Annotated in this window: 43 protein-coding genes and 1 pseudogene (2 of these 44 cut by a window edge); 27 read left to right on the forward strand and 17 right to left on the reverse strand. The window is 71.2% G+C overall.

The window, feature by feature from the left end:
* Both BDW27_RS17440 and BDW27_RS17445 read left to right on the forward strand, forming a co-directional pair.
* A protein-coding gene (locus tag BDW27_RS17440) for a cell wall metabolism sensor histidine kinase WalK (RefSeq protein WP_110050298.1) crosses the window boundary here: on the forward strand, positions 1–96 show its final stretch. 1,176 nt of this gene lie to the left of the window's left edge; 96 of the gene's 1,272 nt are visible here — the last part of the coding sequence; its start codon lies beyond the left edge, outside the window; it ends in the stop codon at positions 94–96.
* Between the two features lie 459 nt (positions 97–555).
* Positions 556–852 (forward strand): DUF4193 domain-containing protein, encoded by a 297-nt coding sequence (locus BDW27_RS17445; protein ID WP_013153901.1) that lies wholly within the window; start codon positions 556–558, stop codon positions 850–852.
* Between the two features lie 189 nt (positions 853–1,041).
* Here BDW27_RS17445 and BDW27_RS17450 read toward each other — a convergent pair whose 3' ends face one another.
* Positions 1,042–1,317: a DUF4235 domain-containing protein gene (locus BDW27_RS17450; protein WP_017544998.1), complete on the reverse strand. Its 276-nt coding sequence runs from the start codon at positions 1,315–1,317 to the stop codon at positions 1,042–1,044.
* Positions 1,318–1,500: 183 nt separating this feature from the next.
* On the opposite strand from BDW27_RS17450, the gene valS reads away from it, so the two are divergent.
* The 5 genes from valS (at position 1,501) to BDW27_RS17475 (ending at position 7,412) form a co-directional block, all read left to right on the forward strand.
* Complete coding sequence (gene valS / locus BDW27_RS17455; RefSeq protein WP_110050300.1) at positions 1,501–4,074, forward strand: valine--tRNA ligase; 2,574 nt, start codon at positions 1,501–1,503, stop codon at positions 4,072–4,074.
* 115 nt (positions 4,075–4,189) lie between these two features.
* Entirely contained in the window at positions 4,190–4,666 is a 477-nt protein-coding gene (gene dut, locus BDW27_RS17460) for a dUTP diphosphatase (RefSeq protein WP_110050302.1), read from the forward strand.
* Positions 4,667–4,726: 60 nt separating this feature from the next.
* Entirely contained in the window at positions 4,727–5,575 is an 849-nt protein-coding gene (locus BDW27_RS17465; protein WP_110050304.1) for a DUF3710 domain-containing protein, read from the forward strand.
* 65 nt (positions 5,576–5,640) lie between these two features.
* Positions 5,641–6,381 (forward strand): PIG-L deacetylase family protein, encoded by a 741-nt coding sequence (locus tag BDW27_RS17470; RefSeq protein ID WP_110050306.1) that lies wholly within the window; start codon positions 5,641–5,643, stop codon positions 6,379–6,381.
* A 233-nt stretch (positions 6,382–6,614) separates the two neighbouring features.
* Positions 6,615–7,412 (forward strand): alpha/beta hydrolase, encoded by a 798-nt coding sequence (locus BDW27_RS17475; RefSeq protein WP_199560687.1) that lies wholly within the window; start codon positions 6,615–6,617, stop codon positions 7,410–7,412.
* 9 nt (positions 7,413–7,421) lie between these two features.
* Here the strand turns inward: BDW27_RS17475 and BDW27_RS17480 are convergent, their stop codons facing one another.
* Complete coding sequence (locus BDW27_RS17480) at positions 7,422–8,552, reverse strand: serpin family protein (RefSeq protein ID WP_110050308.1); 1,131 nt, start codon at positions 8,550–8,552, stop codon at positions 7,422–7,424.
* A 238-nt stretch (positions 8,553–8,790) separates the two neighbouring features.
* Here BDW27_RS17480 and BDW27_RS17485 point away from each other — a divergent pair, with 238 nt between their 5' ends.
* Positions 8,791–9,555, forward strand: coding sequence for a DUF3159 domain-containing protein (locus BDW27_RS17485; protein WP_110050310.1), 765 nt, complete (start codon positions 8,791–8,793; stop codon positions 9,553–9,555).
* A 45-nt stretch (positions 9,556–9,600) separates the two neighbouring features.
* On the opposite strand, the gene BDW27_RS17490 is transcribed toward BDW27_RS17485, so the two are convergent.
* Both BDW27_RS17490 and BDW27_RS17495 read right to left on the reverse strand, forming a co-directional pair.
* Positions 9,601–10,305: a TrkA family potassium uptake protein gene (locus tag BDW27_RS17490; protein ID WP_110050311.1), complete on the reverse strand. Its 705-nt coding sequence runs from the start codon at positions 10,303–10,305 to the stop codon at positions 9,601–9,603.
* Positions 10,298–10,984: a TrkA family potassium uptake protein gene (locus BDW27_RS17495; protein ID WP_017544989.1), complete on the reverse strand. Its 687-nt coding sequence runs from the start codon at positions 10,982–10,984 to the stop codon at positions 10,298–10,300. Before BDW27_RS17495 ends, BDW27_RS17490 begins: the two co-directional genes overlap by 8 nt.
* Positions 10,985–11,212: 228 nt before the next feature.
* On the opposite strand from BDW27_RS17495, the gene BDW27_RS17500 reads away from it, so the two are divergent.
* On the forward strand, positions 11,213–12,508 hold the full coding sequence (locus BDW27_RS17500; protein WP_017544988.1) for a class I SAM-dependent RNA methyltransferase: 1,296 nt from the start codon (positions 11,213–11,215) through the stop codon (positions 12,506–12,508).
* A 385-nt stretch (positions 12,509–12,893) separates the two neighbouring features.
* Here BDW27_RS17500 and BDW27_RS17505 read toward each other — a convergent pair whose 3' ends face one another.
* A complete protein-coding gene (locus BDW27_RS17505) occupies positions 12,894–15,254 on the reverse strand; it encodes a M64 family metallopeptidase (protein ID WP_110050313.1) in 2,361 nt (786 codons plus the stop codon).
* A 148-nt stretch (positions 15,255–15,402) separates the two neighbouring features.
* Between BDW27_RS17505 and BDW27_RS17510 the strand changes: the two genes are divergently transcribed.
* Entirely contained in the window at positions 15,403–15,774 is a 372-nt protein-coding gene (locus BDW27_RS17510) for a DUF427 domain-containing protein (RefSeq protein WP_110050315.1), read from the forward strand.
* Positions 15,775–15,866: 92 nt separating this feature from the next.
* On the opposite strand, the gene BDW27_RS17515 is transcribed toward BDW27_RS17510, so the two are convergent.
* The 5 genes from BDW27_RS17515 to BDW27_RS17535 form a co-directional block, all read right to left on the reverse strand.
* Positions 15,867–16,799 carry a DMT family transporter gene (locus BDW27_RS17515; RefSeq protein WP_110050317.1) on the reverse strand — a complete coding sequence of 311 codons (933 nt, stop codon included), beginning with the start codon at positions 16,797–16,799 and terminating at the stop codon, positions 15,867–15,869.
* Positions 16,800–17,076: 277 nt separating this feature from the next.
* Complete coding sequence (locus BDW27_RS17520; RefSeq protein WP_110050318.1) at positions 17,077–18,606, reverse strand: hypothetical protein; 1,530 nt, start codon at positions 18,604–18,606, stop codon at positions 17,077–17,079.
* Positions 18,603–19,508: an ATP-binding cassette domain-containing protein gene (locus BDW27_RS17525; RefSeq protein WP_110050320.1), complete on the reverse strand. Its 906-nt coding sequence runs from the start codon at positions 19,506–19,508 to the stop codon at positions 18,603–18,605. The genes BDW27_RS17520 and BDW27_RS17525 overlap by 4 nt, the downstream gene beginning before the upstream one ends.
* The gene (locus BDW27_RS17530) at positions 19,505–20,305 is read right to left on the reverse strand and encodes a zf-HC2 domain-containing protein (protein ID WP_110050322.1); all 801 of its coding nucleotides are present in this window, start codon (positions 20,303–20,305) and stop codon (positions 19,505–19,507) included. Before BDW27_RS17530 ends, BDW27_RS17525 begins: the two co-directional genes overlap by 4 nt.
* The gene (locus BDW27_RS17535; RefSeq protein ID WP_110050324.1) at positions 20,302–20,892 is read right to left on the reverse strand and encodes an RNA polymerase sigma factor; all 591 of its coding nucleotides are present in this window, start codon (positions 20,890–20,892) and stop codon (positions 20,302–20,304) included. The genes BDW27_RS17530 and BDW27_RS17535 overlap by 4 nt, the downstream gene beginning before the upstream one ends.
* Positions 20,893–21,026: 134 nt before the next feature.
* Between BDW27_RS17535 and BDW27_RS17540 the strand changes: the two genes are divergently transcribed.
* The 6 genes from BDW27_RS17540 (at position 21,027) to BDW27_RS17565 (ending at position 33,081) form a co-directional block, all read left to right on the forward strand.
* Positions 21,027–21,962: an LLM class F420-dependent oxidoreductase gene (locus BDW27_RS17540; RefSeq protein ID WP_110050325.1), complete on the forward strand. Its 936-nt coding sequence runs from the start codon at positions 21,027–21,029 to the stop codon at positions 21,960–21,962.
* 378 nt (positions 21,963–22,340) lie between these two features.
* Entirely contained in the window at positions 22,341–25,064 is a 2,724-nt protein-coding gene (gene acnA / locus BDW27_RS17545) for an aconitate hydratase AcnA (RefSeq protein WP_017544979.1), read from the forward strand.
* Positions 25,065–25,214: 150 nt separating this feature from the next.
* On the forward strand, positions 25,215–27,233 hold the full coding sequence (locus BDW27_RS17550) for a hypothetical protein (protein ID WP_233515795.1): 2,019 nt from the start codon (positions 25,215–25,217) through the stop codon (positions 27,231–27,233).
* Positions 27,226–28,521: a hypothetical protein gene (locus tag BDW27_RS17555; protein ID WP_110050329.1), complete on the forward strand. Its 1,296-nt coding sequence runs from the start codon at positions 27,226–27,228 to the stop codon at positions 28,519–28,521. Before BDW27_RS17550 ends, BDW27_RS17555 begins: the two co-directional genes overlap by 8 nt.
* A gap of 125 nt (positions 28,522–28,646) precedes the next feature.
* The gene (locus BDW27_RS17560) at positions 28,647–30,932 is read left to right on the forward strand and encodes a serine/threonine-protein kinase (protein WP_233515796.1); all 2,286 of its coding nucleotides are present in this window, start codon (positions 28,647–28,649) and stop codon (positions 30,930–30,932) included.
* A 58-nt stretch (positions 30,933–30,990) separates the two neighbouring features.
* Positions 30,991–33,081 (forward strand): serine/threonine-protein kinase, encoded by a 2,091-nt coding sequence (locus BDW27_RS17565; protein ID WP_110050331.1) that lies wholly within the window; start codon positions 30,991–30,993, stop codon positions 33,079–33,081.
* Between the two features lie 78 nt (positions 33,082–33,159).
* On the opposite strand, the gene BDW27_RS17570 is transcribed toward BDW27_RS17565, so the two are convergent.
* Positions 33,160–33,759 (reverse strand): uridine kinase, encoded by a 600-nt coding sequence (locus tag BDW27_RS17570; protein WP_017544975.1) that lies wholly within the window; start codon positions 33,757–33,759, stop codon positions 33,160–33,162.
* A gap of 135 nt (positions 33,760–33,894) precedes the next feature.
* Here BDW27_RS17570 and BDW27_RS17575 point away from each other — a divergent pair, with 135 nt between their 5' ends.
* The 8 genes and pseudogenes from BDW27_RS17575 (at position 33,895) to BDW27_RS17610 (ending at position 43,739) form a co-directional block, all read left to right on the forward strand.
* Positions 33,895–35,070 carry an ROK family transcriptional regulator gene (locus BDW27_RS17575; protein WP_110050496.1) on the forward strand — a complete coding sequence of 392 codons (1,176 nt, stop codon included), beginning with the start codon at positions 33,895–33,897 and terminating at the stop codon, positions 35,068–35,070.
* Positions 35,071–35,317: 247 nt separating this feature from the next.
* Positions 35,318–36,466: a sugar ABC transporter substrate-binding protein gene (locus tag BDW27_RS17580; protein WP_017544972.1), complete on the forward strand. Its 1,149-nt coding sequence runs from the start codon at positions 35,318–35,320 to the stop codon at positions 36,464–36,466.
* 119 nt (positions 36,467–36,585) lie between these two features.
* Entirely contained in the window at positions 36,586–37,386 is an 801-nt protein-coding gene (locus BDW27_RS17585) for an ATP-binding cassette domain-containing protein (protein WP_017544971.1), read from the forward strand.
* Entirely contained in the window at positions 37,383–38,660 is a 1,278-nt protein-coding gene (locus BDW27_RS17590; protein WP_110050332.1) for a sugar ABC transporter permease, read from the forward strand. The genes BDW27_RS17585 and BDW27_RS17590 overlap by 4 nt, the downstream gene beginning before the upstream one ends.
* A 373-nt stretch (positions 38,661–39,033) precedes the next feature.
* Positions 39,034–39,269 (forward strand): annotated as a pseudogene (locus tag BDW27_RS28160) (FAD-binding oxidoreductase); the annotation flags it as partial.
* 39 nt (positions 39,270–39,308) lie between these two features.
* Positions 39,309–40,079, forward strand: coding sequence for a sulfite exporter TauE/SafE family protein (locus BDW27_RS17600; RefSeq protein ID WP_110050334.1), 771 nt, complete (start codon positions 39,309–39,311; stop codon positions 40,077–40,079).
* 285 nt (positions 40,080–40,364) lie between these two features.
* Positions 40,365–42,293 (forward strand): 1-deoxy-D-xylulose-5-phosphate synthase, encoded by a 1,929-nt coding sequence (gene dxs, locus BDW27_RS17605; RefSeq protein WP_026129329.1) that lies wholly within the window; start codon positions 40,365–40,367, stop codon positions 42,291–42,293.
* A 54-nt stretch (positions 42,294–42,347) separates the two neighbouring features.
* Complete coding sequence (locus BDW27_RS17610) at positions 42,348–43,739, forward strand: FAD-dependent oxidoreductase (protein WP_110050336.1); 1,392 nt, start codon at positions 42,348–42,350, stop codon at positions 43,737–43,739.
* A 1-nt stretch (position 43,740) separates the two neighbouring features.
* Here BDW27_RS17610 and BDW27_RS17615 read toward each other — a convergent pair whose 3' ends face one another.
* Both BDW27_RS17615 and BDW27_RS17625 read right to left on the reverse strand, forming a co-directional pair.
* Positions 43,741–44,586: a neutral zinc metallopeptidase gene (locus tag BDW27_RS17615; protein WP_017544965.1), complete on the reverse strand. Its 846-nt coding sequence runs from the start codon at positions 44,584–44,586 to the stop codon at positions 43,741–43,743.
* 1,242 nt (positions 44,587–45,828) lie between these two features.
* A complete protein-coding gene (locus BDW27_RS17625) occupies positions 45,829–46,602 on the reverse strand; it encodes a TetR/AcrR family transcriptional regulator (RefSeq protein WP_026129328.1) in 774 nt (257 codons plus the stop codon).
* Positions 46,603–46,752: 150 nt separating this feature from the next.
* Between BDW27_RS17625 and BDW27_RS17630 the strand changes: the two genes are divergently transcribed.
* Positions 46,753–48,969, forward strand: a complete 2,217-nt coding sequence (locus BDW27_RS17630) for an MMPL family transporter (RefSeq protein ID WP_110050337.1) — start codon at positions 46,753–46,755, stop codon at positions 48,967–48,969.
* Between the two features lie 169 nt (positions 48,970–49,138).
* The gene (locus BDW27_RS17635; protein WP_110050339.1) at positions 49,139–51,325 is read left to right on the forward strand and encodes an MMPL family transporter; all 2,187 of its coding nucleotides are present in this window, start codon (positions 49,139–49,141) and stop codon (positions 51,323–51,325) included.
* Here the strand turns inward: BDW27_RS17635 and BDW27_RS17640 are convergent, their stop codons facing one another.
* The 4 genes from BDW27_RS17640 to BDW27_RS17655 all read right to left on the reverse strand — a co-directional run bounded on the left by BDW27_RS17640 (position 51,326) and on the right by BDW27_RS17655 (position 56,104).
* Positions 51,326–51,787 carry a MarR family winged helix-turn-helix transcriptional regulator gene (locus BDW27_RS17640; protein ID WP_110050341.1) on the reverse strand — a complete coding sequence of 154 codons (462 nt, stop codon included), beginning with the start codon at positions 51,785–51,787 and terminating at the stop codon, positions 51,326–51,328.
* A 55-nt stretch (positions 51,788–51,842) separates the two neighbouring features.
* The gene (locus BDW27_RS17645; protein ID WP_110050343.1) at positions 51,843–52,715 is read right to left on the reverse strand and encodes a hypothetical protein; all 873 of its coding nucleotides are present in this window, start codon (positions 52,713–52,715) and stop codon (positions 51,843–51,845) included.
* 123 nt (positions 52,716–52,838) lie between these two features.
* Entirely contained in the window at positions 52,839–54,932 is a 2,094-nt protein-coding gene (locus BDW27_RS17650) for a 3-hydroxyacyl-CoA dehydrogenase NAD-binding domain-containing protein (RefSeq protein ID WP_110050345.1), read from the reverse strand.
* On the reverse strand, positions 54,929–56,104 hold the full coding sequence (locus BDW27_RS17655) for an acetyl-CoA C-acyltransferase (protein ID WP_017544957.1): 1,176 nt from the start codon (positions 56,102–56,104) through the stop codon (positions 54,929–54,931). The genes BDW27_RS17650 and BDW27_RS17655 overlap by 4 nt, the downstream gene beginning before the upstream one ends.
* A 230-nt stretch (positions 56,105–56,334) precedes the next feature.
* Between BDW27_RS17655 and BDW27_RS17660 the strand changes: the two genes are divergently transcribed.
* Positions 56,335–57,671: the 5' portion of an ABC transporter ATP-binding protein gene (locus tag BDW27_RS17660; protein WP_110050347.1), read on the forward strand. It continues 481 nt past the right edge of the window; the window shows 1,337 of its 1,818 coding nt (coding positions 1–1,337); its start codon is at positions 56,335–56,337; its stop codon lies beyond the right edge, outside the window.

Genomic DNA, 57,671 nt, shown 5'->3' on the forward strand with positions numbered 1-57,671 from the left:
GTGACGGCGTGGCCGCGCGCGGGCGGCGGTCTGGTCGTCACGGTGTGCCTGCCCGTGCCTTCGGGTGGCGGGACGGAGAACGCGGAACGTCGATAGAGGTGGGGGCCAAGCTGCGTACCGCCCAGCTTCGTGGTATCTATACGTGTCCGAAGACACGCCCACCCCTGTCACGAGTGTCGACCTGCGGTGGGTATGCTTCCCCGGGCGTGGACACGGAGGGAATCCCTCCTGACGTGGGCATGTCTGGGTTTTCGCCCGTACTCGGGGGAGTGCTCCAGGCTGGTCCGGCATGTGGGCGCAAGCGTGTGTTCGGGTCTACGAGACACCCGGTGTCGGGTAGTACCGCAGGGAACGACCCGTGAGGGGCCACCCAACCTTGGCCGCCTCCGGTCACGATCCCGTGAAAGTGCTGCTGACCTGTGGACTGTGACCCGGGAGGGGGCACGGTCGGATGACACCGGGAAAACTCGTCGGCCGATTCGGGCACAACGAAGGTCTCTCAAGCGTTACACCCGCGCGACGAGGCACTAAACGAGGGGGATGGAGTTAGCAGAGATGGCGACCGACTACGACAGCCCGCGCAAGACTGACGAGGACATCAACGAGGACAGCCTCCAGGAGCTGCAGGCGCGGCGCGTGGACAAGGGCACCGGCACCATCGACGTCGACCCCGACGAGGTGGCCGAGGGCATGGAGCTTCCCGGTGCCGACCTGTCCGGCGAGGAGCTCGCCGTGCGCGTGCTTCCCCGCCAGGCCGACGAGTTCACCTGCTCGCGCTGCTTCCTGGTGCACCACCGCAGTCAGCTCGCTGAGCAGCGCGCCGGTCAGCTGGTCTGCAAGGAGTGCGCCTGACACTGACGGCGACGGTTCCTAGCCCGTCTCCCCACGGTATCCGAGGATGCTGAGGGGTGCCGGAACCGGATTCGTTCGACCGTCGGACGGTGGCTCGCAGAACGACGGTGGACGGCCGACCGCACGTGGGTTCGATCCCATGTGGTGGGCCGTCCACCGTCGTCGCGAGCTGCCCGGCGCGGGCGGGGCTCAGACCTCCAGGTCCCGCCCGCCGGAGCCGACCATCTGCTTGCGGGCGGCGCGGACGGCCAGCACTCTGGCCACCTCGACGCCCACTCCCGCCACCACGGCCCAGCCGAGGGCACGGCCCAGGCTGACGTCCGGGGACTCCAGGTCCGTGGGCGGCTCCTCACCGGTGGCGCGCGTCCACGCGAAGCTCAGAGCCTTGCGTGTGACGAACTCGGCCGCGAATCCCGCGACCATGCCGATGATGACCGGTGCGACCTCACCGTCCTTCTTTGCCATGTGAATCGTTCACCGTTCCCTAGTGCGTACGATGGTGCGCGCGGACGCGGTCCGCTGGGGGAATCCTTTCACGCGCACCCCCGCCGCGCAGCGGCGGCCGCCGCCGTGGCCCGCCCCCGTTCTCCCTGCCAGAGGGGGAAAACCGGGAGCGACCAGGGCGCGCGGAGGGCTAATATTGCCCGCATGACCAACCGCTCTCATTCCTTCCGCATGCCCGACAAGCCTTCGCTGGACGGTATCGAGGCGAAGTGGGTGGACGTATGGGATGAGTCCGGCGTCTATCACTTCGACCGCACCCGCAGCCGCGAGGACGTCTACTCGATCGACACCCCGCCGCCCACGGTCTCGGGTTCGCTGCACATCGGGCACGTGTTCTCCTACACGCACACCGACACCGTCGCGCGCTTCCAGCGGATGAACGGCAAGGCCGTCTTCTACCCGATGGGCTGGGACGACAACGGCCTGCCCACCGAACGCCGCGTCCAGAACTACTACGGCGTGCGCTGCGACCCCTCGGTCCCCTACGACCCGGACTTCCAGCCGCCGCACAAGCCCGACCCCAAGCGGCAGGTCCCCATCTCCCGCCGCAACTTCATCGAGCTGTGCGACATCCTCACGGTCGAGGACGAGAAGGTCTTCGAGTCCATCTGGCGCCGTCTGGGCCTGAGCGTCGACTGGCGCCACACCTACGCCACCATCGACGGGAACTCCCGCGCGGCCGCCCAGCGCGCCTTCCTGCGCAACCTGGCGCGGGGCGAGGCCTACATGTCGGAGGCGCCCACCCTGTGGGACGTCACCTTCCGCACCGCCGTCGCCCAGGCCGAGCTGGAGGACCGCGAGCGTCCCAGCGCCTACCACAAGGTCGCCTTCCACAAGCCGGACGGCACCCCGGTCCACATCGAGACCACCCGTCCCGAGCTGCTGGCCGCGTGTGTCGCCCTGGTCGCCCACCCCGACGACGAGCGGTACCAGGACCTGTTCGGCACCACCGTGACCACCCCGGTCTTCGGTGTCGAGGTCCCCGTGAAGGCGCACCGCCTCGCCGACCCCGAGAAGGGGTCCGGCATCGCGATGATCTGCACCTTCGGTGACACCACCGACGTCACCTGGTGGCGCGAGCTCCAGCTGGAGACCCGCCCCATCATCGGCTGGGACGGCCGCGTCATCGCGGACCCGCCCAAGGGCGTCGAGTCCGACACCGCCCGTGAGGCCTACGCCCGGTTGGCCGGGGCCACCGTCCACACCGCCCGGGAGCGCACCGTCGAGCTGCTCAAGGAGAGCGGCGACCTCGTCGGCGACCCCAAGCCCATCTCCCACCCGGTGAAGTTCTACGAGAAGGGCGACAAGCCCCTCGAGATCGTCACCACCCGCCAGTGGTACATCCGCAACGGCGGCCGGGACGAGGACGTGCGCGCCCAGCTCATCGAGCGCGGCCGCGAGCTCACCTGGTACCCCGAGCACATGCGCCAGCGCTACGAGAACTGGGTCGAGGGCCTCAACGGCGACTGGCTGATCAGCCGTCAGCGCTTCTTCGGCGTCCCGTTCCCGGTCTGGTATCCGCTGGACGCGGACGGCAACCCGAACTACGACGCGCCGCTGCTGCCCACCGAGGACCAGCTGCCCATCGACCCCAGCTCCCAGGCGCCCGCCGGCTACACCGAGGACCAGCGGGGCCGGGCCAACGGGTTCATGGGCGACCCGGACGTCATGGACACCTGGGCGACCTCCTCGCTCTCCCCGCAGATCGCCTCGGGTTGGGAACGCGACCAGGACCTGTTCGAGCGGGTCTTCCCGATGGACTTCCGCCCCCAGGGCCAGGACATCATCCGCACGTGGCTGTTCTCCACGGTGGTCCGCGCCCACTTCGAGAACGGCAGCCTGCCCTGGAGCACCACCGGTATCTCCGGGTGGATCCTGGACCCGGACCGCAAGAAGATGTCCAAGTCCAAGGGCAACGTCGTCACCCCGGTCGCCCTGCTGGAGAAGTACAGCTCCGACGCGGTCCGGTACTGGGCGGCCAGCGGCCGTCTGGGCACCGACACCGCTCTCGACGAGGGCCAGATGAAGGTCGGCCGCCGACTCTCCATCAAGATCCTCAACGCCAGCAAGTTCGTCATGTCGGTCGCCGGTGAGAACGCCACCACCGACCCGTCCCAGGTCACCGAGCCCCTGGACCGGGCGATGCTGGCCGCGCTGGCGGACGTGGTCGAGGAGGCCACAGCGGCCTTCACCGCCTACGACCACACCCGGGCCCTGGAGCGCACCGAGCGCTTCTTCTGGGACTTCTGCGACGACTACCTGGAGCTCGTCAAGACCCGGGCCTACGACACCGAGGCCGCCGAGGGCGCCTCCGCCCGGGCGGCGCTGCTCATCGCCCTGGGCGCTCTGCACAAGCTGTTCGCACCCTTCGTCCCCTTCGTCACCGACGAGGTCTGGAGCTGGTGGCAGGACGGTTCGGTGCACGCCCAGAGCTGGCCCGACGCCGCCGAGTACCGCGCCGCGGCCGCCGGTGGGGACCCGGCCGTCCTGGCCGCCACCGCGGAGGTGCTGCGCGCGGTCCGCAAGGCCAAGTCGGAGGCCAAGCTGTCCATGCGCGCCGAGGTCGAGCTCGTCCGCGTCTCCGGAAAGCAGGCCGAGTCCGCCCGCGCGGCCTCCGGCGACATCGCCGCGGCGGGTCGCGCCGCCGGGATCGACTTCGAGACCACCGACGACGGTGAGCTGAGCGTCGAGGTCACCCTGGCCGAGACCACCGAGTAGGCGACACCGGCGAAGACGCACCGGGGGCGGGTCCGAACACGTTTCGGATCCGCCCCCGTCGTTCCGGCACGCTGGACACCAAGGCAGCGCCCTGGGAGCGATAGGCTCGGCGAATGTGAGTACCTCATCCCTGGAAGCCGGACAGTTGACCATCACCGTCCGGCGCCTGGACCCCGGCCTCCCGCTTCCCGCGTACGCCCACCCGGGTGACGCGGGGGCGGATCTGTACGCCGCCGTCGACGTCCGCCTCGACCCCGGACAGCGCGCCACGGTCCCCACCGGTCTGGCCATCGCCCTCCCCGACGGTTTCGCGGCCTTCGTGCACCCCAGGTCCGGGCTGGCCGCCCGGCACGGGGTCACGGTCGTCAACGCCCCGGGGACCGTCGACGCCGGGTACCGGGGGGAGATCCGGGTGACCCTGCTCAACACCGACGACGACACCCCGGTCACGATCGCGCGCGGCGACCGGATCGCCCAGATGGTGATCCAGCGCGTGGAGCGGGCGGAGTTCGTCGAGGCGGACACGCTCCCCGACTCGGTGCGCGGTGCGGGTGGTTTCGGTTCGACCGGGGGCCACGCCGCGCAGCGGTGAACGTCCCCTGACTCCCCGGTGTGATCCCGGGACCTACGGAAGAAGCGGAGAGGTGAAGGCGTGTTTGGACGCCGCCGCAAGAAGCGGGACAAAGAGACCGAGAGAGCCACGGAGACGGAGGCCCGGTCGCAGCGGCAGGGCGCCGCGGGCGCGGTCTCGTTCGAGAACGAGATCGAGCCGGAGCGTGCCTCCCAGCAGCCCGCCAAGGACGCCGACCAGTACCGGTTGACCGGACCGTGGGACTCCACCGAGGACGCCCCCGAGGCCGAGCGGATGGACCTGGGGAGCATGCTCCTGCCGATGGAGCAGGGCACCGAGATCCAGGTGAACGTCGCCCAGGACAAGCAGAACAAGCAGAAGATCATCGGGGTCACCCTGGTGCGCGGCAAGACCGCGCTCCAGGTGCAGCCCTTCGCCGCGCCGAAGTCGTCCGGGCTGTGGGACGAGATGCGTGAGGAACTGCGCGAGCAGGTCACCCAGCAGGGCGGCAAGGCCGAGGACCACGACGGCACCTTCGGTCCCGAGCTCCAGGCGGTCATCCCCATCAAGGGGAAGAAGACCGAGGACGGCAGACAGCTGGGCCAGCGGGTGCGCTTCATTGGCGTGGACGGTCCGCGGTGGGTGCTGCGCGGCGTGATCCGCGGCGAGGGCGCCAGTAAGCCCGAGGTGATGTCCGAGATCGAGCAGGTCTTCGCCAACATCGTGGTGGTGCGCGGCGAGCAGCCGGTGCCGCCCAACGAGCTCCTCCAGATCACCGTGCCCAAGAAGATCCAGGAGCAGATGGCGGCCGCCGCGCAGCAGCGCGCGGCCCAGCAGGCGGCCCAGACCGGCAACGCCGGCCGTTCGCCCAACGGTTCGGCGAGCGGACCGCCCAGCGGTTCCGCGGACGGACCGACCACCGGTTCCTGAGTCCTCGCGGATCCGGCCTGTGGACAACCGTGTCCGGGGGTGCGCCGTTCCGTAATGTGGGCCATATGGCTCAGACAACGAAGAACAGCGCTCCCCGGCCGCTTCCCGAGGACTGGGGCCGCGCCCTGGCGGTGGTGGCCCACCCGGACGACCTGGAGTTCGGTGTCTCGTCGGCGCTCCACCGGTGGACCGCACAGGGGAAGGAGGTCGTCGAACTCCTCGTGACCCAGGGCGAGGCCGGGATCGACTCCCTGGACCCGGCGGCCTGCGCGCCCCTGCGGATGGCCGAGCAGCGCGCCTCGGCGGCGGCGGTCGGGGCCTCCACCGTGGAGTTCCTGGACTTCCCCGACGGCACCCTGGAGTACGGCCTGCCGTTGCGCCGGGCCCTGGCCGGAGCGATCCGCAGACACCGGCCGGACGTGATCGTCTCCATCAACTTCCGTGAGCACTTCGCCGGGGGAGGCGGGTTCAACCACGCCGACCACCGGGTCCTGGGCCCGGCCCTGCTGGACGCGGTCCGCGACGCCGACAACCGCTGGGTGTTCACCGACCAGCTGGCCGAAGGGCTGGAGCGCTGGCGGGGCGTGCGGTTCGTGGCCTTCGGTGCGGCCCCGGACCCCACCCACTACGTCGAACTGGGTGAGGACGACCTCGCCGCGGGTGTGGCCTCACTGGACGCGCACGAGGTGTACCTGGCCAACCTGGACGGCTTCGACCAACGGACCTTTCTGCGGGAGGGCGCGGTGCGTTCGGGGGAGTGGGCCGGGGTGCCCCTGGCCACCTCCTTCGAGGTCTTCGAGACCTGACCCACCGCCTCTCGCGCGGTGGGGTTCCGGCCGGGGAGCACCCGACGCGAGACGGCGCAAACAGGGCGATACGGTGCGAAAGGACGTGGAGTCGCCCGGGCCGAGGGCGCTTACGGAGTCGGTGAGCCGCGAGTTCGGTTCGTCGTGCCCGCGTGTGCCCGACCACGGTTCGCGCGCCGCCAGTGCTCCGTACGGCTCCGAGGACCGGCGCCCGGAATCGAGAAGAGGCGGACATGGACAGTGACGGAGCGGGCGGCGAACGCGTGCGGGGACGCCGGGGCGTGCGGGCCCTGCTGTGGGCCCTGGCGGCGCTCACCGCCCTGGTACTGGTGGCGGCCACGGCCTTCGTGGTCTGGGCTCTCGACCCGTACCGGGCCGAGCCCGGGCCGCTGGCCCGGGCCGAACAGGACCCGGCCGTCGTCGTGGAGCGGCTCTCCGACGGCGTGCTGATCACCCCCGCGGAGAACCCCTCCGGGACGGGGGTCGTCTTCTACCCCGGGGCCCGGGTGGAGGCCGACGCCTACGTGGCCTCCTGGGCGCCGGTGGTGGCCAGGACCGGCGCCACGGTGGTCGTGCCGGACCTGCGCCTCAACCTGGCCCTGGTGGACTCCGCGCGGGGCGAGAGCGCGGTGGGCGCCGCACCCGGGATCAGCGAGTGGTACCTGGGCGGGCACTCCATGGGCGGAGCCTTCGCGGCACAGCACCTGGGCTCCGGGAACGGCGACGTCGCGTGGGCGGGCCTGATCCTGTGGGCCTCCTACGCCACCGAGAGCGCGGACCTCGCGGACCGCGACGACCTCGCGGTGCTGTCGGTGGCCGGGGGACGGGACGGCGTCCTGAACCCGGCGGAGGTCACCGAACGAAGAGCGAACCTGCCCGGCCACGCCGTCACGGAGGTGGTCGAGGGCATGAACCACGCCCAGTTCGGCGCCTACGGCGAGCAGTCCGGAGACGCCGAACCGGAGCTGACCGACGACCAGGCGCACGAGGCCCTGGCCGACGTCACCGCCGACTTCCTGCCGGGGTCCTGAGGCCGGTTTTCACGCGGCCGGACCCGGGTCCACGGGGTCGGTGACCCGGCCGGTGAACAGGATCGCGCCCCGGCGGCGCAGCACGAAGAGGAAGGGCTGGTCCACGAGGAACTCCTTGGGGGGCGGTGGGACCGCGGCCGACATCAGCATGACGGCGGCGGTGGCGGCGGCCCCCTCGGCGCCCTTCTCGTCCACGCGTAGCACCGCCTGGTGCACGATGGCGTCGACCTTCAGGGGCTCGTCGCTGATCCCGCCGAAGTCGGCCGCGTCGGTGGCCAGCGTGCGCACGCGCGCGGGCGTGGCGGCGAGCGGGTCGAGCAGCGCGGTGTCGGTCTGGACGGTGAAGCGCGGCAGCGCCAGGGTCACCTGTTCCTTCCCGCGTGCCTGGTACAGCCCGCGCAGGGCCCGCGGCGTGAGTGGTGGGACCGGCGCGCGTGCGGACCCGGGGGAGTCGGGGACGATCACGTCCAGGGCCAGACCGTGCTCGCCCTCCAGGGTGACCATGCGCAGCCCCGCGTGCGCCGCGTGGGTCAGGGAACCCGTGCGGCGCATGGCGGGGACCCGGTGGGTGCGGTCCGGCGCGTGGAAGTCGAGGTCACGGGTCAGGGAGGGGTCGAAGGGCTCCGCCCACACCAGCTTCACCCACAGGGCGTTGACCAGGAGCATGCGGACGTCGGGATGGACGGTGCCGGGTGCGAGCAGCTCGGGGATCAGCCCCCGGGTGACGTCCGAGACCCGGCCGTTGACCCGCGTGCGCACCCCCTCGGAGTCACCGCGGAAGTCGACCCGGTCCACCTCGGCGTCGGGCTGGGCCGCGACCCGCTCCTCGAACCGCGCGCGCAGCGGGAGGTCGGCGGGGACGTACAGGCCGTTGAGGGTGGCCAGGTCCAGGCCGTCGGCGGCCTCGACAGCGGCGTCGAGGACCTCCAGGTGCCCCCGGGGATCGCCGCTGGCCGGGGCCACGAGGTCCACCAGCTCCTTCAGGGTGTCGCCGCCCGCGCCGGTGGCCAACAGGCTGAGGACGGCGCCGACGGAGTACGGGGACCACACGTGCGAGGCCCCCTCCTCGACCAGCTCGGGGTCCAGGGTGAGGGCGAAGCGGAGGTGCTCCTCCTCGGGTGCTTCCTGCCTGGTGGTCATCGGGCTGACTCCTCACGAGAGCGGGTGGGCCGCCAGGGTACGGAAGGACGCGGCCCCGAGGCCAGTGACCGTGGTGAGAAGGGGCACGCCGCAACACCTGACAAAGGAGGGCAAGCCCGTACCGGGGCGGTCTCCGGTTGCCGAGAACGCCACTCCCCGGCTGTGACAGGTCGCATAGGGTGGTGCATCATGGCTGGCGGCCGTACAGGCCGTACGGCGACACCGGAGCGGGAGCGGGATGACTGAGCAGCAGCGGGCCTCCGATGAGGCGGCCCAGGCCGAGGAGCGGGCGCAGACGCCCGCGGTCACCGAGGGAACGGTCGAGGCGCTGGTCCGGACCAAGCTCGCCGAGGCTCTGGGCGGCAAGCGCGGCATGGTCGAGACGGCCGTCCCCACCCTGACCTTCACGATCTCCTACGTCGCGGGTGAGGACCTGCGGCTGTCGATCATCCTCGGCGTCGGGGCGGCCCTGCTCCTGGGTGTGCTCCGACTCGTGCAGCGCTCCTCGTTGCAGTACGTGTTCACCAGCCTCTTCGGCATCGGCCTGGCGGCCGTCTTCGCGATGCGCAGCGGCAACGCCGAGGACGCCTTCCTGCCCGGGATCATCTACAACGCGGTCTACGCGGTGGTGCTGAGCCTCTCGGTCCTGGTGCGCTGGCCGGTGGTCGGCCTCATGATCGGTCCGTTCATCGGGAACAAGGAGGACTTCACCTCCTGGCGCGGCAATCCTGCCGTGGTCAAGCTCGCCTCCCGCCTGACCTGGCTGCTGGTGCTGCCCTGCGTCATCCGTGTGCTGGTCCAGTACCCGCTCTGGCTCGCCGAGACCAACGACTGGGCCAACACCTTCGCCCTGCTGGGGCTGTCCAAGGTGGCGATGGGATGGCCGCTCCAGGTGGCGGCCTTCGCGGGCATGGTGTGGGTGCTGGCGCGCGGACGCACCCCCCTGGAGCGGACCGAGGACACCCACGGGGCAGCGGCCGGCGACGTCGCGGACGAGCGCTGACCACCGCTTCGGCCTGAGCGCCGGGCGCGCGTCCGGGGCCCGTGCTCAGCCTTCGGACGCGGACTCCTCGGAGTCCTCGACCCGCTCCAGCAGCTCCTCCAGGGGGCCCAGCGCGTCCGGTTCGGCCAGGAACACCACGGTGTTGCCCACGGACAGGGTCCGCTCCGGTGCGGGCGGTCGCACCCCGCCCGGACCGAGCACCGCGACCAGGGCCACACCCTCCGGCAGTTCGGCGGTGAGGTCTCTCTCGGGCCGGTCCGCGAACGGGCTGGCCGCGTGCAGCACCGACTCCGCGATCTCTGCGCCCGGCAGCGGGGGAAGGGTCCCCTCCTCCGGGTGGTCCTCCTCGGACACGCCCTCGACCAGGTCCGCGATCAGACGCGGAGGGGAGACCGCCAGGTCCACCCCCCAGGAGTCGTCGAACAGCCACTCGTTGGCCGGGTCGTTGATCCGGGCGATGACCTGGTCCACCGCGAACTCGGTCTTGGCCAACAGGGAGACGACGAGGTTCACCTTGTCGTCGCTGCTGGCCGCGATGACCACGTCGAAGTCACCCAGCCGGGCGTCCTCCAGGGTGGCCAGTTCACAGGCGTCGGCGAGCAGCCACTCCACCTGGGGGAGGTCGTCCACCCCGATCGCCCGGGTGTCCCTGTCGATCAGCAGGACGTCGTGGCCGTTGCCCGCCAGCTCCGTGGCGATGGAGCGGCCCACGCTCCCGGCTCCCGCGATGGCGATCCGCATCTCACCCACGCCCCGTCTCGTCCTCGTGCCGCCCGGCCAGCCGCTGGGTCAGGTCGGCCATGTCCCGGCTGCGGCCCACCACGTGCAGTACGTCGCCCTCCGCGATGGTCTCCTCGGACCGGGCCAGCGCGATGCGCCCCTGCCGGACCAGGTAGACCACGCGCAGACGGAAGTCGTCCTCCAGTTCGGCGAGGGAACGTCCCGTCCAGCGCTCGGGCGGAGTGAGTTCGTTCATGGTGAGGCTGCCCGAGGCGTCCTGCCACTCGGGTGCGGCACCCAGCCGGTCGTCCCCGGGCACCACGCGGCGCAGGATGGCGTCGGCCGTCCAGCGCACGGTCGCGACGGTGGGGATGCCCAGACGTTGGTAGACCTCCGCTCGGCGGGGGTCGTAGATCCGGGCCACCACGTTGCGGACCCCGAACGCCTCGCGGGCCACCCGGGCCGCGATGATGTTGGAGTTGTCGCCGTTGCTGACCGCCGCGAAGGCCGCCGCGCGGTCGATACCCGCGTTGAGCAGGACCTCCCGGTCATGGCCCGCGCCGCGCACCGTGTGCTTGGCCACGGCGGTGCGGAGGCGGCGGAACGCCTCGGGGTCCTGGTCGATCACCGCCACCGAGTGGCCCAGATCCACCAGGGTGTGTGCCAGCGTGGAACCCACGCGGCCACACCCCATGATCACGATGTGCACCTCGTCCGCACTCCCGTCGGATAGCCGTCCACCCCCCGGAGCACGGACAGACCCACGCGCCCCGACGGTTCCACCTTGGCACACAACGGCCCGATCCGGGTGACCACCCCGACCCCACCGTGTCCGTACCAGCGCGTGTGGTGTCCCGAGGCCGGTAGATTGGGGTCGGTTGGTGGCTGTGCGCGCAGGGTCACCCGTAACACGACCCGACCAGCGAAGGACACCGCCATGACCAGTGTGGGCAACGAGATCGAACTGACAGTGGACGACGTCGCCCACGGTGGATGGTGTGTGGGCCGTCTGGACGACCAGGTCGTCTTCGTCCGCCACGCCCTGCCGGGTGAGCGGGTCCGGGTGCGCGTCACCGAGAAGACCACCCGTTTCCTGCGCGGCGAGGCCGTCGAGGTCCTCACCGCCTCCCCTGACCGGGTCGAGGCGCCGTGCGTGTTCTCCGGCCCCGGCATGTGCGGCGGCTGCGACTGGCAGCACGCCACCCTGGAGTCCCAGCGCAGGATGAAGGGCAAGGTCGTCTCCGACCAGCTGAGCCGGATCGCCGGGATCGACCTCGACGTGGCCGTCGAGGAGCTTCCCGGGACCCCCGACGGTCTGGGCTGGCGCACCCGCGTGCGGTTCTCCGTGGACGAGGACGGCCACGCCGGTCTGCGCCGCCACCGGTCCCACGACATCGAGCCGGTCGACCAGTGCCTGATCGCCCACCCGGGGGTCAGCGAGCTCGGCGTCACCGAGGTCAAGTGGGAGGGCGTCAAGGACGTCGAGGCGGTCGCCTCCGCCACCCGCGCCGACCGCGCGATCGTGGTCACCCCCACCACCGCCAAGCTCGGCACGCTGCCCGAACTCAAGGCCTCCAGCGCCGTGCTGCGCCGCTTCAAGGGCGGCCGGGTGCAGTCGGTGCGCGGGCGCAAGGGCGTGCGCGAGGACGTGGCCGGACGTGAGTACCGGGTGGGCGCGGGCGGCTTCTGGCAGGTCCACCCCGCCGCCGCGGAGACCCTGAGCGCCGCCGTGCTGGACGGCCTGGAGCCCCGCGAGGGCGAGACCGCCCTGGACCTGTACTGCGGTGCGGGCCTGTTCACCGGCGCGCTCGCCGACGCCGTCGGTGCCGAGGGCCGTGTGATGGGTGTGGAGAACGGCGAGCACGCCGTGCGCGACGCCCAGTACAACCTCAAGGACCTGCCGCAGGTGCGGATCGAGCGGGCCGACGTTGCCAAGCAGATGCGTGAGTGGGCCGACGTGCGCGCCGACGTCGTGGCGCTGGACCCGCCGCGCGCGGGCGCCGGCGTCGAGGTGGTGCGCAAGGTGGCGGGCATGAAGCCCCGCCGGATCGCCTACGTGTCCTGCGACCCGGCGACCCTGGCCCGCGACCTCGCCGAGTTCGACCGCTCCGGCTACCGCCTGGTGGGGCTGCGCGCCTTCGACGCCTTCCCCATGACCCACCACGTGGAGTGCCTGGCCGTGCTGGAGCCCGTCAAGCTGGCCCGCCGCCACCGTGAGGCCGAGCAGGACTAGGCCGTGTTTTTTGGATGCTTTCGCCGGTGGCGGCGGAGCCGCCATCGATGCGAGCGGCCGTCCAGGCAATCTCTCGCAAGACGATGAGTGAAGCTGCCCCTACTGTGCGCTGCTACGCAAGCTCCGCAGTGTCGCACAGCGGGGGCCCGCCCGGGTTTGGCTGTCCGAGCTTCATCGGCGCAGTGAGAGGCAGCCTGGTGGTCGCGAGCGCGGAATGATCCAAAAAACACGGCCTAGGACCCCTGACCGGGGCGCAGACCCCGGCTGGCGTCGTCCGGCGCGGAGCCGGACCGGAGCCGTACGAAGGGCCCGGGACCACAGTGGTCCCGGGCCCTCGTCGTGCGAAGGCCGCCCGCGCGCCGGACGGGACGCGCGGGCGGTGGTGTCACAGGTCGGAGCACTGCCCCGCGACGGAGCCCGTGACGTCGTTGGCCGCACCGAAGTCGGTCACGGCCGGGTTGTTGCCGGAACAGGCCACGGAGCCGCGCACGGTGTTCCCGGCCAGGACCGGCCCGTAGCCGCTCGCCTCACCGGACCAGGTGTCGGCGGGCACCTGGGTGTTGTCGTTCAGCGCCAGCGCGCCCGAAAGACTGGAACCCAGGAGCGTCACCTCGGAGGTGGTGCCGGAGATCGACACCGCGCCGCTCACCTGGGTGCCGGAGAGTCGCACGGTGTGGGCGCCGGAGGCGGACAGGCCGCCCCTCAGGGATCCACCCTCGACCACGAGGGACGCGCCCCCGGTCACGGTGACCTTGCCGCGCACGTCGGCGCCGTCGAGGCAGACCACGCCCTCATCGACCCGCAGGCCGCCGTTGACCGCGCCGCTCACGGTCTCGGTGCACTCCAGCTCCGCGCCGGGTACGACCGTCGCCGTGAAGGACTCCGGGGAGCCGATGTTGCCCGCCGAGTCGATCGCCCGGTGCTCCACGGTGTGGGTGCCCCAACCGGGCTCGTGGGAGTCGACCTCGAAGACCGCCATGGACAGGCCGCCGCTGCCGAGGCTCCCGTAGACGAGGTCGTCGACGTTGGTCCCGTCCGGGGTGAACCGGAACGGCGCCTCGGAGTCCTCCGGCCAGCCGTAGTAGTGGTGCCAGCCGTCTCCGTCGACCCGGAACTCACCGACCACGTGGCCCTCGCCGTCGTCCTCGGGGGACAGGCGCATGGAGAACTCGTTGAGGTACAGGTGGTGTTCGCCGCCCGCGACCGTGGCGGCTGCCTCGGAGAGCTCGCGCGGGGCGCTCGGGGCGGTGGCGTCCACGGTCCAGGTGAGGGTCTGGGACCCCGACCCCTCGGGATCGGTCACGGTCGCGGACAGCACGTGGTCACCGGCCGGGAGGTCGAACTCGCCCAGGTCGAGGGTGCGGCCGTCGGTCGAGGTGGACACGGTGGACCCGTCCAGCTCCCAGGCGACCTCCATGATCCGGTCGGTGGGGCGGGTGGTCTCCGCGTAGACCACCTCGGTGGCGCTGACGGCGCGCTCGGTGTCGCGGTGGCGGGTGAAACCGGCCTCGGCCTCGACGGGCTCCAGGGACTCGCCCACGGTCCACGTGAGAGTCCGGGTCATCGCCGCGGACGCGCGGATGTCGGGGTCGCGGACGAACTCGGTGGGGTCCTGGACCCGGACGCTGATCCGCGCCCCTGCTTCCAGGTCGAGCCCGGCCAGTTCCAGACCGCGCGCGCCGGAGGCGTCGGTCAGCTCCTCGCCGTCCACCGTCCAGGTGTAGTCCAGCTCGTGGTGGACGGGGTGCGGGCCCTCGACCCACACTGCGTCCTCGGCGCCCACCTCGCCCTCAGGGGTGGACGAGACCGGCAGGGTCGCCCGGTCCCGCAGCCCCGAGATCCGATGGGTCATCACCTCTCGCCCGACCTGGTCGAAGTAGTAGCCCAGGGTCTTGAGCATGGAGTGGTTGCTGGGGCGCCAGACGTCCTCGGAGTGGTAGAGGCCGCCCTCGTGGCCGTCCGGGTCGGCGGCGCCGATGGTGCCGCCGGACTCGCTCTCCTCACCGAGCCAGCGCCACCACTTGGCCTCCTCGTCGAGCATCCGCTCGGAGCTCATGAGGGTGTGGTGGGCCGAAGCGGGTTCCGCGCCGGTGTAGCGGCCCAGACTGGTGTCCCGGAAGTAGTACGGGTACTCGTCCTGGAGCGCACCCAGCGAGTGCGCCAGTTCGTGGGGGCTGATCAGCGCGGAGAGCGCGTTGCCCGACGAGGCCGTGGCCAGGCGTCCGCCCGCGCCACCGTAGGTCTCGCTGTTGGCCAGGGCCAGGATCTGCCGGTTGTTCGCGGACACCCCGGGGACCATGTCGGCGGCGGCGTTGGCCGCTGACGAGTCCACGGTGAGCAGGCGTTCCAGGGCGGACTCGTCGCAGCCGTTGAAGAACCCCATGCCCAGCGCCGTGTCCCGCCGTTCCCAGCCGTGGGCGGGGTCGCAGTCCACACCGGACTCCGCCGAGGGGGTCTCCACCAGGTAGACGTTGAAGTAGTTCCGGTAGGAGCGGAAGGGCTCGATGCTCCACTGCACGTTGAGGTGCTGGTCCACCTGCTCGCGGAAGAGGGGCATCTCCTCCTCGGTGTAGCCGTCGCCCAGCAGGACCAGGTTGAACCGTTCGGAGGGGTCACCGGTGACCTGGAGGGGCACCACGGAGGCTCCGTCCAGGGGAGCGGCCTCGGCTGGGGCTTCCGTGCCGTCGAGCACGGCGGCCGTGGCCAGCAGGGACAGGGCGGCCAGGGCCGCCGCGGATCTGCGCAAGGGGTTTCCTTCGATCAGGGGATGTGGGGGATGTTGCCGGGAAGCGTACTGACGTTCGTACGCCGTCTACCAGGGGAAGGGCCATAAGCACTTCGATAACCCCCCGCCGTACGGTGGGACCGGGAACCACCAGCGAAGGAGCGCCCTCATGGCACAGAACGGCAGAGTTCCGGGGGAGGACCACCCCATCACCGTCGAACCCACCACCGAGGCGGTGCGGGTGAGCGTCGGGGACCGGTTGATCGCGCGGAGCACCACCGCGCTGACCCTGCGCGAGGCGGGCTACCCGCCGGTGCGGTACGTTCCGCTCGCCGACGTCGACCCCGGTGTCCTGCGCCGGAGCGCGACCACCACCTACTGTCCCCACAAGGGCACCGCCGCCTACTACGACCTGGTCCTTGGCGACGAGGAACTCACCGACGCGGTGTGGGCCTACGAGCAGCCCTACGACGCCGTCTCCGACATCGCCGACCATGTCGCCTTCTACCCCGGGCCCGTCAAGGTCACCGTGGGGACCTGACCCGGACCGATGCGCCGAAACCGCCCTCGCGGGGGGAGGTTCGGGCCGACGAGACGGGTGGCGCCCCGGCCTCGGGGCGCCACCCCCGGGGCCTAGCGGCGGCGGGGCCCGGGTGCCTTCAGGACGGCCAGGCCCAGGGCGAGGACGACCAGCCCGGACCAGGAGACCAGCGGGAGGCGTTCACCCACCAGGGCCACGCCCAGCACCGCCGCCACGGCGGGTTCGGCCAGGCTCAGCGTGGTCGCGGTGGAGGCCGAGGTGCGCCGCAGCCCGTGGCCGAACAGCCAGTAGGCGAGGAACACCGTGAACAGGGCCAGGTGCAGGGCGACCAGCGCGCCGCTCACCGTGGCCAGCCATGCGGTTCCCGCGGCCAGCACCACGGGCAGCACGAGGACGCCGCCCCCGGCGAACATCGTCCCCATGACCGCGCCGGACGTGTGCCCGCGCCGGATCAGCTTCTCGGCGATGATCGCGTACAGCGCGTACGAGAACCCGGCGACCAGGGCGAGGAACACGCCCAGGGTGTTGGTGGAGCTGGCGGCGCCGGTGAGTTCGGGGCCCAATACCAGCACCGCGCAGCCGACCACGGCCGCGACGGTGGCCGTCACCCAGCGCGCGGTGGGCCTGGCCCGGTCCACGCACCAGGCCAGCAGCCCGGAGAAGACGGGGGCGCTGCCCAGGGTGATCACGGTGCCGACAGCCACTCCGGCGTTGGCTACGGCGGGGTAGAAGGACAGCGGGTACCCGGCGACGGCGACGGCTCCAAGCAGGAGCACCCACCGGGTCCGGGCGTCGGAACCGGTGACCAGGGCGGTGGAGCCCCGTCCGGCCAGGAAGAGCAGGAGCCCGCCGAGGACCAGCCCGGCGGAGCCGATAGCGGCCGGGTGCGCGCCGTCGGGCGCGAAGGAGCTGGCGGTTCCGGTGGTGCCCCACAGGACGGCGGCACCGAGGATGGGCAGCGCGCCACCGGTGAACCGGTGCGGGGTCGATCGCGGCGCGGCGTTGGAGGAGGTGTGGTCTGGCACGTTCGTACTTTCCGTCTGGACGCCTGGGAAGGGATCGTTGACGGGCGCACGACGCAGCGGCCGCTCACCGGATCGGTGCGGCCTCCGAGTTCGGGGAGGTCAGCGTGTGCGCCCGGTCAGGCGCACAGCGGCGGAAGGACCTTGTGCCAGTAGTAGTTCACGCCCCCACGGTAGCGTGAAGCGGGCCGACCGGACACGTCGGGGTTCCCTTGACCGAGGTCGGCGACCGGCCGTGGGAGCGGACACGCATGGTGCGTGAGCAGGAGTCCGCGGGGAGTCAGCGGCAGGCGGGGTCGCGCTGGTCGGAGCCGTACGGGGAGGGGAGACTGCTCCACCGGTTCGGCGCCCGGGCCGGGGCGGGGACGGTGTCGTCGGCCACCTCCAGGAGCTCCGCCAGCTCCTCTGTGGTGGTGTCGGCGGACAGCAGGGACTCCCAGTGCTCCTCCACCACCTGGGAGACGGACTGCTGGGGGAGGCCGAGGATCGCGTGCGTCAGGCTCAGGTCGAGTTCGGAGGGGTCGTAGTAGGAGAGGAACTCCTCCGCTGCCTCGGTGCCGAGCCGTTCGTCCGCCGACACCAGCCAGGCTCCCAGGATGATCCTGGCCTGTCCCTCGCCCGAGCACGAGTGGTCCCAGTGCCGGGGGAGGCCGAGCACGTTCATGGTGACCTCGGTGGCCAGGGCGTCGCGGTAGTAGGGGACCTCGGGGTCCCATTCGTCGAACACGATGACCGTCCCCGGCGGCGGGAACGGCTGGGCGGAACGCGGGAGGACCAGTCCGCCGGTCTGGAACTCGCGGACGTCCCGGCGCAGGTGCTGGGTGCCCTGCCACACCACTGGCAGGCGGTCCCGGGCGCGATCGGGTATCCGCGCCACCGTGGGAGAGAGCGCGGCGTGCCAGTAGTCGATCCAGGACTCGTAGCCGGGGAGGGGACAGTAGGTCACGCCCTCCCGGACCCGGCACGGGTCGGCCTCGGCGCCGTACAGGTCCTGGTCGGTGAAGGGCGTCTCGTAGGAGTAGGTCCGCTGCGCGTACACGTTGACGAAGGCCACCCCCGCGAGCAGGAGCGCCGCCGCCCCCAGAGTGACCGGCCGCAGGAACCAGGAGCCCTCCCGCCGCGCGAGCGCGAACACCAGCAGGAAGGCGGCCATGAACGAGATGTGCAGCAGGGACAGCACACCGAGTTCGGTCACGGCGGGTTCGGCGACGGGCAGGGGATCCAGCACCCACCGGGCCACGCCGTTCAGCCGCCGCAGGATCTCGTCGGCCCTGGTCCCCATCGACGTCACCGTGTACAGCAGGTACGCGGGGACGAGCAGCAGCAACACCACCAGCGGGGTGTACGAACGGGTCCAGACGGCACTGGCCACCGCCCCCAGCGGCCCGCACCAGGCCAGCACGAACAGGGCCAGGACCGCGGGCGGGCTGGCCGTCCCGGCGGTCGGCTGCGAGTTGGCCACCAGGTGGGAGAGGACCAGTACACCCACGCACACCGACGTGACCAGCACGGACGCCAGCGAGAGGGACAACAGGCGGGCGCGCGCCGACAACGGCAGCGCGAACCCCTCCGAATGGCGCACCTCCCGGATCGCCGGGAAGGTCGTGACAGCGAACATCACCGCGGCCAGCCCCAGCGCCTGGAGCCTGACCTGGTCGATCAGATCGGACCAGGTCGGCATCGGAGGCCGGTACGCCGAGTACACGAGCCCGACCAGGGCCACGGGCACCACGACCAGGAACACCGGGCTCACCAGCAGGTGGCGCAGGTTGAACCGGGTCAGCGCCCAGAAGGTCGGGACGCCGCTCACCGGGTACGGCTCCGTGCCCCGGTGAGCAGAAGATAGGCGTCCTCCAGCGACGGCTCCACCGGGACGCGCGCCGCAGAGTCCGGGTTCTCGACGCCCTCGGGCACGAGCACCCGGTAGCGGCCGTCCGCCAGCCGCCAGGAGGTCACGCCCTCCTCGGGGCGCGAACCCTGCTCCCACACCCGGCCGCGCGCCCGGGCCACCAGCTCCCCGGGTGTGCCGTCGAAGATCACCCGGCCCTGGTCCAGGCACAGCACCCGACGGCACAGCGCGGCCACGTCCTCGATCTGGTGCGTGGAGAGCACCACCGTGCTGCGCACCGCGAGTTCGGAGACGAGGTCGCGGAACCGGATGCGCTGTTCGGGGTCCAGGCCGATCGTGGGCTCGTCGAGCAGGAGGAGCTCGGGGTCGCCGAGCAGCGCCGCCGCCAGCCCCAGGCGCTGGCGCATACCGCCGGACAGACGGCGCACCCGGCTGTGCCTGCGGTCGTACAGGTCCACCCTGCGCATGGCGCGGCGGACCTCGTCGTGGCGTTCCCGGCGCCCGCCCAGTTCCTTGAGCACCGCCACGTAGTCCAGCAGTCCGAACACGGTGAAGTGCGGGTAGAACGAGGGGAACTGCGGCAGGTAACCCATCCGGCGGCGGATCTCGGTGCGGTCCGCGGACCGTTCCGGGTCGCGTCCCAGCACCCGCATCCGGCCGCCGGTGGCCTCCAGGTCGGTGGCCAGGCAGCGCATCAGCGTAGTCTTGCCCGCGCCGTTGCGCCCGAGCAGACCGGTCACCCCCGGCCCCAGTTCCAGGTCGATCCCGTCGAGGGCCCGGCGTGTGCCGTAGCTGCGGACCAGCCCGCTCACGCTGACCCGGTTCGCTGTCGAGACCCCCTCGCCCGTGGTGCCGGTGGTCACGCGGCCCTCACCCGGAGCAGGACGACCCCGGCCAACAGGGCGAGCGCCGTCGCCCAGCTGGCCTGCGCGGTCGGTGTGAACAGCAGCATCGGGTCGAGGCCGTCGGTCGCCCCGAGCAGGACCAGGGCGAGCAGCCACGCGGCGCCGACGCCCCCTCCGGCCAGGCTCAGCGCCATCCACCGGCTCAGCGCCAGACACCCGGCCACCATGGCCAGCGCGGGCAGCAGCCAGAAGACCGCCTCTGACAGCGTGGAGACCGAGGGCATCAGGAGCGCCGCCGTGGTGCACAGCACCAGGGCGGGTACCAGGACCGCCGCCGTGCGCAGGAAGAGGAGCCGGTACCCCGCCAGGGGTGTGACGGACGTGAGGCTGTGTGCCGGGTCCACCCCCCGCCCGTAGGCGAGGGCCACCCCGATCAGGGGCACGACCGGCGCGGTGATGGAGAACAGCAGGGAGCCGCGCGGCACCTCGTGCGCGACGGCCAACGCCATGGTCAGCACGAGCACGGTGGCGCCCAGCCAGGCCCGGTAGAGCTGCGGGGTGGCGGCCAGGAGTTTGGCGGTGTTCTCGCGCAGGCCGATCGCGGAGAGCAGGCGTTCGACCGCGCCGCGCCGGGGCTGGTCAACGACGTCGCGCAGGTCGGCCCAGCTGCGGTCCAGCCAGTCCTCGTCGGCGGGCAGGAGGGAACGGCAGTGGGCGCAGTGCGTCAGGTGGGCCTCGGCGGACATCGCGGTGACGTCGTCGGCGGTGTGCGCCGCGTACCGGTGGAGTTGGTCGTGGGTCAGGTGCCAGCTCATGTGGTCAGTGCCTCCCGTAGCCGCGCCTTGGCGCGCATGACCCGTGTCTTCACGGTTCCCTCGGGTATCTGGAGGATCTCCGCCGCCTCCCGCACGGTCAGGCCGTCGAGCACGGTGGCCTGGATCGCCGAGCGCAGTTCGGGGGAGAGCTCGTGCAGGGCGGCGCCCAGGGGGCCGTGCTCGATGTTGAGCAGCACGGTGTCCTCGGCGGACGCGTCGCCGATCGTCTCGTACGGTTCGGGTTCGCTCTCGGCGATCCAACGGTTGGCGCGTTTGCGCAGCTGGGAGATGAGCTGGCGGATCGCGATGGTCCACAGCCAGGCCCCGGCGTCGTTGTCCCCCGGGCGGGGGGTGAAGGAACCGGCGTTGCGCCACACCGCCAGGAAGGTCTCCTGGAGGGCGGCGTCGAGTTGGTCGTTGTCGGAGCAGCGGTAGCGCAGTCGGGCCCGCAGCCAGGGAGCGTGTCTTCGGTGCAGGATCTCCAGGGCTTCGGTCTCTCCGGCTGCGACGGCGGACAGCAGCACGGGATCGGCGCTGTCGGGTCCGTAGGCGGGTGCGCGTCGTCGTGCGCGGCGGAGAAGCTTCACGTGGAGGGCTATCGCGGGTCGGGGACGGAACGGTTCAGGCGGGGGCCGGGATCCGTCGGCGCTGACCTCGGCTTTTCCACAGTACCCGCGCGGCGGTTTCCGAACGGTCGGTGCGGTGGGAGAAAATGGGGCGTATGCGCCTGAGGATCTTCCTTGAACCCCAGCAGGGGGCCACCTACGAGGACCAGCTCGCCGTCGCCCGAGCCGTTGAGGACCTCGGGTTTGACGCCCTGTTCCGGTCTGATCACTATCTGTCGATGGGCGACCATGTCAGCGGGCTCCCCGGTCCGACTGACGCGTGGATCACCCTGGCCGGTCTGGCCAGGGAGACCTCCCGGATCCGTCTGGGCACCCTGATGACGGCGGCGACCTTCCGCCACCCCGGCCCGCTGGCCATCTCCGTCGCGCAGGTCGACCGCATGAGCGGCGGCCGGGTCGAGTTCGGTTTCGGCGCGGGCTGGTTCGAGGAGGAGCACGCGGTCTACGGGATCCCCTTCCCCGACTCCGCGCGGGAGCGGTTCGACCGCTACGAGGAACAGCTCGACATCATCACGGGGTTGTGGTCCACCCCGGTGGGGGACACCTTCCGGTACGAGGGCAGGCACTTCCGGCTGGCGCAGGGACCGGCCCTGCCCAAGCCGCAGCAGGGTCCGCACCCGCCGGTGCTGATCGGAGGGACGGGCCCCAAGCGCACGCCGAGGCTGGCGGCCAAGTTCGCCGACGAGTACAACGTTCCGTTCTGCTCGCTGGAGGACACCGAGGCGGCCTTCGGGCGCACCGCTGACGCTGTCCGGGCGTCCGGTCGCACGGTGCCGATGGTGTACTCGGCGGCGCAGGTGCTGTGTGCGGGGCGTGACGAGGCGGAGGTGTCCAGGCGGGCCGCCCGGATCGGCCGCGACGTGTCGGAGCTGCGCCAGAACGGTCTCGCCGGTACCCCCGACGAGATCGTGGAGCGGATCGGCCGGTTCGCGGCCGCCGGTGCGGAGAGAATGTACCTGCAGGTCCTGGACCTGTCCGACCTCGACCACCTGGAGCTGGTCGCCTCGGCGGTGGCACCGCAGCTGGACTGAACGGGACCGGGCACGGGGGGTGTCCGAGGGGGATGCGCCCCACCCGATAACTTGATATCGAGATACAAGTTGGATACCTTGACATCAAGATAACAGCGGGGTTCCCCCCACCCGCTCCCGGCTCGGGCCTGTGAGGTCGACCGCTTTTCGGCAGCGCGTCCCGGGCCCGTGAGTGTCCGCGGCCAGTCGGCCGCGACCGGTGACGATGTGGCGTCGTCGCAGGTCAAAGCGGCCCTGATGGATCACGGAGGCGATGGGGGTGCTCATCCGCGACCCCCGTGCCCCGGTGATCCGGTTAGGGCGGCCTCAGTAGGTCCCGCATCCACCCCATGGGGCAGGATGCTGGGGACAAAGTGGCGAGATCAGGAGGCAGACACCGTGTCCGCGAACAGCTTCGGCGCCCGTGACACGTTGCGCGTTGGCGACGAGTCGTATGAGATCTTCCGGTTGGACGCCGTCAAGGGCTACAACCGACTTCCCTACAGCCTGAAGGTGCTGCTGGAGAACCTCCTCCGCACCGAGGACGGCGCGAACGTCACCGCCGAGCACATCACGGCCCTCGGCAACTGGGACGCCAAGGCCCAGCCCAGCCAGGAGATCCAGTTCACCCCCGCGCGGGTGATCATGCAGGACTTCACCGGCGTCCCGTGCGTCGTCGACCTCGCCACCATGCGCGAGGCCGTCCGAGACATGGGCGGCGACCCGGACAAGATCAACCCGCTCGCCCCCGCCGAGCTGGTGATCGACCACTCCGTCGTCGTCGACCTCTTCGGTCGCCCCGACGCCTTCGAGCGCAACGTCGAGATCGAGTACGAGCGCAACTACGAGCGCTACAAGTTCCTGCGCTGGGGCCAGACCGCCTTCGACGAGTTCAAGGTCGTCCCGCCCGGCACCGGCATCGTGCACCAGGCCAACATCGAGCACCTCGCGCGCGTCACCATGGACCGCAAGGGCCAGGCCTACCCCGACACCTGCGTCGGCACCGACTCGCACACCACCATGCAGAACGGCCTGGGCATCCTGGGCTGGGGCGTCGGTGGCATCGAGGCCGAGGCCGCCATGCTCGGCCAGCCGATCTCCATGCTCATCCCGCGCGTGGTCGGCTTCAAGCTCACCGGTGAGCTCAAGCCCGGCACCACCGCCACGGACCTCGTGCTCACCATCACCGAGAAGCTGCGCGACCACGGCGTCGTCGGCAAGTTCGTCGAGTTCTACGGCGAGGGCGTCGGCTCCGTGCCGCTGGCCAACCGCGCCACCATCGGCAACATGAGCCCGGAGTTCGGTTCCACCGCCGCGATCTTCCCGGTCGACGACGAGACCATCCGGTACATGCGCCTGACCGGCCGCTCCGAGCAGCAGGTCGCCCTGACCGAGTCCTACGCCAAGGCCAACGGCTTCTGGCACGACCCGGCCAACGAGCCCGAGTTCTCCGAGTACCTGGAGCTCGACCTCGCCGAGGTCGTCCCCTCCATCGCCGGTCCCAAGCGTCCCCAGGACCGCATCGCCCTGTCGGCGGCCAAGCAGACCTGGCGCCACGACATCAGCGACTACGTCTCCGACCGGGCCGACGAGGCCGGCGCGGAGTCCTTCCCGGCCTCCGACTCCCCGGCCCAGGAGCCCAACGGCGCGCGTCCGCACAAGGCCGTCAAGGTCACCATGGCCGACGGCACCGAGACCGAGGTCGACCACGGCGCCGTCGTGATCGCCGCGATCACCTCGTGCACCAACACCTCGAACCCCTCGGTCATGCTGGGTGCCGCCCTGCTGGCCAAGAACGCGGTCGAGAAGGGTCTGTCCCGCAAGCCGTGGGTCAAGACCTCCATGGCCCCGGGCTCCAAGGTCGTCACGGACTACTACGAGCGCTCCGGCCTGACCCCGTACCTGGACAAGCTGGGCTTCAACCTGGTCGGCTACGGCTGCACCACCTGCATCGGCAACTCGGGCCCGCTGCCCGAGGAGATCTCGCAGGCGGTCCAGGACAACGACCTCGCCGTCTCGGCGGTCCTGTCCGGCAACCGCAACTTCGAGGGCCGGATCAACCCGGACGTGAAGATGAACTACCTGGCCTCGCCGCCGCTGGTGGTCGCCTACGCGCTGGTCGGGTCGATGGACGTCGACATCACCACCGAGCCCCTGGGTACCGGCAAGGACGGCCAGCCCGTCTACCTGGCCGACATCTGGCCGACGGCCGAGGAGATCCAGGAGGTCATGGACTCCGCGATCGCCTCGGACATGTACGCCAGCGCGTACTCGGACGTGTTCGCCGGTGACGACCGCTGGCGCGAGCTGCCCACGCCCACGGGCAACACCTTCGAGTGGGAGGGCGATTCGACCTACGTCCGCAAGCCCCCGTACTTCGAGGGCATGGGCCACACCCCGGCGCCGGTCACCGACATCTCCGGTGCCCGCGTCCTGGCCAAGCTGGGCGACTCGGTCACCACCGACCACATCTCCCCGGCCGGTGCCATCAAGCCGGGCACCCCGGCGGCCGAGTACCTCAAGGCCAACGGTGTGGAGCGTCGCGACTTCAACTCCTACGGTTCCCGTCGTGGCAACCACGAGGTGATGATCCGCGGCACCTTCGCCAACATCCGCCTGCGCAACCAGATCGCGCCGGGCACCGAGGGCGGCTACACCCGCGACTTCACCAAGGCCGACGCGCCGGTGGTGTTCATCTACGACGCCGCGCAGAACTACGCCGCGCAGGACACCCCGCTGGTGGTCCTGGGCGGTAAGGAGTACGGTTCCGGTTCCTCGCGTGACTGGGCGGCCAAGGGCACCAGCCTGCTGGGCGTCCGCGCGGTCATCACCGAGTCCTACGAGCGCATCCACCGCTCCAACCTCATCGGTATGGGTGTCCTGCCGCTCCAGTTCCCGGAGGGCGAGTCCGCGGACTCCCTCGGCCTGACCGGCGAGGAGACCTTCTCCGTCACCGGCGTGACCGAGCTGAACGAGGGCCGTGTCCCCAGCACGGTGAAGGTCACCACCGACACCGGCGTCGAGTTCGACGCCGTGGTGCGGATCGACACCCCGGGTGAGGCGGACTACTACCGCAACGGCGGCATCCTCCAGTACGTGCTGCGCCAGCTGATCGCCAAGTAGCGAGAGGCGTTCGAGACCGCCGCACGTGCCCACAGGCGCGAACGCGGTGCTTCGAGGGCCGCCACCGTCCGACCGACGGTGGCGGCCCTTCTCGTGTTGTGGCCCCCCGCGCGTTCCGGCCTGACCGAAAGGTCCGGATATGCTCTGGGTATGCCCTCGCCCCCCGGACCAGGTCTCCCTTCATGGCGCGCGGACCTGCTCCGACGCGCCCTGGTGCTGTGCGCCGCGTCGCTCCTGGCGGTGCTCACCACGACGCCCGCGGCCCTGGCCGAACCAGCACCCGAGACGGTCGAGGCCCACGAGGACAGCCGGACCCCGGCCGAGTACTACGCGGACGAGCTCGCCGAGCGCCCCGAGGGCGCGGCCGTCGTCGTGGACGACTCCCTGGCGGGCCTCGGAGACGTGGCCGAACTGGAGCGGGAGCTGCACGCCCTCTTCTCCACCCTCGACGTCCCCTACCACGTGATCGCCAGCCCCTTCCCCGGACAGGGGTCGGACTGGGGCACCGGTCCGGTCCTGCCCGCGGTGATGGACCGGCTCGACCGCGACGGCGTGTACGTGCACCTGCGGCCAGAGACCTACACGCAGGACGTGCGGGTACGCGGCTACGACCTCCCGGCGGAGGAGAGCCTGCGCTCGCTGAGCGACGACCCCAGGCTGGAGTACGACTCCGGTCCCGACGAGGTCGCCGCCGTCCTCGTCGAACGCCTGCGGGGCGAGGCCACCGCGCCCGTGGACGGTCACGAGGGGCGGACCGAACCCGGCGCGCTGGCGGTCTTCTGGGAGGAGTTCCTCGACGACGTCGACCCGACCCGTTCGGTCGGCGCCGAGAACCTCGGCACCCTCTCCGGGCTCTCCTCCGGGTTCCTGCTCGGGACGGGTGTGGTCTGGGTGTGGTGGCGCTCCGTGCGCGGCCGTCGGCGGCGCCACGAGGTGACCGTGGTGTCCGTGCTCACCCTGGCCCTGGCCGGTGCCGCGGTCGCCGGGCCCTACGCCTACATGATGAGCGTGCCCAAGGGAGGGGTGGAGACCGCCTGGGAGACTCCGGACGTCCAGTCCGTCCCGCCGTACGTCGCCAACACCGAGCGGGTCGAACGCCTGGTCTCTGAGACCGGGTCCGCGCCGCTGTACGTCGCGCCCCTGGTCACGATGGACCGCACCGGCCTGACCGCCACCGCCGAGCGGTTGGAGGACGCCGAGATCCCGGTCCGCGCCCTGGTGATGTCCATGAGCCCGTCCGACGAGTCGGAGGGGGACCCCGAGGTGCTGGCGTACTCGCTGGCCGCGCTCACCGAGGGACCGTCCGTGTACGTGGTCGCCACCACCGACTTCGAGGGCAGGGTCGAACTCGCTGCAGGGTCCTCGGGCCTGGGCATCGACGCCTACGCCCTGAGCTTGGCCGTCCGAGACGTGGTCGCCGACACCCCGGCCGAGGCCGTCGAGGCCGCGCTGCCCGCCCTCACCGCGCTGCCCACCGACCCCGGTCAGCCCGACACCGAACCCCTCTTCGCCCACTCCTACGACGAGGACCCCGGGCCGAGGTCCGAACGGTTCCTCGGTGACGGCTTCCTGCCCTGCCTCCTCGTGGTCGGGCCCCTCCTCTCCGGGCTCGTCTTCGGCGCGTTGCTCCTCCTGGTGGCCACCGTGCGCGCCGTGCGCGGGGGCACGGTCGGCGGTCGAACGCGGATGGGGGCGCGGGCGCTGCGCCGACTCGCGTTGTCGGAGACCCACGCCATGGTCCAGGAGCTGGAGGCGGCCGGGAACGGCGAGGTTCCCGCGTCGGCCATGCGCGACGCCGACGCCGCCCTGGTCGTGCTCCGGCGCCCCACGGACGCCCTCGACCTCCTCGGGGTCACGGTCCTGGCCCGGCGCGCCCGTGCGGGCATCTCCGGTGACCCCGGGGCCGGACGGCGGCCGGTCTGCTCGGCCAACCCCCTGCACGGCCGGGCGGACCGGGTCGGGAGGGTCAAGGTCGTGCCGGGGCGCCGCCCGCTGTGCGACACCTGCCTGGGCCTCCAGAACGACGCCCGTACCGCGCGCGTGCTGGAGCTGCGGATCGGCGGGGCCTGGGTCCCGCACCTGAGCCTGGACCGCGTCTGGGTGCACACCAACTACGGATCGACGCAGCGCGGCCTCGTCGACGGGATTCTGGAGGAGAGCGATGCGTAGGTTCGAGGTGCCCTCCGTCCTGGGCGCGGTTCTGGCCCTTACCCTCATGGGTACGGCACCCGTCGCCGCCGCACCGGCCGACACCGTGCCGGAGAACGCCACCGAGGCGATCACCTCCGCCCTCGCCGAGTCGCCGGTCCACGTCGACCCCGCCTACTCCGGTGCCCTGCCGGAGGAGGTCCGTCAGGAGGCCGTCGCACTCATCGAGGGCTCCGACCTGCCCCTGTACGTGGTCGCGGTACCGATGGTGGAAGGGGACACCTGGGACGGCGACCCCGAGAACCTCGCCGTCCTGGTCCACGACCACATGGGCGGCGGCCGGGCCCACATCCTGGTGTTCGCCAACGACCGCATGCACGGGTGGGACTACGGGAGCGGAACGGACCTTCCCGCCCACTACGGCGCCCTCACCTCCTCCTACGCCACAGGGTTCAGCGGCAACCTCGGTGAGCTGGTCGAGGTCTCGGTGGAGTCGGCCCTGTCCGAGGACCCCGAGGCCGCCTACACCGCCGCAACCGAGGCCTACGACGAACAGCGGGAGGACGCCGCCGGACCGATGTCCGGTTTCTGGCGGGGCGACGGCACGGGCGCGCCCGGCTGGCTGTGGCCGTCTGTCGCCGCCCTGGCGCTCCTCCTGGCCGTCGGCGCGGTCTGGCGCTCCCGCCGCGCCAGGGTGCCCTCGCTGCCAGCCCTGGCCGTCACCCAGCACGCCGGGTTCGACAACGCCGACCGCGCCGCCCTGGACCGGCTGGTGGAGCGGGGCGCCACGGACCTCGTCGAACTGGGGGAGCGGTTGGGCCAGCTGCGTTCGCGCTCCCAGAACGAGGAGGCCACCCGGCTCCTCCAGCACGCCCTGGACGCCCGCTCCGCCGCGGCCAAGGTCCACGATCGCATGCTCGCGACCGAACCCTCCCTGCCCGACGCCGTCGGGGTCCTCGTTCTGCTCGACATGGCCGAGGACGCCATCCTGCGCAGCCGGTCCAGGTCCCGCAGGCCCCGGGTGCACTGCTACGCCAACCCCCTGCACGGCACCACCACCAAGCAGACCGACTGGCGTGAGTTCGGCGGCACCCGCACCATCCGCGTCCCGCTGTGCGCGGAGTGCGCCAGGGCGGTGCGGGGCCGCGGCCGCCCGCGCGTACTGCCCGATCAGCACCGGGGGAGTGAGGTGCCCTACTACGAGGTACCGGCCGACGAGAGCGTCTGGGCGGCCACGGGTTACGGCGCTCTGCGGGACGACCTGGTCGATCGCGTCCTGCGAGGCGACCACGGGCGCACCCGCAGGTAACGGCGCGGTATCGGATGCGCCGGGGGTGGAACCGAGTCCGTGTACGGGCGGTCAGTTCACTGTGGCACCCTGACATGGCGCCCCGCTCGGGGCCGGGAAACGACGTACGAGAGACGGGGCGGGCTGTGGACGACCCTCAGGGCCAGGGCATGCGAGTGGAGGAGGCCGGTGGCTTCCGACTTCTGCGCTCCCTGGGGCGGGGCGGTTTCGGCGAGGTGTTCCTCGGCGAGGCGGAGGACGGCACCCGTGCCGCAGTGAAGCTCCTGCACGCGAGCTGGTCCGGGGACGCGGACATGCGGCGCCGCTTCGCCGCCGAGGTGGAGCAGGCCCAGCGGGTGAGCGGCTTCTGCGTCGCCGCGATCCTGGACGCGGACCCCGACGCAGCCCAGCCGTGGATCGCCACCGAGTACATCGACGGCCCCACCCTCCAGGCCTCCGTCGAAGCCGACGGCCCGCGCACGGGAGTGGAGCTCCAGCGCCTGGCCGTCGGAACCGCGACCGCCCTGGCCGCCATCCACGCGGCGGGCGTGGTGCACCGGGACCTGAAGCCGGACAACATCATGCTCGCCCCGGACGGACCGAGGGTGATCGATTTCGGGATCGCCCGCGCCGTGGAGTCGACCTCCGTCACGGCCAGCGGGGTGGTCGGCACCATCGGCTACATGGCCCCCGAACAGCTGGAGGGCGCCCGGCTGACCGCCGCCGTGGACGTCTTCGCCTGGGCCTCGGTCATGGTGTTCGCCGCCACCGGCCGGGAGGCCTTCCCCGGCCCCACCCAGGCCGCTCGCATCGCCCGCATCCTCGGCGGACAACCCGACCTCGCAGGACTGGACGGAGCGTTCGCCGAGACCATCCGGGCCTGCCTGGACAAGGAGCCCTCGGCCCGGCCCGACGCCGAGACCCTCATGAGGTGGCTCATCTCCGCCCCGGCCGGGAACGGTCCGGTCCGCGCCGCCGGATCCGGCGGCGACCACACGCCCACGACGATCGCCCCCGGTGCCGACCGGCCGGACGCCCGGACCCGGATCGGCGTCGACCACACCAGGGTCGCCGGTCAGCCGTCCGCCGGTGCGAACCCCCCCAACCCCACCAGGGTGGCCGGGGAGGCCGATGCCGCCCCCACCCGTACCTACACGCGGATGTCCCCGTCCGACGCGCGGGAGGGCGTCGCACACGCCCGGCAGTCCGGCCCCTACCCCGCGCCTCCCAGCGGGGCGCACACCCCGCCGCCCAACGGCGCGTACCCCTCTGCCGCGTCGGGTCCCTACCCCGCGCCCCCCAGCGGATTCCACACCCCGAACACCGGGCACTCCGGGGCCACGCCTCCGTACCACTTCGTCAGCGTCCGCTTCCACGAACCCGGCGGCCTGGCCGAGGCCATGCAGCAGAACTGGGGCGCCGCGGTCCAGGTCTTCAGTGACCCCGTCGAGCGCGCGGCCCTGGGCGCCTGGCTCATGGACGACCTCGGCGACGCCATCGTCGACCGTTCCCTCTTCCGGCGCGAGGTCCGGGACGCCAACCTCGCGGTCGCCTCCTTCATCGCCCAGACCCGCCCCGACCTGCCTCCGGTCTTCCGAGGCCGGGGCGTGTCCCTGGCCGAGCTCCGGGCGCTCTTCGCCGACCCCGGCCCCCTCCTGACCGGCGCCCCGCTCAGCAACGAGATGGTCCTGCTGGCCCGCCCCGAACTCCTGCGCGTCCTCAGCGCCCACCAGGGCCCCGAGAGCGCCGAGTACCAGAGGCTGGCCGAACACCTGGACCGCGCCGAGCGCTCCGGAACCCTCCTGCACGAACAGCTCTCGCAGCGGCTCGTCGGGTGGCGGTCGAGCCAGCCCAACGTCAACCCGGCGCTGGTGCTGGCCCTCCTCCTGAACCCGCAGCTGATGGTCCCGCCCGACGACAACGGCGACACCGGGGTCGCCGAGTGGGTGGACATCCTGTGGCAGCGCGTGTCCAACTCCGGGACCCCCGAGAACGCCGGGTACGCGGCGGCGGTCTACGGCTCGCTGGGCACCCTCCAGGCCCTGGCCAGGCAGCGCCGCTACTGGGAGACCCGCTACTCCGAGGTGTCCACCACCCACGAGGAGCTCGTGAACAAGGTGGAGCTCCAGAACCGGACCGGACGGATCATCCGCTGGTGCCGGATCTCCCTCCTCGGTCTGCCCCTGGGACTCGTCCTCTCCTTGACCCCGTGGGACGCGTTCGCCGACCTCCTGATGTGGGTCGCGATGCTGGGGCTGGTCGGCATGGTCGGCGCCTTCGCGACACGGCTGGTGATGTGCGGCACCGCCGACCGCCAACGGCGGCGGCTCCTGGACCTGCACAACTCCAACCACCAGCTGCCCCAGCTGACCACGGGCGTGGAGCGCATCCGCGCGGACCTGGCCCAGGCGCGCGCGATCACCTCCAGCTGAGCCCCGGCGGACACGGGCCCTGCTCGGGCGACACGACAAGAGAAGGAAGGACGCGCTCGTGGACGAGACCACGGACTTGACGCCCGCCCCCCGCGCGGTCGGTCCGTACACCCTGACGCGATCGCTGGGCAGGGGCGGCTTCGGGGAGGTGTTCCTCGGCGAGGCCGGGGACGGCACCCGAGCCGCCGTCAAGCTCCTGCACGCCAACTGGTCCGGCGACGCGGACATGCGGCGCCGCTTCGCGGCCGAGGTGGAGCAGGCCCGCCGGGTGAGCGGGTTCTGCATCGCGGAGATCCTGGACGCGGACCCCGACGCCGCCCAGCCGTGGATCGCCACCGAGTTCATCGACGGCCCCACGCTCCACCGGGCCGTGACCGTCGAGGGACCGCGCACCGGAGCCGAGCTCCAGCGCCTGGCCATCGCCACGGCCACCGCGCTCGCGGCCATCCACGCGGCGGGCGTGGTGCACCGGGACCTGAAACCGGACAACATCATGCTCGCCCCGGACGGGCCCCGGGTGATCGACTTCGGGATCGCCCGCGCCGTGGAGTCCACCTCCGTGACCGCGAGCGGCATCGTCGGCACGGTCGGGTACATGGCCCCCGAACAGCTGGAGGGCATGCGCCTCACCGCGGCCGTGGACGTCTTCTCCTGGGCCTCGGTGCTGGTGTTCGCCGGCACCGGCAGGGACGCCTTCCACGGTCCCACCCAGGCCGCGCGCATCGCCAAGGTGCTCTCCGGGGAACCCGACACGGGCGACCTGTCCGGGCCCCTGCTGGGCACGATCCTGGCTTGCCTGGACAAGAACCCGAAGCGGCGCCCCGACGCGCCCGCCCTGCTCCACCACCTGGTCGCGGGTACCGTTCCCACTCCCGACGGCCGGACCGCGGACCAGGGCGGTGCCGGACCGACCCCCGAGCCCCCTCCCCACCACGCCGCCGCGCCTCCCTCCGGACGGCCCGCGTACCTCACACCGCCGCCGTCCCTGGTGCGGTCGCAGAACTCCTACGGGCCGCCCGCGCCCGACTCCGACACAGGGGAGGAGGCCCCGCCCTACCGGTTCGCCGGGGTGCGCTTCTCCCGCATCGAGCCCCTGGCCGCGGCCATGCAGGAGCACTGGTCGGAGGCGGTGATGGTACTCGGAGACCCGGCCGAGCGGGCCATGCTCGGGTCCTGGGTCATGAACGACATCAACGACACCAAGGTGGACCGCTCACTGTTCCGCCGCGAGGTCCGGGACGCGAACCTGGCCGTGGCCTCCTTCGTCGCCCAGGCCAGCCCGGACCTGCCACCCCTCTTCCGGGGGCACGAGCTCAGCCTCGCGGGGCTGCGCCAGCTCTTCCACGACCCGCGCCCGCTCATCACCGGCGGTCACGAGGCCAACGAACTCATGCTGTTGGCCCGGCCCCAGCTGCTGCGGCAGATGTCGGAGCACCGGCACGAGGACGCTCCGGAGCTGCGCCGGCTGGCAGAGGACGTCGAGGAGGCCGAGCGGACCGGGATGGCCTTCCACCGGGAGCTGGCGCAGAACCTCAACGGCTGGCGCGGGTTCGAGGGGCGCATGGACCCGGCGCTGGCGCTCACCTTCCTGCTCAACCCCGACCTCATGGTGCCCCCGGACCCGGGGGACATGCCCGGCGCGGCCGACTGGACCAGCGCGCTCTGGTCGCGCGTGGAGCTGGCCTCGGGAGCCCAGCGGGCGGGGTACGCGGCGGCGGTCTACGGCTCGTTGTCGGCCGTCGTGACCCTGATCCGTCAGCGCGGGGTCTGGGCCACGCAGCGGGAGTCGCTGCGACGGGAACACGACTCGTTGGCCGCCGAGGCCACCGAGGCGGGGCAGATCTCCAGGATCAGGTCCGTGTTCGTGGCGGCCGCCATCATCTTCTTCTTCCTGTCCCTCGTCCTGGGTGCGGCGATGAACGGGTCGGGGCTGGGGACGCTGTTCTTCCTGTCCTCGCTCGCGGCGGGGGGAGTCGCTCTGATCATGGTGTTCAGGGAGAACGGGAGCGCCGTTCGCGAGGCGCGCGACCTTCGCCTGCGCAACATCCCCCTCCAGGGACAGGCTCTGGCAGCGGGCCTGCGGAGCATGGACGCCGACATCCGCCGCGCACGCGAGCTCTGCTCGCGCCCGCCCCGCAAGGCCTACTGAGGCGGATCGGCTCGGCGGCCACGGGGCCCGGGGAGACCCCGGCCCCGTCCGCACTCCGGATCCGCCTCGGTGTCCGGCTCAGTCGTTGTCGACCAGCAGGTCGGCGCGCTCCCGGGGCGGGTCGTCGGCGTACAGGGTGTCCTCCTGCCGGGCCCACGAGGCACGATGGGGGGCGTACTGCTCCGCGTCCTCACGGCCGTCGAGCCTGCGGGCCCGGGTCCGCGGGTCGGCCTCGACCCACACCAGCAGGTCGGTCAGGTCGCGTACGGGGGCGGCCCCCGAACCGCATCCCTCCACGACCAGGGTGCCCCCGTGATGAAGGAGGTCGGCGGGGAGGCCGACCCACTCCGCGCCGAACTCCGCGTGCTCCCAGTCGTACCGGTGCCAGGCGGGTGCGCGCCCCTCGGCCAGCGGCAGCAGCACCCACTCCCTGAGCAGGGCGGGAGCCTCGGCCAGGCCGTCCCAGCCGGGATACAGGTCCTCCATCGTCAACAGGGCCACCGCCTCTCCCCGGTCACCCAGGGAACGGCACACCCGGGCTGCCACGGTGCTCTTGCCCGACCCCGAACGCCCCTCCACCGACACGACCCGCACCCGAGGGCCCCTCCGGACGGCGCCCAGAACGGTCCCGGCCACGTACTCCGCCCACCCGGGACGGTCGGTGCTCACCCTCGCCATGACAACGAACCTAGGGCACGCGCGCCCCGGCCCCGCCGCGACGGTGACTCCGGGGTCCGCCTCCCCGTTCAATGCTTGTAACATTCGACCGAACAACGCCAGAGCGAGCGGACCGACGGAGTGAAGGGGCACGTGGTGACCGAGACCGGCACGACCCCCGGATCCCAGTCAGCGCTGCGGGAGGCCAACGAGCGCCGCGTTGTGGACGTGCTGCGCCGGGACGGCACCCGCACGCAGGCCGAACTCGCCCGCGCCACGGGGCTGTCGGCGGCCAGCGTCTCCAACATCGTCCGCGGCCTGCGCGCCGCCGGGACCGTGTCGGTGCGCGACGCCTCCTCCAACGGACGCAGGGCCCGGGCGGTCACACTGTTGCGTCCCCCGGGCACGGTCGTCGCCGTGGAGTTCGAAACCGACCGCGTTCGCGTGGCGGTGGGCGACAGCGAGGGCAACCTGCTGGCCCGCGAGTCCATTGCCTACGAGGTGGCCGCCGACGCCGAGCGCGCCGTCCGCCGGGCCGCCTGGCTGACCGAGACCACCCTGTTGGGCGCCCGGATCGACCTGGGCACCGTGGCCTCCGTGGTGGCCTCCGTGCCGGGGCCGATCGCCCCCGACACCGGTGAGGTCGGCGCCATCTCCTGCCTGGCCCGGTGGGCGGGCTTTCGCCCCGCCCAGGCGCTGGGAGAGCGGCTCGGCCTGCCAGTGCGGGCCGAGAACGACGCCAACCTCGCCGTGGTGGCCGAACGCGAACTGGGCGCCGCGCAGGGCGCGCACCACGTCATCCAGCTGGTCCTTGGCGAGGGCGTCGGGGCGGGCATCGTCATGTCCGGCCAGCTCTTCCGGGGCGCGGGCGGCACCGCGGGGGAGATCGGGCACATCGGTCTGGACCCGCGCGGGCAGGTGTGCCGCTGCGGCAACCGGGGCTGTCTGGAGACCTTCGTGGGCACCGGGTACCTGCTGAACATGCTGCCCCGGACCTACGACCTCGCTCCCGGCACGGACCGTACCCGCCTGCGGGAGGTGGTCGCCTCCGCGCTGGGGGAGGACCCCGGCAGCCGCCGCATCATCGCGGAGGCCGGAAGCGCCCTGGGGCAGGGGGTGGCGATCATGGCCAACCTGTTCAACCCGGACCGCGTGGTGGTCGGCGGTGACCTGGCCGGTGCGGGTGACCTCCTGCTGGATCCCATGCGCCGGGCGATGGAGATGGGGACCCTGGGCGGTGCCCTGGCTCAGCTCGAACTGGAGACCACCGCCCTGGGCGAGGACGCGGCGATCCGCGGCGCACTGCTCACGGCCGCTCACAGCCTGCGCTGATTGCTGGCCCGTTCGTTCTCCCCTGTGAAGATCTTTCACACGGGTGTGCCGCACGCTCCGCACAGCGCCCGCCTCGTGCACAAGCGTCCTGGCCTGCACCTTTTTTGATTTCAGCTCATGAACTCAAGACTCGTAATGTTTCGGTTATGTGTTCAACAGTTGACGGCAAGGTGGACGCGGGGTTCTACTTCACACCATCGATCGCGCATTCTCATCCGCGCTGGTTCCGCAAGAGAGGCCCCCCGCGTTGACCACAAGACGCTCCCCACTCCGCCGCCCCACCGCCACCCTGGGCGTCGCCGCCGCCGGTGCGGCCCTGGCCCTGTTCGCCACCGCCTGCGGTTCGCTCACCACTGACGACTCCGCCGGTGAGACCCAGACCCACAGCATCGAGGAGGGCTTCCACGTCGGTCTGCTGCTCCCCGAGCTCCAGACGGCCCGCTACGAGGCCTTCGACAAGCCCTACTTCGAGGAGGCGCTGGAGAACCTCTGCCCCAACTGCGAGCTCTCCTACGCCAACGCCGACCAGGACGTCGACGAACAGCAGACCCAGGCGCAGGCGATGCTGACCGCCGGGGTCGACGTCCTCGTGCTGGGCGCCGTCGACTCCGAGGCCGCCGCCGGAACCGTGAACGAGGCCCGCGGCCAGGGGGTGCCGGTCGTGGCCTACGACCGACTCGCCCAGGGCGGCGTCGACATGTACGTCTCCTTCGACAACTTCCGGGTCGGCCAGGTCCAGGCCGAGGCACTGGTCGGCGCCCTCGAACAGGAGGGAACCGCCGGTGACGGCCAGATCGTCGTGATCAACGGTTCGCCGACCGACCCCAACGCGGGCGACTTCAAGGCGGGCGCCCACGAGATCTTCGAGGGCCAGGTCGAGATCGGGCAGGAGTTCGACACCCCCGACTGGTCCCCGGACGAGGCCAACAGCCAGATGGAGGGTGCCATCACCTCCCTCGGCCTGGACGAGATCGTCGGTGTCTACTCGGCCAACGACGGCATGGCGGCGGGCATCATCTCCGCCCTGCGCAGCGCCGGCGTCTCCGTGGAGGACCTTCCCCCCGTCACCGGTCAGGACGCCGAGCTGCACGGCATCCAGCGGATCGTCTCCGGTGAGCAGTACATGACCGTCTACAAGGCCATCCGCCCCGAGGCCGAGATCGCCGCCGCCATGGCCGTCTCCCTGGCCACCGGCGACGACCTCGAATCCGGCGAGCACACCGTCACCGAGGTCGAGGACGCCGACGGTGAGATGGTCGACTCGATCCTGCTCGACCCGGTCGCGGTCACCGTCGACGACATCGCCGACACGGTCGTCTCCGACGGTTTCTACACCATCGAGCAGATCTGCACCGCCGACTACGCCGACTTCGACTTCTGCAAGGAAGCCCTCTAGCCAGGCCCCACGTCCGGGCCGCCCCACCGTCCGAGGCGGCCCGGACGCGACGCCCCGCGAGGCCGGGCCGCGCGCGGAGCAACCGGCCCCCGTCGGGGGCGAGAGAGAGAAACAGGCACATGAGTACACCCGTCCTGGAACTGTCCGGGATCTCCAAGACCTTCGGGGCCGTCAAGGCCCTCTCCGAGGTCGACTTCCAGGTCGACCCCGGGGAGGTGGTCGCCCTGCTCGGGGACAACGGCGCGGGCAAGTCGACCCTCGTCAAGGTCATCGCCGGGGCACACCCGGCCGACAGCGGCGGTACCGTCCACTGGGACGGCACGCCGGTCACCATCGGGGCGCCCGCCGACGCCCAACGCCTCGGGATCGCCACCATCTACCAGGACCTCGCGCTGTGCGACAACCTGGACATCGTCGGCAACCTCTTCCTGGGCAACGAGCGACTCCACTTCCCCGGCACGCTCGACGAGGTCGAGATGGAACGGCGGGCCGTGGAGCTCCTCGACTCCCTGTCGGTGAGCATCCCCGACCTGCGCGTGCCCGTGGCCGCCCTCTCCGGCGGCCAGCGGCAGATCATCGCCATCGCCCGGTCCCTCCTGGGCCAGCCCCGCGTGGTCATGCTCGACGAACCCACCGCGGCGCTGGGCGTGGCCCAGACCGCCCAGGTCCTCGACCTCATCGAGCGCCTGCGCGACCAGGGCCTGGGTGTGGTCCTGATCAGCCACAACATGGCCGACGTCCGCGCCGTCGCCGACCGGGCGGTCGTGCTCCGCCTCGGCCGCAACGCGGGCGACTTCCCCATCGCCTCGACCAGTTACGAGGAGATCGTGGCCGCCATCACCGGCGCCTCGGACAACCCGGTGACCCGTCGATCCACCCGTACCGGCTCATCGGCCACGGCCACGAAGGACAAGGAATGAGCCAGCAGACACACGTCTCCCAGGGCGACGACACCTCCGTTGCGGCGAGCGGCCCCCAGCGCGACCCCCGCCTGCTGGCCACCGTCGCCTCGCCCGGCGGGTGGCTCCGGGCCCTGCGCCGCAACCTCCGGGGCGGAGAGCTGGGCGCGGCTCCGGTCATCGTCGGCCTCCTGCTGATCGCCGTCGTCTTCCAGTCGATGAACGACCGGTTCCTGTCCCCGCAGAACCTGTCCAACCTCACCGTGCAGATCGCCGCGATCGGCCTCATGACCACCGGCGTCATCATGGTCCTGCTGCTCGGGGAGATCGACCTGTCGATCGGTTCGGTCGCCGGGCTGTCCGCCGGGGTGCTGGCGGTCCTCGCGGTCCGGCACGGCTGGTCCGAGTGGGCGGCCATCGGCGCGGCCGTGGGCGTCGGCCTCCTGGTGGGCCTGCTCCACGGGTTCGTCTTCGCGAAGATGGGCGTACCGGCCTTCGTGGTCACCCTCGCGGGCCTGCTCGGCTGGCAGGGCGTGCACCTGTACCTGATGGGCGGCGACGGGAGCATCAACACCAGCTCCAGCGGCCCCATCGCGATGCTCACCCAGACCTACTTCGTCCCGGTCGTGGGCTGGTTCCTGGTCCTGGTGGCCCTCGCCCTCTACCTGGTGTCCGTACTGGTCGTCGAGGGCAGACGCCGTTCGGTGGGCCTGCCCTACAAGCCGGTGACCGAGGTGCTGTTCCGGACCCTCCTGCTGGCCCTGCCGCTGGCGGGCGGCGTGTGGGTGCTCAACCAGTACAAGGGCGTGCCGCTGGCCTTCCTCATCTTCGTGGGTTTCGTGGTGGTGCTGGACCTGGTGCTGCGCAAGACCCGCTACGGCCGCATGGTCTACGCCGTGGGAGGCAGTTCGGAGGCCGCGCGCCGGGCCGGGATCAACGTGGACCTCATCCGGATCTCCGTCTTCGGGATCGCCTCCACCCTGGCGGCCCTCGGCGGCGTCATGCTGGTGTCCCGCAACTTCGCGGCCAGCGTGTCCACCGGTGGCGGCGCCGAACTGATGATGGCCATCGCGGCGGCGGTGATCGGCGGCACCAGCCTGTTCGGCGGGCGCGGCAACGCCTACTCGGCCCTGCTCGGCGGCCTGGTGCTGGGCGCCATCACCTCGGGCCTGCTGCTGCTCCAGATGGACACCTCGGTGCGCTTCATGATCACGGCGGCCGTCCTGCTGATCGCGGTCGTGCTCGACGCGCTCTCGCGTCGGGGACGCAAGACCCACGCCAGGGGCGGTGCCTAGCCAGCCCCCACCTCGTTCCACTCCCGAAGCGGCGGACCCGGGTCCGCCGAAGGGCCCGGGCCGGTTCCACTCCCACCGGTCCGGGCCCCGCCGCGTGCGCGGACCGTGTGTGTCGCTTTGTCGGCTTCGTGCGGGAGGGTGTGTTGTGCGTGGGCTGATCCGCGACGCTGCTCCGGAGCGGGGGAGCGCTCCACGATTCCGACGTCTCCCCGGGCTGGCGGCGTGGGCGGAGCTGTTCGCCCGGGGCGGCGGCCGCGTGCTCCGCCACCGGGTCACCCCCGACGACCTGGTGTCCCTGAGGGCCGACCACGAACTGGTCGTCATCGCGGCCGGTCGCGGCGAACTCGCCGGGATCTTCCCCCGCGACGAGCGCCGCCACGCACGGCAGGTCACCGCGTGGAGCAGGGTGATGCTCACCGGGCCGCACCACGTGTGGGAGCTGTACCGCCTGGCGGACCGGCACCCGCCCACCGCCGACCGGTTCGCCAACTCCTTCGGCGACCCCGCCGGGCTCATCGACTGGTTCCTGCACCCGGAGGGGGCGACGGCCTACGTGGACGGCGTGCGACGGACGTGTCCATGACGTCGTCCCATGTCCCTATCTCCTAATCCCGATCGGGCTGAGGGGGATATAACGTCGTCCCCCTCATGTTCGCTGATCTCCTCACACCCACCGCCCACGCCCTGTTCGGGCAGATCGACGCCTGGGTCTTCCTCCTGGTGGCGGCCACCGCCGTCCTGGCCGGAGCGGCCGTCCAGAGCATGGTCGGACTCGGCCTCGGACTGGTCGCCGCCCCGGTGATCTCCTTCCTCGACCCCACGCTCATGCCCGGCTCGCTCCTGATCGCCGTGATCATCCTGCCGATGTTCACCCTCCTCCAGGAGTGGCGCCACGTGGACTGGCGCGGCCTCGCCTGGGGGCTGCCCGCCCGGTTGCCCGGCACCGTCCTGGCGGTGTGGGTGGTGGCGGTCCTCGAACCCCGCGCCCTCGCCGCGGTCGTCGGCGTCATGGTGCTCGTGGCCGTCGCCCTGACCGTGCGGTCCTTCCGGGTGCGCATCACCCCGGTGTCCCTGGTCGCGGCGGGCACCCTCTCCGGGTTCGCGGGCACCGCCACCTCCGTGGGCGGACCGCCCATGGCCCTGCTCTACCAGCACGAACCACCCGAGCGAGTGCGGGCCACCCTGGCCGCGTTCTTCCTGCTCGGCGGTGCCCTCTCCCTGCTCTCCCTCGGGATCGGCGGGCAGCTGGACGCTCGTACCGCCGCCGCGGGGATCGCCGCCATCCCCTGTGTGGGCCTCGGCTTCCTGGTCGGCAATCGGGTCCGTCGTTGGGTCGATCCGGGGCGCATGCGGACGGCCCTGCTGTGTGTGGTGACCGTCTCCGCGATAGGCCTCCTCACACAGGCCGCGCTCGGCTAGCCTCGGCAACTCGGGTGGTCTGCGGTAAAGCCGCTCCCAAGAGGGAGTAATCTACGCCGAAACCTCCGTGGCGGGAGTCGTTCCGGCGGAGTCCGCCGGAATCGGTCACGCCCTTATGTCGGGGGTACCGTCAAATCCGTAGCCTCTGGGGCGACGCCGGGTGTGACCCGGGGGCGAAGGCCCATAAACTCGGGTATACCTGCCGGTAGCCAAGCTCGGCCCACGTCAGGGGCCGGAGCGGGCATACGTAACGTGGACACGCTGGACGAGGGGACTGACGAGACAGTGACACTGTTCGAGTCGATACACAATCCGGAAGCGCTCAAGAAGCTCCCGGCCGACCAGCTCCCTGCGCTGGCCCGGGAGATCAGGGACTTCCTGGTCGACTCCTGCTCCCAGACCGGGGGACACCTCGGTCCCAGCCTCGGCGTCGTCGAGCTGAGCATCGCGCTGCACCGGGTCTTCGACTCACCGAAGGACCCCATCCTCTTCGACACCGGGCACCAGGCCTACGCGCACAAGGTCCTCACGGGCCGCCACGACTTCAGCGACCTGAAGTCGGAGGGCGGCCTGTCCGGCTACCCCTCCCGCGCCGAGTCCGAGCACGACTTCATCGAGAACTCCCACGCCTCCACATCGCTGTCCTACGCCGACGGCATGGCCAAGGCCAACGAGGTCCAGGGCCGCACCGACCGGACCGTGGTCGCCGTCATCGGAGACGGCGCCCTCACCGGCGGCATGGCCTGGGAGGCCCTCAACAACATCGCCGAGCGCAAGAACCGGCGCCTGGTCGTCGTCGTCAACGACAACGGCCGCTCCTACTCGCCCACGAGGGGCGGCCTGGCCGACCACCTCTCCTCGCTGCGCATGGCCCCCGGCTACGAGCAGGCCCTGGACCTGGCCAAGAACACCCTCAACCGCACCCCGGTGGTCGGACAGCCCCTCTACGAGGCCCTGCACGGCCTCAAGAAGGGCCTCAAGGACACCATCCAGCCGCAGATGATGTTCGAGGACCTCGGCCTGAAGTACCTCGGCCCCATCGACGGACACGACGAGCCCGCCGTGGAGAAGGCCCTGCGCCGGGCCCGCGATTTCGGCGGACCGGTGATCGTCCACGTCATCACCCAGAAGGGCAAGGGCTACGCCCCGGCCGAGAACCACGACGAGGACCAGTTCCACGCCCCCGGCCCGTTCGACATCGACACCGGTGCGGCCAAACCCGGCCCCAAGGTCGAGAAGTGGACGTCGGTCTTCGCCGAGACCATGGTGGAACTGGGCGGCGAGCGCGAGGACATCGTCGGCATCACCGCCGCGATGCTCCACCCCACCGGCCTCAACAAGTTCGCCGACGCCTACCCGGACCGCGTCTTCGACGTCGGTATCGCCGAACAGCACGCCGCCACCGCCGCCACCGGAATGGCGATGAACGGCCTGCACCCGGTGGTCGCCGTCTACGCGACCTTCCTCAACCGCTGTTTCGACCAGGTGCTGATGGACGCCGCCCTGCACCGCCAGGGCGTCACCTTCTGCCTGGACCGCGCGGGCGTCACGGGCAACGACGGCGCCAGCCACAACGGCATGTGGGACATGTCCATCCTCCAGGTGGTCCCCGGGCTCCGGCTGGCCGCACCGCGTGACGCGGTCCGGCTGCGCGCCCTGCTGCGCGAGGCCGTGGCGGTCGACGACGCCCCCACCGTCGTGCGCTACCCCAAGGGCGCGGTGGCCGAGGAGCTCACCGAGATCGGCAAGGTCGGCAGCATGGACCTGCTGCGCCGCGCCACCGACGGCGGCCACGGCAAGGACCTCCTCATCGTCGGGGCGGGCACCATGGCGCAGGTCGCCTGCGAGGTGGCCGACCGCATGGCCGACCAGGGCATCGGCGTCACGGTCATCGACCCCCGCTGGGTCAAGCCGCTGGACGAGGCCCTGGTGGCCGAGGCCGCCGAGCACTCCGTGGTGGCGGTCGTCGAGGACAACGGCCGCACCGGCGCTGTCGGCGACGCCGTGGCCCGCCTGCTGCGCGACCACGACGTGGACGTGCCCGTGCGGACCTTCGGCATCGAGCAGGAGTTCCTCGACCACGCCAAGCGCGACCGCATCCTCCAGCAGCAGGGGCTGACCCCGCAGGAACTGTCCCGCAAGCTCACGGAAACCGTCTCCCGCCACACCGAGCTGGGCGGAACCCGGCCCGAACTGGCTGACGAGAAGGCCTGACCCACACCCTCCTGGCAGCACTGGATCTGACTCCGGTGCTGCCAGAATGGGTTCATGACCGACCAGCCCGACGCCCAGGACGAGACTCCGCTCAGGGTGGCCGTGATCGGCTCCGGCCCGGCCGGGGTCTACGCCGCGGACGCCCTCACCCGCCAGCGCCGCGTACCGGTCCGGGTCGACATCGTGGACCGGCTGCCCACCCCCTACGGCCTCGTCCGCTACGGGGTGGCCCCCGACCACACCAAGATCAAGGGCGTGGCGCGGACGCTGCGCAGGGTCCTGGAGCACCCGCACGTGCGGTTCGTCGGCGGGGTCGAGTTCGGCACCGACCTCACGCGCGCCGACCTGTCGCGCTCCCACCACGCCGTCGTCTACGCCACCGGCGCCAGTGTGGACCGGCGCATGGGCGTACCCGGTGAGGACCTGCCCGGCAGCGTCGCCGCCACGGACTTCGTCAACTGGTACTGCGGGCACCCCGACAACCAGTGGGAGGACTTCGGCCTCGACGCCGAGGAGGTCGCGGTGGTCGGCGCGGGCAACGTCGCCCTTGACGTCGTGCGCGTCCTGGCCAAGACCGCCGACGAACTCCGGCACACGGACATCCCGCAGACGGTCCTGGAGGCGCTCGCCGCCAGCCGGGTGCGTACGATCCACCTCCTGGCCCGCCGGGGTCCGCTCCAGGCCAAGTTCACCGCGCCCGAACTCCGCGACCTGCTGGAGCTTCCCGGTGTGGACGTCGTGGTGCGCGCCGAACAGGTGGACATCGACCTCACCGAGATCGGTACCCGGAGCCCCGAACTGCGCGAGGTCTCCCGGGCGGCGCGCACCAACCTGCGGCTCCTGCGGGAACTGGCCGAGCGTGCTACCGAGGGGCGTCCACGCCGCGTCGAACTGCGTTTTTGGACCCGTCCCGAGGAGATCCTGGGTACGGACCGGGTGAACGGCCTGCGGGTCGAGCACACCCGGCTCGACCCGCAGGGCCGCCTGGAGGGAACCGGCGAGCACGAGGTCCTGGACGTCGGCATGGTGCTGCGCTCGGTCGGGTACGTCGGTGTGCCCCTCGAAGGCGTGCCCTTCGATTCCGGTGCCAGGACGGTGCCGCACGAGGCGGGCCGGGTGCTGGACGCCCATGGAAGGCCGGTGCCCGGCGACTACGTGGCCGGGTGGATCAAACGCGGTGCCACCGGGGTGATCGGCACGAACAAGTCGGACGCCGCGGGGACCGTCCGCGCACTTCTGGAGGACGCCCCGCTGCTCCGCGCGTCCGTTCCCGACCCCGTCGCCCTGGAGCGGGTCCTGGACGACCGCGGGCTGCGGCACAGCGACTACGAGGGCTGGCTGCGCATCGACACCGCCGAGGCCGGCCACGCGGCCGACCTGGACCGGGGGGAACGCGTGAAGTTCAGGGACTGGGACGCCTACCGGAGGATCCTGGGGCAGGACTGAGTCAGGTGACGTCCCCGGCGGAGGCGTCGTAGGTGTTGCAGCCGCCCACCGTCGGGCTGGTGTAGCCCGACTCCAGCCAGTACGCGCGGTTGGCCGCGCTGCCGTGGGTGTCCAGGTCGCCACCGCCGTTGAAGTGCAGGTTGACCACGTCCAGGGCGTCGCCCTCGGGGTCGGTCAGGCCGCGCAGCCCCACCCCGGCCATGCACTCGGCCTGGAGTTCCGTGCGGCGCAGGGTGTCCAGTTCGTCGGCCTCGCTGCCCGCGCTGCGACGCAGGTCGTGGGAGATGCTGAGGATGCCGGTCGCGTACTGCACGTGGTGGGCGTACTCGTGGCCCATCAGCGCGAGCCACACGTCCGCCTGGTGGGTGTCGGGGATCTGCTCGCCGACCTGGCGCACGTTCGGCAGGACCACGGTGATCAGGCCCCGGTCGCTCTCGTAGTAGGCCAGGGTGAAGGAGTCCTCGCTGTCCGTCTCCAGGGACTCGTCGGTGACGGTGATCTCGGGCAGTTCGGGGTCCAGACCGAGCTCGTCCATGACCGGCGCCCACAGTTCGTTCAGGCAGGTCCCGGCCTCGTTGGCGAACGCCTCCCAGGAGTCGTCCGAGTCGGTCCGCAGTTCCGGCAGGCCGCAGTCGACGGGCTCGGGCATGGGCACGTCGTAGATCGGGTGGTCGACGAGGTCGACCTGCCCCGGGTTCGGCTGGGCGTGCAGGGCGCTGTCGTAGAACGACGCCAGGTCGGTGCCACCGGTGGACACCTCCTCCTGCGGGGTGTTCACCGCGATGACCACGCTGGCGACGAGCGCGACCAGGGCGACCGAGGCCGCCGAGAACGCACCCACCAGCACCGCCCGGCCCCTGTCACGCGGAGGCCGTGGCGGCGTCCCCCACTGCGGAGGGCCCTGGTGCCACTGCGGCTGCGGGAAGTGCCCGGGACGCTGGTGGGGAGGCGCCCCTGGCGGAACGGTGCCGGGGAACCGCGCCGTGCGGGGCTGTCCCGTCCACCCGGGAGCCTGGTGGGTCGGCTGGGGCCACCACTGGCGTTGCGGGACCTGCGTCCCGTGCGGTGCGGCATGGCCCGGAGCGGCCTGTGGTCCCGGAGGTGCCCACCCCGCCTGCGAGGCGTGCGTCGGCTGGGGCCCGTACGTCGGATTGTTCGGGTGCGCTTGGTGACCGGAGTGCGGAGGCTGTCCCTGCGGGGTCCCGGGCGCCTGGTGGCCCGGAGCCACGGGCGGGCCCGGCACCGGCCGGGGCCGCTGGTCCTGCGGCGCCTGGGTGGGTCTCAGGTGCCCCTGCGGCGCCTGAGGCGCCCGGGGTGCGTGGTTCTGCGCGGGCGGGCGCCCCTGAGGCTCCTGTGGTGCCTGTGGGGCGATCCCGGGTTCCTGGTGTCCCTGTGATCCGGGAGACTCCTGGGACGAGGTGGACTGCCCCGGTTGCTGACTCTGTGCTGGAGGCGGACCCGTTGGTACCTGGGGGGCCTGTGGTCTTTGTGACGCGTGCGGCGCCTGAGGCGCCCGGGGTGCGTGGTTCTGCGCGGGCGGGGGCCCCTGAGGCTCCTGTGGTGCCTGTGGGGCGATCCCGGGTTCCTGGTGTCCCTGTGATCCGGGAGACTCCCGGGGCACCGCCGAGGCATGCGGTGTGTGGGGCATCGCCGGTCGCGGGTCGTTGGACTGCGAAGCGGAGCTTCGCTGCGTGTCCTGCGCCGCGTGCGGGACCTGCGTCCCCTGGAGCTCGCGTGACAGTTGGTTCGGAGCGGATGCCGAGACCCCATGGGCTGGGTCCTGTGGAGCGAAGTCAGGCTGCGAAGGCCGCGAGGCGGGCTGCCCCGGTAGCTGACCCTGTGTGGGGCGCGGTCCCGCTGGTGCGTGGGTGGGCCCCTGGGAGGTCTGTGGCGGATCCGAGGGGCCTGGAGTGTCGTGCGGCGCCCTGGAGGGGGGAGGGCTCTCCCCGGGCTGGTCAGCTCCGGTTCGGTTCTCCACGGGACCGTCCTCGTCTTCGCGCCTACAGGGGAGCGGCATGCCGGATTCGTGCCCACGAATCCGGCAATAGCCGCAGACCTCCAGTATGGGGCTTGAACGGGCGGGTCCCGGTCAGGTGCCCCCCGCCTTCTGGGGCGGGGAATAGCGAACCCCGAGGTCCTTCGCCATGTTCTGAAGCTCGGACTCGAAGAATGGTTCCATGTCCCGCACGACGAAACTCAGATGTTGGAACACTTCCATGCAGACCACCCCATAGAGGCGCACCCAGCACGCGGTGAGCACCATGACGGCGCCCTCGGAGATGTCCGGAGAGGTGAACCCGACGGACTCGGCGAAGGAGCGCAGCTCCGGTCGGAGCGCGTTCGGGATCTCCTCGTCGGCTGGCAGCGGGAAACGCTCCTCCGAGACCAGCCGGTCGAAGAGGGTGAAGAACGTGGAACCGAACCGACGGCCCGCCTCCAGGGCGCGGGAGATGTCGGCCTCGGGGTCCAGTCGGGTCCTCGGCCCGAACATCACCGAGAACTCGGCCTGATGGGTGACGGCCCAGTTCCGGAAGGCGCGCAGTGAGACGAGGATGCGGCCGTCCGTGTCCTCCACGGGCATGCTCGCGTCGGCTGCGGACACCACGTCGGCCAGGTCCTCGTACATCTCCGCCGTGATCAGCACGAGCAGCGCGTCGATCCCCGGCACGTAGCGGTACAGGCCGGGTGCGGTCATACCCATCTCACGGGCGATCGCGCGCAGGGACACCCCGACGACCCCGAACTCCACGAGGTGTCTGCGGGCGATCTCCTTGATCTCGGCGAGTGTGGCTTCGCGCACACGTTCGCGGCGGCTGAGGGTGCCCCCGGCCCGATGCTCGCTTGTGACCGGCGGTTTCGTCATGTGCTGCGGTACACCCCGTCTCACGCGCCAGGGTCGAGGCGCTCTCGTTCTCTCGGCGATATTGACATCGTAATGCCTGCACGCTTTAGTGAACGCCGTTAACAAACACTGTTCACGAATATGACGAGCGTTCGCTTGAAAGGGCGGCCCATGCCGACACACACGGGGATCTTCGGCCGACTGGGGCTCGGCGCCCACCGGGGCCGATGGTGGATTCTGGCCCTCACAGGGCTCTTCGCTGCCTTCTCCGTGGTGTGGGGGCTCGGCGTCTTCTCGGACGTCAGCCAGAGCGGATTCGAGGACCCCGGCTCGGAGTCCTCACGGGCCATGGACGTGCTCCAGGAGGAGCTCGGCCACGACGACATCGACGTCATCGCGGTCTACCGCAGCGACGAGATGCAGGTGGACAACCCGACCTTCGCCAAGGCAGTCCAGCGGATCGCCGACGACCTGCCCGAGGACGTCGTCACCGGGTACGACCTGTACCTGGACGAGGAGCTGTCGGACGTCGAGCGCGGCATGCTCGTGTCCGAGGACTTGCACTCGACCTACGTTCCGGTCACCCTCGCGGGCGAGACGCACGACGAACGCCTGCACCAGTTCGAGGCGGCGGCGAGCGTCCTGGAGTCCGGACCTCTGGAGACCCACCTGGGCGGCCCGATCGCCGTCGAGCACGAGCTCTCCGAGACGGCGGAGAGCGACATCATCCGCGCCGAGCTCATCACCCTTCCGGTCCTGCTCCTGTTGCTGGTGCTGATCTTCGGCGGCCTGGTCGCCGGGCTGGTGCCGCTGGCGGTCGGTGGCCTGGCGATCCTCGGTTCCCTCACCGTGCTGCGCGCCCTGACCTCGGTGACCGAGGTGTCGGTCTTCGCCATCAACGTCGCCACCTTGCTGGGCCTGGGGTTGGCGATCGACTACGGGCTGTTCATGGTCAGCCGCTTCCGCGAGGAGCTGGGCCGGGGGCGCACCGTCCCCGACGCGGTGCGCCGCACGGTCGACACTGCCGGTCGGACGGTCGCCTTCTCCGGAGTGACGGTGGGCATCGCCTTCGCGGGCCTGTTGTTCTTCCCGCAGCCCATCCTCAAGTCCATCGGCTTCGGCGGCATCGCCGTGGTGGCCTTCGACCTGATCGCCGCCCTGGTGTTCCTGCCCGCGCTGCTGGCGGTGGTGGGCCGCCGGATCGACCGACTCGGGCTGCCCCTGCCGCGTCGGACCGTGACCGGTGTGATCGACGAGAACGCGGGGGCCTGGGCGAGGTTCGCCCGCACCGTGATGCGCGGCCCCGCCGTGTCCCTGGTCGCGGTCGGCTGTGTCCTGGTGGCCTTCAGCTCCGGCCTCGCCTCCACTCAGTTCGGCGCCACCGACCAGCGCTACCTTCCGGTCGACGCCTCCAGTCGGATCGGCACCGAGTCGATGGCGGAGGACTTCCCCGCCGGGCAGGTCGGCAGGCTGCACGTGGCGGTGCGCGGTGACAGCGGTGAGGCGCGGCTCGACGAGTACGTGGAGCGCCTCGACGCCCTGCCCGGCGCGGTCCGCGCGAGTGTCACCCGGACGACGGAGGGCGTCGCGCACGTGGAGGTCGCCTACCAGGGCGCCACGGACGACCCCGAGGTGCAGCAGCTGGTGCGCGACGTGCGCGCCGATCCCGGGCCCGAGGGCGCCGAGGAGACCCTCGTGGGCGGTGTGGCCGCCATGCAGCTGGACAACCTGGACGCGATTGTGCAGGAGGCTCCGAAGACGGTCGCGTTCATCATCGGTTCCACGCTGGTCCTGCTCTTCCTCGCCTTCGGTTCCGTGGTGCTGCCGGTCAAGGCGGTCCTCATGGGGGCGCTGTCACTGGGCGCCTCGCTGGGCGTGGTGATCTGGGGGTTCCAGGAGGGGCTCTTCGCCGGGCTGCTCGGCTTCGACGCGGTCGGCACCATCGACCCCACGTACCTGGTGCTCATCATGATCGTGTCCTTCGGGCTGGCGATGGACTACGAGCTGTTCCTGTTGAGCCGGGTGCGGGAGGAGTACCTGCGCAGTGGGGACAACACCCGCTCGGTGGCCCTGGGGCTCCAGCGCACCGGACGGATCATCACCAGCGCCGCCCTGCTGCTGGGCGTGGTGCTCGTGGCGATGGGTACCTCCGGTCTCCTCTTCCTGAAGATCATCGGTATCGGGCTCGCTCTCGCCGTCCTGGTGGACGCCACGCTGGTCCGGGCGGTCATGGTGCCCGCCACCATGCGTCTTCTCGGCGACTGGAACTGGTGGCTGCCGCGTCCGCTGCGGTGGTTGCACGACAGGATCGGCATCTCCGAGGGCGGTGACGACGAGGAGGCGGCCGCTCCCGTCGAACAGCGGGAGAAGGTGACCGCGGGCGTCTGAGCCGCCCTGATCGCCCCCAGGACCCCGTCCGGCCCCGTGCCGGGCGGGGTCCTCGCGTTGCTGGGGGAGTACTTCCCATAATCATAGTGTGTGCATACGATATGTTCGCTCTACCAATCAGGGATCGGTGCACCTGACCCGGCGCCACACGCACTCTCCAGGAGAAGTCATGGCCGCCCCACCCGTCACCACCCCCGCCCGACCCACGCCGCTGGCCAGGCTCGGCCGCACGGTCGCCCGTCACTCCGGCCGCGTCCTGCTGCTGGCCACCGCCGTCGCACTCACCGCTCTCGTCCTGGCCGCGGGAGTCCTCGACCGCCTCCAACTCAGCCGCTTCGAGAGCCCCGGCTCCGAGTCCCACCAGGTCGAACAGGCCCTGGAGGAGGGGTTCGGCACCGGCAAGCACCACTTCCTGCTGCTGGTCACCGCCCAACGGGGCACCGTCGACTCACCGGAGGTCGTGGAGGCCGCCACCGGACTCGAACGGGAACTGGCCGCCCGTGACGGTGTCGTGGAGACCGCCTCCTACTGGTCGCGCGACGGTTCACCCGCGATGCGTTCCGACGACGCCACCCAGGCGCTGGTCACTGTACGCATGTCGGGAACGGTCACCGAGGCCCGCACCGCGCTCGCCGACATCTCACCCGACTTCACACGCACCGACGACGTGATCCGCGTGGAGGTCGGGGGAGGGGACGAGATCTTCCGCCAGGCCGCGGCCCAGGCCCAGAGCGACTTCGTGCGCGCAGAGATCATCATCCTGCCGCTGGTCCTCGCCCTGCTCCTGCTGCTCTACCGCAGGGTCTCCGTGGCCGCGCTCACCCTGGCCATGGGGGTGTACTCGGTGGTCACCACTCTCGCCCTGCTGCGCGGGGTGGCCGCGCTCACCGAGGTGTCGACCTTCGCCGCCAACCTCACCCTGGTCATGGGGATCGGGCTCGGAGTCGACTACGGCCTGTTCGTGATCACCCGGTTCCGAGAGGAGCTCGCCCGGGGACACGGGGTCGCCGAAGCCGTCGAGCTGGCCGTGGCGCGCGCCGGGCGCACCGTGGTGTTCAGCGGCCTCACCGTGGCGATCGCGCTGTCCTGCCTGATGCTCTTCCCCTTCCCGTTCCTCCAGTCGTTCGCCTACGCCGGAGTGGGCGTGGTCCTGACTTCCGTCGTCGCCGCCCTCGTGGTCCTGCCCGCCGCGCTCGCGAGGGTGGGGCACCGGGTCCGGCCCCGCAGTGAGCCGCGCGCCGACCGGGGTTGGTGGCACGCCACCGCACTGCGGATGACGCGCCGCCCCCTGCTCTACGGTGTGCCCGCCCTCGGCCTGGTGCTGCTGCTGGCACTTCCCGCGCTCGGTATCAACTTCGGCCTGCCCGACGCGCGCGTCCTGCCCGAGGGCCACTCCAGCCGCGACGTCCAGGAGCAGATCGAGGCGGGCTTCTCCCAGGAGGAGATGGACGCCGTGCACGTCCTGGTCGACTCCACGGACACCGCGACGGAGGAGGTCGACGCCTACGCCGCCGCCCTGTCCCGAGTGTCCGGGGTGGCCCAGGTCGACGCCCGCACCGGTACCTACCAGGACGGGCGGCTCACGATCACACCCGGGGACGCCACGGATCGCTTCGGCTCGGAGGGGGCGACGTGGTTCTCGGTGGTGCCCACCACAACGGCGCTGGAGGACGCCTCCGGATTCATCGACCTCCTCCGTGACGTGCCCGCCCCGGCCGACACCGCGATCGGCGGCTATCCGGCCGACCTCACCGACTTCGGCGACGCCCTCCTGGAACGGGTGCCCCTCGTGGTGGGGATGATCCTGGCGGTCACCTTCGTACTGCTGTTCCTGATGACAGGGAGCCTTCTGCTGCCGCTCAAGGCGATCCTGCTCAACGTGCTCAGCCTCGCGGTGATGTTCGGTGTCATCGTCTGGGTGTTCCAGGAGGGCAACCTGTCCGGGGTCCTCGGGTTCACCGCCGACGGAACCCTGGAGGTGACCTTCCCGATCCTGATGTTCTGCGTGGCCTTCGGGCTGTCCATGGACTACGAGGTGTTCATGCTGGCCAGGATCAAGGAGGAGTACGACCTGACCGGCGACACGACGTCCGCTGTGGCGGCCGGACTCCAGCGCAGCGGCCCCCTGGTGACCGCCGCGGCCGTGGTGTTGGCCGCCTCCTTCGCGGTCTACGCGACCTCCAGCGTCCTCTACCTGATCATGCTCGCGGTGGGGATGGCCGCGGTGATCGTGGTCGACGCCACCCTGATCCGGGGCGTGCTGGTCCCGGTGACCATGCGCCTGGCCGGTCGCGCCAACTGGTGGGCTCCCGCGCCCCTGCGCCGCGTGCACGCCAGGCTGGGCCTGAGCCACTGACTACTCGGTCTTGGTGACCCGGGGGTGCGCCGCCACGAGGCGGCCGGAGAGTTCGTGCAGGGCGGCTCGCTCGTCCTCGTTCAGTTCGGCGAAGAACGCCCGCTCCAACCGTTCGGCCTCCGCGCGGGCCCGCTCCAGTACCTCCAGGGCCCGCGCGGTGGGGGTCACGATGTAGCGCCTGCGGTCCCGGGGGTTGCGCACGCGTTCGGCCAGCCCCTGCCGTTCCAGATCGTCGACGACCCCGACCATCACGTTGGGGTCGATGCCCAGGGCTCGGCTCAGCTCCTGCTGCGAGGGGTCGGCCATGGACGCCGTCGCGGCGAGCACATGGAACTGGCGGGGGCTGACCTCCAGCTCCTCGAAGGCCGACGCGGTGGTCGCCTGGAGGAGCTCGCCGAGCTTGATCAGTCGGAACCCGGTCAGCTGCCACAGGGGGGAGACCCACGCACTCGCCTCGTTCATGGCCGCATTCTACTTTCGGCCGACCGCTCGTCCCGGGCGGTCGGCCGAATCCGCCTCAGTCCCGGAAGACCCCGTCGACCGAGTCGACGCTCAGGGCCCGGTCGAACCAGACGTCGAGTCGTTCGAGGTCACGGCAGGCCCCGATCCGTTCCCTCGCCGCAGCGTCGGGGGACATCCCCCGGGCCTCGAGCACTCGCAGGACGGACTCGCTCTTTGCTTCGGCCCTTCCCTCGGCCCTGAGGCTCTCGGTCCAGGCACTCGTGTACTCGTAGGTGTCCGTCATCATGAGCTCCTCCAAGGCCCGCTGGCCGTTGCTGTCGGTGAGCAGGTGCAGCGCGTATCCAATGTACTTCGTCGCCGTTTCCTGGTCGATGGAGTCCAGCCCGCTGTGTAGTGCCCTGATCACTTCCGGGTCGGCCGGTCCGTGGGCGGCTGCGGATAGCACCCCCAGAGTCGGGAACCGACCGACCTCACCTGGGTCGGTGATGACCGGGATACGTTCGGGGCCCAGCACGATCGGGTTGAGAACGAACCCCGGGTGTCCAAGGGAGATCGGCCGGCTGTACCAGTCGGCCACGTGTTGCCGTGGGCAGATGACCAACAGCGCCACCGGGCACTCGTTCTTGGACCGCAGAGCTGCGACGTACTCGGGCCAGGTGAAGCGCTTGCGTTCCTTCTCGTCTCTCTGCACCTCCACGACGATGCCCATCAACGTTCCGAAAGGGTCATCGCCGACCTTCCCGCGCAGCAGGATCGCGACGTCGGACCGGCGTTCGACCGGATCGACGTGCCCGAGATCGCAGGAGGTCAGCTCGCTTCGGTCGTAGACCGGTACTTCCACTCCGAGGTCGCGCAGGAAGCCCACAGCCATGTCGGGGGCATCGGCGAACAGCTCCGAGTAGATCTGGTGTTCAGGGGATATGGCCACGGACAACACGTTACAGAGAGTCACAGGTCGGGTGTGCTTGTAGTCGAAATCTGTGGACGAGTACCCGGAAGAGAAAGGGCCCGGCCCCCTGGTGGGGGACCGGGCCCTTGGGGACCGGGGAGCCTAGAAGGCCTTCGGTGCGCCCTCGTGGAACGGCTTGCCGTTCACCTCGGTGGACACGCCGACCTTGTCCAGGTACGGGGTGATGCCGCCGGTGTGGAAGGGCCAGCCGGCGCCCGTGATCAGGCACAGGTCGATGTCGGCGGCCTCGGCCACGACACCCTCGTCCAGCATGATCCGGATCTCCTTGGCCATGGCACGCAGGGCCCGGTCCAGGATCTCCTTCTCCTCGGACGGGGAGTCCCCGCCCTTGAGGAGCTCCTTCACCTCGGGGTCGATGGTGAGGTCCGGGGCGAAGATCGCCGTCTTCCCCGCCTTGACCACGGCGTCCAGCTGCGGCGAGACCGCGAAGCGCTCCGGGAAAGCGCCGTGCAGGGTCTCGGCGACGTGCAGACCGACCGCCGGGCCGACCAGCTGGAGCAGCATGAGCGGCGACATCGGCAGACCCAGCGGCGCGACCGCGCGGTCGGCCACCTCGGGCTCGGTGCCCTCGCCCACCGCGGCCAGGACCTCACCCATGAACAGGGTGAGCAGGCGGTTGACGACGAACGCCGGGGCGTCCTTGCACAGGACCGAGGTCTTCTTCAGCTTCTTGGCCGTGGCGAACGCCGTGGCCAGCGAGGCGTCGTCGGTCCGGTCGCCGCGCACGATCTCCAGCAGCGGCAGGACGGCGACGGGGTTGAAGAAGTGGAAGCCCACGACCCGCTCGGGGTGCTGGAGCTTCGACGCCATCTCGGTGATGGACAGCGAGGAGGTGTTGGTCGCGAGGATCGCCTCGGGGGAGACCACGGCCTCCACCTCGGCGAACACCTGCTGCTTGACCTCCATCTTCTCGAAGACGGCCTCGATGACGAAGTCGGCGTCCGAGAAGGCGTCCTTGGTGAGCGAACCGGAGACCAGGGCCTTCAGGTGGTTGGCCTTGTCCTGGTTGACGCGCCCCTTCTTGAGGAGCTTGTCGACCTCGCCGTGGACGTAGTCCACGCCCTTGTTCAGGCGGTCCTGGTCCAGGTCGGTCATGACGACCGGCACGTCCAGGCGGCGCGCGAACAGCAGGGCCAGCTGACCGGCCATCAGACCGGCGCCGACGACGCCCACCTTGGTGACCTTGCGGGCCAGCGACTTGTCCGGCGCCCCGGCGGGACGCTTGGCGCGCTTCTGCACGAGGTCGAAGGCGTACAGCCCGGCCTTGAGCTCGTCGCTCATGATGAGGTCGGCGAGCGCCTGGTCCTCGGCGTCGAAGCCCTCGTCCCGGGTGGCGGTCTTGGCGGCGGCGACAAGCTCGACGGCGCGGGCCGGGGCCGGGGCGGCGCCGTGCAGCTTGCCCTCGACCACGAAACGGGCCATGTTGACAGCGTTGTCCCAGGCCTCGCCCTTGTCGACCTCGGGGCGCTCGACGGTGACGTCGCCCTTGACGACCCGCGCGGCCCAGCGCAGGGACTCCTCGACGAAGTCGGCCGGCTCGAAGATCGCGTCGGCGATCCCCATTTCGAAGACCTGCTTGCCCTTGATCATCTTGTTCTGGGCGAGCGGGTTGTCGACGATCAGCTTCAGGGCCTTCTCGGCACCGATCAGGTTGGGCAGCAGGTAGGTGCCGCCCCAGCCGGGGACCAGGCCGAGGAAGGCCTCGGGGAGCGCGAAGGCCGGGACGCCGGAGGACACGGTGCGGTACGAACAGTGCAGCGCCACCTCGACGCCGCCGCCCATGGCAGCCCCGTTGACCAGGGCGAAGGTGGGTACGTCCAGCTCGCCGAGCTTGCGGAACACGTCGTGCCCCAGCTTGCCGATGGCCTCGGCCTGCTCGCGGTTCTGGAGCGCGGGGACACCGGTGAGGTCGGCGCCGACCGCGAAGATGAACGGCTTGCCGGTGACGGCGACGGCCACGATGTCGGTGCGCGCCTTGGCGGCCTCGATCGCGGCGTCCAGGCTCAGCAGACCGCCGGGGCCGAAGGTGTTCGGCTTGGTGTGGTCGTGCCCGTTGTCCAGGGTGATCAGGACAGCGGTGCCCGCGCCGTAGGGGAGCTCGACATCGCGGGAGATCGCGTTGGTGACGACCTCGTCCTTGAAAAGCTCGCGGGCTTCTTCGATGGCGGTGCTCACTTGCCCCCCTCGTAGTTGGTGTTCTCCCACAGGATGGTCCCGCCCATGCCCAGGCCCACGCACATGGTGGTGATGCCGTAGCGGACGTCGGGGCGCTCGGCGAACTGGCGCGCGAGCTGCATCATCAGACGGCCGCCGGAGGAGGCCAGCGGGTGGCCGACGGCGATGGCGCCGCCCCAGGGGTTGACGCGGGCGTCGTCGTCGGCGATACCGAAGTGCTCGAGGAAGGCGAGCACCTGCACGGCGAAGGCCTCGTTGATCTCGATCAGGCCGATGTCGTCGATCGTGAGGCCCTGGCGGGCGAACAGCTTCTCGGTGGCGGGGACCGGTCCGACACCCATGACCTCGGGCTCGACGCCCGTGAAGGAGAAGTCGACCAGACGCATCCTGGCGTCCAGCCCCAGCTCCTCGGCGACCTCCTCCGCCATGAGCAGCGTGCCGGTGGCGCCGTCGTTGAGACCGGCGGCGTTGCCGGGCGTCACGTTGCCGTGCGCGCGGAACGGGGTCTTGAGGCTCGCGAGCGACTCCATGGTGGTGCCGGGACGCGGCGGCTCGTCCTGGGTGGCCAGCCCGAAGCCCTTCTCCGCCGAGCGGACCAGGGTCTCGACCAGGTCGGGCTGGATCTTGCCGTCGGCGTAGGCCTTGGCGACCTTCTCCTGGCTGCGCACCGCGTAGGCGTCGGCACGCTCCTTGGTGATGGTCGGGAACCGGTCGTGCAGGTTCTCGGCGGTGTTGCCCATGACCAGCGCGGACGGGTCGACCAGCTTCTCGGAGATGATGCGGGGGTTGGGGTCGACGCCCTCGCCCATGGGGTGGCGGCCCATGTGCTCGACGCCACCGGCGATCACGACGTCGTAGGCACCGAAGGAGATGCCCGCGCCCGCGGTGGTCGCGGCGGTGAGGGCGCCGGCGCACATGCGGTCGATGGAGTAACCGGGGACGCTGCGCGGCAGCCCGGCGAGGATCGCGGCGGTGCGCCCGAGGGTCAGGCCCTGGTCGCCGATCTGGGTGGTGGCGGCGATGGCGACCTCGTCGACGCGCTCCGGGGGCAGACCCGGGTTACGGCGCATCAGTTCGCGGATGACGCGGACGATCAGGTCGTCGGCGCGCGTCTCGGCGTAGAGGCCCTTGCCTGACTTGCCGAACGGGGTGCGGACCCCATCGACAAACACGACATCGCGGGCAGTTCGCGACACGATGGCCCCTCCTTCTCCAAGCGTTGGGTGGACTGTATGAGTCCATGCTACTCGCCGGTAACAAATAGTGCGAGCGGCGGGGCCGGTCACTTCCGAAGTAGGACGATCGCCCTACCTTCGGCGCTTGTGGGCGCACCCGCCATGGCGGTTCCCTTGAGTGGACACCTGACGGGGACGACACGGGGACGACGATGCCACGACCTGACATGGAACACCAGGAACTGCTCAGACGGGCGCCCAGGGCACCCCTGCGGCGACTGTGGGAGTACGCCCGGCCGCACTGGCGGATGCTCCTGGTCGGCGGTGTCCTCACCTTCCTCGGCGGCATCACCGGCCTGGTCCAGCCGCTCATGGCCAAGTACGTGATCGACGCTCTGGGCGGCGGCACACCCATCTCCGGACCGATCCTCGTCCTGCTCGGCGTGGTGCTCACCGGAGCCGTCATCAGCGCCCTGGGCTCCTTCGTCCTCGAACGCACCGGCCAGAGCGTCGTGCTCGGTGTGCGCCGCACCCTCGTGGGCCGCCTCGTCCGGCTGCGCGTGGGCGAACTCGACCGGCTCAAACCGGGCGACCTGGTGTCGCGGCTGACCGCCGACACCACCCTGCTCCGCTCGGTCGCCACCAGCGGTATCACCAACCTCTTCACCAGCTCGGTCCTGTTGGTGGGCGGCATCGTCGTCATGGGGGTGCTCAGCCCGACGCTGCTCCTGATCACCCTGGGCATGATCCTGGTGGTCGGCCTCCTCATGGGGGTCGTCCTGCCCAGGATCGGCCGCGCCACCCAGGCCGCCCAGGCCTCGCTCGGAGTGATGGGATCGCTCCTGGAACGGATCTTCGGTGCCTTCCGCACCGTCAAGGCCTCCTCCGCCGAACGCGCCGAGATCGCCGACCTCGACGAGGCCGCCGTGGAGTCCTGGCGCAGGGGAGTCTCCGTGGCCGGGTGGACCGCGCTGGCCGGAACGCTGTCCATGCTCGCGGTCAACACCAGCTTCCTCGTGGTGCTGGGCGTGGGCGGCGGCATGGTGGCGGCGGGGAACATGAGCGTGTCCACCCTCATCGCCTTCCTGCTGCTGCTCTTCTACCTCATGGAACCCATCAGCTCCCTGGTGCAGTCGGCCACCGAGCTCCAGACCGGACTGGCCGCCGTTCGCCGCATCGACGAGGTCGCCGACCTCGACCAGGAGGCCTCAGGGCCCGCCAGCACCGAACCCGCCGCCGCACGCCCCGCCGAGATCTCCCTCACCGACGTCACCTTCCGCTACCACCCCGAGCTGCCCCTGGTGCACCACGGTGTGAGCTTCGAGGCCTCCGGACCGGGTTTGACCGCCCTGGTCGGCCCCTCGGGTTCGGGCAAGACCACCGTCTTCTCCCTGATCGAGCGCTTCTACGACGCCACCTCCGGCAGTGTGCGCCTGGACGGCACCGACGTCCGCGACTGGCCCCTGGAGGCTCTGCGCTCGCAGATCGGCTACGTCGAACAGGACGCGCCGGTCCTGGACGGAACCCTGCGCTCCAACCTCACCATGGCCGCCCCGCACGCCAC

It is taken from the genome of Nocardiopsis sp. L17-MgMaSL7 (genome assembly GCF_003182025.1).
GTDB classification, from domain to species: domain Bacteria; phylum Actinomycetota; class Actinomycetes; order Streptosporangiales; family Streptosporangiaceae; genus Nocardiopsis; species Nocardiopsis prasina.

Coding starts and splice junctions, on each gene's coding strand:
- BDW27_RS17500 (WP_017544988.1), top strand. CDS start 11,213: ATGACCAGTGTGGGCAACGAGATCGAACTGACAGTGGACGACGTCGCC.
- BDW27_RS17510 (WP_110050315.1), top strand. CDS start 15,403: ATGGCACAGAACGGCAGAGTTCCGGGGGAGGACCACCCCATCACCGTC.
- BDW27_RS17540 (WP_110050325.1), top strand. CDS start 21,027: ATGCGCCTGAGGATCTTCCTTGAACCCCAGCAGGGGGCCACCTACGAG.
- BDW27_RS17550 (WP_233515795.1), top strand. CDS start 25,215: ATGCCCTCGCCCCCCGGACCAGGTCTCCCTTCATGGCGCGCGGACCTG.
- BDW27_RS17610 (WP_110050336.1), top strand. CDS start 42,348: ATGACCGACCAGCCCGACGCCCAGGACGAGACTCCGCTCAGGGTGGCC.
- BDW27_RS17630 (WP_110050337.1), top strand. CDS start 46,753: ATGCCGACACACACGGGGATCTTCGGCCGACTGGGGCTCGGCGCCCAC.
- BDW27_RS17485 (WP_110050310.1), top strand. CDS start 8,791: ATGACTGAGCAGCAGCGGGCCTCCGATGAGGCGGCCCAGGCCGAGGAG.
- BDW27_RS17570 (WP_017544975.1), bottom strand. CDS start 33,759: ATGGCGAGGGTGAGCACCGACCGTCCCGGGTGGGCGGAGTACGTGGCC.
- BDW27_RS17635 (WP_110050339.1), top strand. CDS start 49,139: ATGGCCGCCCCACCCGTCACCACCCCCGCCCGACCCACGCCGCTGGCC.
- BDW27_RS17530 (WP_110050322.1), bottom strand. CDS start 20,305: ATGAGCTGGCACCTGACCCACGACCAACTCCACCGGTACGCGGCGCAC.
- BDW27_RS17480 (WP_110050308.1), bottom strand. CDS start 8,552: ATGACCACCAGGCAGGAAGCACCCGAGGAGGAGCACCTCCGCTTCGCC.
- BDW27_RS17445 (WP_013153901.1), top strand. CDS start 556: ATGGCGACCGACTACGACAGCCCGCGCAAGACTGACGAGGACATCAAC.
- BDW27_RS17470 (WP_110050306.1), top strand. CDS start 5,641: ATGGCTCAGACAACGAAGAACAGCGCTCCCCGGCCGCTTCCCGAGGAC.
- BDW27_RS17475 (WP_199560687.1), top strand. CDS start 6,615: ATGGACAGTGACGGAGCGGGCGGCGAACGCGTGCGGGGACGCCGGGGC.
- BDW27_RS17625 (WP_026129328.1), bottom strand. CDS start 46,602: ATGACGAAACCGCCGGTCACAAGCGAGCATCGGGCCGGGGGCACCCTC.
- valS (WP_110050300.1), top strand. CDS start 1,501: ATGACCAACCGCTCTCATTCCTTCCGCATGCCCGACAAGCCTTCGCTG.
- BDW27_RS17555 (WP_110050329.1), top strand. CDS start 27,226: ATGCGTAGGTTCGAGGTGCCCTCCGTCCTGGGCGCGGTTCTGGCCCTT.
- BDW27_RS17585 (WP_017544971.1), top strand. CDS start 36,586: ATGAGTACACCCGTCCTGGAACTGTCCGGGATCTCCAAGACCTTCGGG.
- BDW27_RS17600 (WP_110050334.1), top strand. CDS start 39,309: ATGTTCGCTGATCTCCTCACACCCACCGCCCACGCCCTGTTCGGGCAG.
- BDW27_RS17590 (WP_110050332.1), top strand. CDS start 37,383: ATGAGCCAGCAGACACACGTCTCCCAGGGCGACGACACCTCCGTTGCG.
- BDW27_RS17450 (WP_017544998.1), bottom strand. CDS start 1,317: ATGGCAAAGAAGGACGGTGAGGTCGCACCGGTCATCATCGGCATGGTC.
- BDW27_RS17640 (WP_110050341.1), bottom strand. CDS start 51,787: ATGAACGAGGCGAGTGCGTGGGTCTCCCCCCTGTGGCAGCTGACCGGG.